General features: G+C 71.0%; 49 protein-coding genes, 3 tRNA genes and 1 pseudogene (1 of these 53 running past the window's edge). 28 read left to right on the forward strand and 25 right to left on the reverse strand.

Going from position 1 to position 55,928, the window contains the following annotated elements; genetic code table 11:
• Window positions 1–229: 229 nt before the first annotated feature.
• The 3 genes from ACFY3J_RS02480 (at window position 230) to ACFY3J_RS02490 (ending at window position 1,439) form a co-directional block, all read left to right on the forward strand.
• Entirely contained in the window at window positions 230–604 is a 375-nt protein-coding gene (locus tag ACFY3J_RS02480) for a hypothetical protein (RefSeq protein WP_384179276.1), read from the forward strand.
• 132 nt (window positions 605–736) lie between these two features.
• Window positions 737–1,375 carry a bifunctional DNA primase/polymerase gene (locus ACFY3J_RS02485; protein ID WP_384179278.1) on the forward strand — a complete coding sequence of 213 codons (639 nt, stop codon included), beginning with the start codon at window positions 737–739 and terminating at the stop codon, window positions 1,373–1,375.
• Window positions 1,366–1,439: transfer RNA gene (locus ACFY3J_RS02490), tRNA-Lys, on the forward strand. Before ACFY3J_RS02485 ends, ACFY3J_RS02490 begins: the two co-directional genes overlap by 10 nt.
• Before the next feature lie 71 nt (window positions 1,440–1,510).
• Here the strand turns inward: ACFY3J_RS02490 and ACFY3J_RS02495 are convergent.
• Window positions 1,511–2,830, reverse strand: coding sequence for a M6 family metalloprotease domain-containing protein (locus tag ACFY3J_RS02495; protein WP_384179280.1), 1,320 nt, complete (start codon window positions 2,828–2,830; stop codon window positions 1,511–1,513).
• Window positions 2,831–3,488: 658 nt separating this feature from the next.
• On the opposite strand from ACFY3J_RS02495, the gene ACFY3J_RS02500 reads away from it, so the two are divergent.
• Complete coding sequence (locus ACFY3J_RS02500; protein ID WP_390840001.1) at window positions 3,489–5,435, forward strand: EAL domain-containing protein; 1,947 nt, start codon at window positions 3,489–3,491, stop codon at window positions 5,433–5,435.
• 78 nt (window positions 5,436–5,513) lie between these two features.
• Here ACFY3J_RS02500 and ACFY3J_RS02505 read toward each other — a convergent pair whose 3' ends face one another.
• From ACFY3J_RS02505 to ACFY3J_RS02520, 4 genes are all read right to left on the reverse strand, one after another.
• The gene (locus ACFY3J_RS02505; RefSeq protein WP_384179283.1) at window positions 5,514–6,662 is read right to left on the reverse strand and encodes an LLM class flavin-dependent oxidoreductase; all 1,149 of its coding nucleotides are present in this window, start codon (window positions 6,660–6,662) and stop codon (window positions 5,514–5,516) included.
• Between the two features lie 199 nt (window positions 6,663–6,861).
• Window positions 6,862–8,016: a glutathione-independent formaldehyde dehydrogenase gene (locus ACFY3J_RS02510; protein WP_384179285.1), complete on the reverse strand. Its 1,155-nt coding sequence runs from the start codon at window positions 8,014–8,016 to the stop codon at window positions 6,862–6,864.
• Between the two features lie 186 nt (window positions 8,017–8,202).
• Complete coding sequence (locus ACFY3J_RS02515) at window positions 8,203–8,934, reverse strand: aspartate/glutamate racemase family protein (protein WP_384179287.1); 732 nt, start codon at window positions 8,932–8,934, stop codon at window positions 8,203–8,205.
• The gene (locus ACFY3J_RS02520) at window positions 8,931–9,749 is read right to left on the reverse strand and encodes a decarboxylase (RefSeq protein WP_384179633.1); all 819 of its coding nucleotides are present in this window, start codon (window positions 9,747–9,749) and stop codon (window positions 8,931–8,933) included. Before ACFY3J_RS02520 ends, ACFY3J_RS02515 begins: the two co-directional genes overlap by 4 nt.
• 209 nt (window positions 9,750–9,958) lie before the next feature.
• Here ACFY3J_RS02520 and ACFY3J_RS02525 point away from each other — a divergent pair, with 209 nt between their 5' ends.
• Window positions 9,959–10,906, forward strand: coding sequence for a D-2-hydroxyacid dehydrogenase (locus ACFY3J_RS02525; protein ID WP_390839942.1), 948 nt, complete (start codon window positions 9,959–9,961; stop codon window positions 10,904–10,906).
• 18 nt (window positions 10,907–10,924) lie between these two features.
• Entirely contained in the window at window positions 10,925–12,328 is a 1,404-nt protein-coding gene (locus tag ACFY3J_RS02530; RefSeq protein ID WP_384179291.1) for an amidase, read from the forward strand.
• Here the strand turns inward: ACFY3J_RS02530 and ACFY3J_RS02535 are convergent.
• Complete coding sequence (locus ACFY3J_RS02535) at window positions 12,309–12,803, reverse strand: DUF3830 family protein (protein WP_384179293.1); 495 nt, start codon at window positions 12,801–12,803, stop codon at window positions 12,309–12,311. The genes ACFY3J_RS02530 and ACFY3J_RS02535 overlap by 20 nt on opposite strands.
• Window positions 12,804–13,019: 216 nt before the next feature.
• Here ACFY3J_RS02535 and ehuB point away from each other — a divergent pair, with 216 nt between their 5' ends.
• From ehuB to ACFY3J_RS02560, 5 genes are all read left to right on the forward strand, one after another.
• A complete protein-coding gene (gene ehuB / locus ACFY3J_RS02540) occupies window positions 13,020–13,919 on the forward strand; it encodes an ectoine/hydroxyectoine ABC transporter substrate-binding protein EhuB (RefSeq protein WP_390839944.1) in 900 nt (299 codons plus the stop codon).
• Between the two features lie 15 nt (window positions 13,920–13,934).
• Window positions 13,935–14,678, forward strand: a complete 744-nt coding sequence (ehuC, locus tag ACFY3J_RS02545) for an ectoine/hydroxyectoine ABC transporter permease subunit EhuC (RefSeq protein WP_390839946.1) — start codon at window positions 13,935–13,937, stop codon at window positions 14,676–14,678.
• Complete coding sequence (gene ehuD / locus ACFY3J_RS02550; RefSeq protein ID WP_390839948.1) at window positions 14,675–15,319, forward strand: ectoine/hydroxyectoine ABC transporter permease subunit EhuD; 645 nt, start codon at window positions 14,675–14,677, stop codon at window positions 15,317–15,319. The genes ehuC and ehuD overlap by 4 nt, the downstream gene beginning before the upstream one ends.
• Window positions 15,309–16,142: an ectoine/hydroxyectoine ABC transporter ATP-binding protein EhuA gene (gene ehuA / locus ACFY3J_RS02555; protein WP_384179302.1), complete on the forward strand. Its 834-nt coding sequence runs from the start codon at window positions 15,309–15,311 to the stop codon at window positions 16,140–16,142. Before ehuD ends, ehuA begins: the two co-directional genes overlap by 11 nt.
• A gap of 132 nt (window positions 16,143–16,274) precedes the next feature.
• Window positions 16,275–16,348, forward strand: a tRNA-Lys gene (locus tag ACFY3J_RS02560).
• 43 nt (window positions 16,349–16,391) lie between these two features.
• Here the strand turns inward: ACFY3J_RS02560 and ACFY3J_RS02565 are convergent.
• The 4 genes from ACFY3J_RS02565 to ACFY3J_RS02580 form a co-directional block, all read right to left on the reverse strand.
• Window positions 16,392–16,853: a DUF3592 domain-containing protein gene (locus ACFY3J_RS02565; protein ID WP_384179304.1), complete on the reverse strand. Its 462-nt coding sequence runs from the start codon at window positions 16,851–16,853 to the stop codon at window positions 16,392–16,394.
• A gap of 115 nt (window positions 16,854–16,968) precedes the next feature.
• Window positions 16,969–17,574 (reverse strand): lytic polysaccharide monooxygenase, encoded by a 606-nt coding sequence (locus ACFY3J_RS02570; protein WP_384179306.1) that lies wholly within the window; start codon window positions 17,572–17,574, stop codon window positions 16,969–16,971.
• Window positions 17,575–17,706: 132 nt separating this feature from the next.
• Window positions 17,707–18,852, reverse strand: a complete 1,146-nt coding sequence (locus ACFY3J_RS02575) for an SPFH domain-containing protein (RefSeq protein WP_384179308.1) — start codon at window positions 18,850–18,852, stop codon at window positions 17,707–17,709.
• Window positions 18,853–18,925: 73 nt separating this feature from the next.
• A complete protein-coding gene (locus ACFY3J_RS02580) occupies window positions 18,926–20,221 on the reverse strand; it encodes a peptidoglycan-binding protein (RefSeq protein WP_384179310.1) in 1,296 nt (431 codons plus the stop codon).
• Between the two features lie 186 nt (window positions 20,222–20,407).
• Here ACFY3J_RS02580 and ACFY3J_RS02585 point away from each other — a divergent pair.
• The 3 genes from ACFY3J_RS02585 (at window position 20,408) to ACFY3J_RS02595 (ending at window position 24,949) form a co-directional block, all read left to right on the forward strand.
• A tRNA-Lys gene (locus ACFY3J_RS02585) sits at window positions 20,408–20,484 on the forward strand.
• A 512-nt stretch (window positions 20,485–20,996) separates the two neighbouring features.
• On the forward strand, window positions 20,997–23,018 hold the full coding sequence (locus ACFY3J_RS02590; protein WP_384179312.1) for a glycosyltransferase family 2 protein: 2,022 nt from the start codon (window positions 20,997–20,999) through the stop codon (window positions 23,016–23,018).
• On the forward strand, window positions 23,015–24,949 hold the full coding sequence (locus ACFY3J_RS02595; protein ID WP_384179314.1) for a galactose oxidase-like domain-containing protein: 1,935 nt from the start codon (window positions 23,015–23,017) through the stop codon (window positions 24,947–24,949). Before ACFY3J_RS02590 ends, ACFY3J_RS02595 begins: the two co-directional genes overlap by 4 nt.
• 96 nt (window positions 24,950–25,045) lie before the next feature.
• Here the strand turns inward: ACFY3J_RS02595 and ACFY3J_RS02600 are convergent, their stop codons facing one another.
• The 6 genes and pseudogenes from ACFY3J_RS02600 to ACFY3J_RS02625 all read right to left on the reverse strand — a co-directional run bounded on the left by ACFY3J_RS02600 (window position 25,046) and on the right by ACFY3J_RS02625 (window position 30,347).
• Window positions 25,046–26,074 carry a glycoside hydrolase family 6 protein gene (locus tag ACFY3J_RS02600; RefSeq protein ID WP_384179316.1) on the reverse strand — a complete coding sequence of 343 codons (1,029 nt, stop codon included), beginning with the start codon at window positions 26,072–26,074 and terminating at the stop codon, window positions 25,046–25,048.
• Window positions 26,075–26,223: 149 nt separating this feature from the next.
• Window positions 26,224–26,895, reverse strand: coding sequence for a sortase domain-bontaining protein (locus tag ACFY3J_RS02605; protein ID WP_384179318.1), 672 nt, complete (start codon window positions 26,893–26,895; stop codon window positions 26,224–26,226).
• A 13-nt stretch (window positions 26,896–26,908) separates the two neighbouring features.
• Complete coding sequence (locus ACFY3J_RS02610) at window positions 26,909–27,319, reverse strand: hypothetical protein (RefSeq protein WP_384179320.1); 411 nt, start codon at window positions 27,317–27,319, stop codon at window positions 26,909–26,911.
• A 120-nt stretch (window positions 27,320–27,439) separates the two neighbouring features.
• Window positions 27,440–28,219, reverse strand: a complete 780-nt coding sequence (locus tag ACFY3J_RS02615; protein ID WP_141360614.1) for an HAD-IIA family hydrolase — start codon at window positions 28,217–28,219, stop codon at window positions 27,440–27,442.
• Window positions 28,220–28,520: 301 nt separating this feature from the next.
• Window positions 28,521–28,973: pseudogene (locus tag ACFY3J_RS02620) on the reverse strand (GntR family transcriptional regulator); the annotation flags it as partial.
• Window positions 28,974–29,180: 207 nt separating this feature from the next.
• Entirely contained in the window at window positions 29,181–30,347 is a 1,167-nt protein-coding gene (locus tag ACFY3J_RS02625; RefSeq protein ID WP_390839952.1) for an ROK family protein, read from the reverse strand.
• A gap of 56 nt (window positions 30,348–30,403) precedes the next feature.
• On the opposite strand from ACFY3J_RS02625, the gene ACFY3J_RS02630 reads away from it, so the two are divergent.
• The 3 genes from ACFY3J_RS02630 to ACFY3J_RS02640 all read left to right on the forward strand — a co-directional run bounded on the left by ACFY3J_RS02630 (window position 30,404) and on the right by ACFY3J_RS02640 (window position 33,184).
• Window positions 30,404–31,474, forward strand: coding sequence for a Gfo/Idh/MocA family oxidoreductase (locus ACFY3J_RS02630; protein WP_384179324.1), 1,071 nt, complete (start codon window positions 30,404–30,406; stop codon window positions 31,472–31,474).
• A complete protein-coding gene (locus ACFY3J_RS02635) occupies window positions 31,471–31,962 on the forward strand; it encodes a heme-degrading domain-containing protein (RefSeq protein ID WP_384179326.1) in 492 nt (163 codons plus the stop codon). The genes ACFY3J_RS02630 and ACFY3J_RS02635 overlap by 4 nt, the downstream gene beginning before the upstream one ends.
• A 319-nt stretch (window positions 31,963–32,281) precedes the next feature.
• Window positions 32,282–33,184, forward strand: a complete 903-nt coding sequence (locus ACFY3J_RS02640) for an LLM class F420-dependent oxidoreductase (protein ID WP_390839954.1) — start codon at window positions 32,282–32,284, stop codon at window positions 33,182–33,184.
• A 185-nt stretch (window positions 33,185–33,369) separates the two neighbouring features.
• Here the strand turns inward: ACFY3J_RS02640 and ACFY3J_RS02645 are convergent, their stop codons facing one another.
• The 4 genes from ACFY3J_RS02645 to ACFY3J_RS02660 form a co-directional block, all read right to left on the reverse strand.
• Window positions 33,370–34,242: a fumarylacetoacetate hydrolase family protein gene (locus ACFY3J_RS02645; RefSeq protein WP_384179330.1), complete on the reverse strand. Its 873-nt coding sequence runs from the start codon at window positions 34,240–34,242 to the stop codon at window positions 33,370–33,372.
• A 168-nt stretch (window positions 34,243–34,410) separates the two neighbouring features.
• Window positions 34,411–35,106 carry a YidC/Oxa1 family membrane protein insertase gene (locus ACFY3J_RS02650; RefSeq protein ID WP_384179332.1) on the reverse strand — a complete coding sequence of 232 codons (696 nt, stop codon included), beginning with the start codon at window positions 35,104–35,106 and terminating at the stop codon, window positions 34,411–34,413.
• 105 nt (window positions 35,107–35,211) lie between these two features.
• Window positions 35,212–35,550 (reverse strand): DUF6412 domain-containing protein, encoded by a 339-nt coding sequence (locus ACFY3J_RS02655; protein WP_390839956.1) that lies wholly within the window; start codon window positions 35,548–35,550, stop codon window positions 35,212–35,214.
• A gap of 112 nt (window positions 35,551–35,662) precedes the next feature.
• Window positions 35,663–36,190 carry a winged helix-turn-helix transcriptional regulator gene (locus tag ACFY3J_RS02660; RefSeq protein ID WP_384179337.1) on the reverse strand — a complete coding sequence of 176 codons (528 nt, stop codon included), beginning with the start codon at window positions 36,188–36,190 and terminating at the stop codon, window positions 35,663–35,665.
• Window positions 36,191–36,325: 135 nt separating this feature from the next.
• Here ACFY3J_RS02660 and ACFY3J_RS02665 point away from each other — a divergent pair, with 135 nt between their 5' ends.
• A complete protein-coding gene (locus tag ACFY3J_RS02665) occupies window positions 36,326–37,750 on the forward strand; it encodes an MFS transporter (RefSeq protein ID WP_384179339.1) in 1,425 nt (474 codons plus the stop codon).
• Window positions 37,751–37,914: 164 nt separating this feature from the next.
• Complete coding sequence (locus ACFY3J_RS02670) at window positions 37,915–39,000, forward strand: SEC-C domain-containing protein (protein WP_390839958.1); 1,086 nt, start codon at window positions 37,915–37,917, stop codon at window positions 38,998–39,000.
• 46 nt (window positions 39,001–39,046) lie between these two features.
• Here the strand turns inward: ACFY3J_RS02670 and ACFY3J_RS02675 are convergent, their stop codons facing one another.
• Window positions 39,047–39,994: a LysR family transcriptional regulator gene (locus tag ACFY3J_RS02675; protein ID WP_390839960.1), complete on the reverse strand. Its 948-nt coding sequence runs from the start codon at window positions 39,992–39,994 to the stop codon at window positions 39,047–39,049.
• Between the two features lie 96 nt (window positions 39,995–40,090).
• Here ACFY3J_RS02675 and ACFY3J_RS02680 point away from each other — a divergent pair, with 96 nt between their 5' ends.
• Together ACFY3J_RS02680 and ACFY3J_RS02685 are read left to right on the forward strand one after the other, a co-directional pair.
• Window positions 40,091–41,251 (forward strand): nuclear transport factor 2 family protein, encoded by a 1,161-nt coding sequence (locus tag ACFY3J_RS02680; RefSeq protein ID WP_384179345.1) that lies wholly within the window; start codon window positions 40,091–40,093, stop codon window positions 41,249–41,251.
• Between the two features lie 186 nt (window positions 41,252–41,437).
• Complete coding sequence (locus ACFY3J_RS02685) at window positions 41,438–43,084, forward strand: serine/threonine-protein kinase (RefSeq protein WP_390839962.1); 1,647 nt, start codon at window positions 41,438–41,440, stop codon at window positions 43,082–43,084.
• Between the two features lie 161 nt (window positions 43,085–43,245).
• On the opposite strand, the gene ACFY3J_RS02690 is transcribed toward ACFY3J_RS02685, so the two are convergent.
• A complete protein-coding gene (locus ACFY3J_RS02690; protein ID WP_390839964.1) occupies window positions 43,246–43,668 on the reverse strand; it encodes a hypothetical protein in 423 nt (140 codons plus the stop codon).
• Window positions 43,669–43,758: 90 nt separating this feature from the next.
• On the opposite strand from ACFY3J_RS02690, the gene ACFY3J_RS02695 reads away from it, so the two are divergent.
• Entirely contained in the window at window positions 43,759–46,902 is a 3,144-nt protein-coding gene (locus tag ACFY3J_RS02695; RefSeq protein WP_390839966.1) for a DUF3427 domain-containing protein, read from the forward strand.
• 12 nt (window positions 46,903–46,914) lie between these two features.
• Here ACFY3J_RS02695 and ACFY3J_RS02700 read toward each other — a convergent pair whose 3' ends face one another.
• Window positions 46,915–47,634, reverse strand: coding sequence for an ATP-binding protein (locus ACFY3J_RS02700; RefSeq protein WP_390839968.1), 720 nt, complete (start codon window positions 47,632–47,634; stop codon window positions 46,915–46,917).
• 156 nt (window positions 47,635–47,790) lie between these two features.
• Here ACFY3J_RS02700 and ACFY3J_RS02705 point away from each other — a divergent pair, with 156 nt between their 5' ends.
• Both ACFY3J_RS02705 and ACFY3J_RS02710 read left to right on the forward strand, forming a co-directional pair.
• Entirely contained in the window at window positions 47,791–48,636 is an 846-nt protein-coding gene (locus ACFY3J_RS02705) for a helix-turn-helix domain-containing protein (RefSeq protein ID WP_390839969.1), read from the forward strand.
• Window positions 48,636–48,857, forward strand: a complete 222-nt coding sequence (locus ACFY3J_RS02710) for a DUF397 domain-containing protein (protein WP_390839971.1) — start codon at window positions 48,636–48,638, stop codon at window positions 48,855–48,857. Before ACFY3J_RS02705 ends, ACFY3J_RS02710 begins: the two co-directional genes overlap by 1 nt.
• 356 nt (window positions 48,858–49,213) lie before the next feature.
• Here ACFY3J_RS02710 and ACFY3J_RS02715 read toward each other — a convergent pair whose 3' ends face one another.
• On the reverse strand, window positions 49,214–49,993 hold the full coding sequence (locus tag ACFY3J_RS02715; protein WP_384179384.1) for an IclR family transcriptional regulator: 780 nt from the start codon (window positions 49,991–49,993) through the stop codon (window positions 49,214–49,216).
• A gap of 233 nt (window positions 49,994–50,226) precedes the next feature.
• Between ACFY3J_RS02715 and ACFY3J_RS02720 the strand changes: the two genes are divergently transcribed.
• Complete coding sequence (locus ACFY3J_RS02720) at window positions 50,227–51,570, forward strand: MFS transporter (protein WP_390839973.1); 1,344 nt, start codon at window positions 50,227–50,229, stop codon at window positions 51,568–51,570.
• 64 nt (window positions 51,571–51,634) lie between these two features.
• Window positions 51,635–52,213, forward strand: a complete 579-nt coding sequence (locus ACFY3J_RS02725) for a nuclear transport factor 2 family protein (protein ID WP_384179388.1) — start codon at window positions 51,635–51,637, stop codon at window positions 52,211–52,213.
• Between the two features lie 291 nt (window positions 52,214–52,504).
• Here ACFY3J_RS02725 and ACFY3J_RS02730 read toward each other — a convergent pair whose 3' ends face one another.
• On the reverse strand, window positions 52,505–54,121 hold the full coding sequence (locus ACFY3J_RS02730; RefSeq protein ID WP_384179390.1) for an MDR family MFS transporter: 1,617 nt from the start codon (window positions 54,119–54,121) through the stop codon (window positions 52,505–52,507).
• Window positions 54,122–54,361: 240 nt separating this feature from the next.
• Between ACFY3J_RS02730 and ACFY3J_RS02735 the strand changes: the two genes are divergently transcribed.
• Both ACFY3J_RS02735 and ACFY3J_RS02740 read left to right on the forward strand, forming a co-directional pair.
• A complete protein-coding gene (locus ACFY3J_RS02735) occupies window positions 54,362–54,973 on the forward strand; it encodes a TetR/AcrR family transcriptional regulator (RefSeq protein WP_390839975.1) in 612 nt (203 codons plus the stop codon).
• Window positions 54,974–55,269: 296 nt separating this feature from the next.
• Window positions 55,270–55,928 carry the 5' portion of an FHA domain-containing protein gene (locus ACFY3J_RS02740; RefSeq protein WP_390839977.1) on the forward strand. Its footprint extends 1,246 nt past the window's final position, so only the first 659 of its 1,905 coding nucleotides appear in the window; the start codon lies at window positions 55,270–55,272; its stop codon lies off the right edge, out of view.

A 55,928-nucleotide genomic window follows, 5' to 3' on the forward strand; every position in this document is an offset into this window, starting at 1 on the left:
GAGCCCGGACGGCTGGGAGGCCAACCACGCGGTACTGGCCCACCTGCGAGAACACCGAGTGGCCTGGCGTGCCAGGAGCGTCGGCACGGTCGCCGGTGGCCTGGCTGTGCCGAGGAGTTGACGGGTGGGTCGGGGCGGGCTGCCCCCGCCCCCTTGCGTTCGCGGGAGACAATGGAGGGTGGCCCTTTCACAGGGCGGTGTCATCCGAACCGTACGAGGAGGTCGAGACATGGCGGAGCCAACGCCGCGTCGTGACGATCCGCGGCTGCGCCCCGCGCCCCTGCTCTTCGAGCCGGCCGAGGCGGCCGCCGACCCCGAGCACTTCTTCGACCTGGAGTCGATCGACGATCCACGGGCGCTGCTCGCGCGGGCGACGGAGCTGACGCTCGCGTTCCGTGCGGCGGCCGACCGGGCGGTGGAGTTCCAGGCGATCGCGGCGGCGCAGCTCGCCGATCCGCGGCGCTTCGACCGGCTGACCCCGGCGGCCATCGCCGAGCGGGCGGACTGGACCGAGGACTACGCCAAGAAGATGGTGGAGTTCGGGCGGGATCTGCTGAGCGGAGCCGAGGACGGCGTGCACGCCAACCCGGCCGACCCCGTCTGACCCCCCGCGCCTCGCGCTTCCCCCGGCTCTGGCATATGCCGAGCGCGTAAGATACTCCGACCCGCCCTTCCGCGTCCCGGTTTCCCGCAACCCTGTGGAATCACCCGTTCACAGCGGGTAGACATGTCCGCCATGAGCCGCACAGGGAACGAACCCTTCGTCGACCACCCCGACCAGTGGGCAGGCCGCCGCTCCGACGCCTCGGGCGTCACCGCGGACGGTGCCGCCTGGCTGGCCTCGGCGGGCGCGTATCCCCGCAGCACGCTCGCCCTCTGGCGGGAGCGGCCGGACGCACCGCTCGTACTGCCCTGCGGCACCGCCTTCGACATGGTGAACGTGCCCGCGGTCTTCGGCCGCCGGATGCTGGACCGGCTGTGGGACGAGGGCCCGGGGTCGGGCCCGGTGGCCGTCCACCGGGGACGGATGCTGCTCTTCGCCGCGCCGGGGACCGCGCACCGGCTGCCCTCGCTGCTGGAGTGGGAGGAGTGGGGGTCCCGGGGCAGGGAGGCCGGCCTCAAGGACGGCATCCCGCCCCTGCTGTGCCACGGCAAGGGCGACGCGGTGACCCTTCCGGCCCTGTCCGACGACGCCCCGCCCGCACGGCCGGCCTCCCGCTGGCTCGTCGCTCCGGACACCCGCCACCCCTGGCTGCCGGGCCCGGAGATCATGCTCTGGGCGGCCGTGCGGGCGGCCCGCGCGGCGGTGCGGATATCGATTTTTCCTCCCAGCGGCCAGGATGCTAAGGTCTACGACGTCAGCAGGCGCCGCTAGCTCAGTTGGTTAGAGCAGCTGACTCTTAATCAGCGGGTCCGGGGTTCGAGTCCCTGGCGGCGCACGATGACGATGGCGAGACAGGATCGCGGAGAGCGAACCGGTCTCGCCATCGCTGTTTGTGCGCGACCGGCGTCACACCGTGGTGATCTTGATGGTGTACGCGCCGGACGCCGTACGGTTCTCCACCTCCACCCGGACCCCGTCGCCCGGCACGGTGAAGCTCTCCCCCACGTCGATCGGGGCGTCGGCGAGGGCGGGCTGGACCGAGGTCTCCTCGCAGGCCTCGGTGTGCGGATGGGCGTCGATCACCTCGACCGGGCCGCCACCGGACTCCGCCCCGCTGCGCACCCGGTACACCAGCACCCCCTGCCGGCACCCGGTCACGTCGTTGCCGACCGACGCCCGCGCCTCGATGGCCAGCACACTGTCGCTCCCGGTGCGCACCACCACCAGCTTCGTTCCGCTGCCGAGCCCGAACAGCGGCGACCCGGCGGTGGCCGTCATCGACGAACCCGCACCCGCCGGTCCCACCTCCACCGGTTCCAGGGTCAGCCGGGTCGGCCCCCGTCGCACACAGGTCACCTGGCGCGGGTCCAGCCACCCGAGCTTCCACTTGTGCCAGGCGAACAGGTCGGGCGAGAGGCCGAACTGGCTGCCCATCAGGTCCCAGTCCCCGACGTAGGTGTCCCAGTCGCCCTTGCCGTCCGCGGGCCGGTGGTACAGGTCGGGCAGGTCGAAGACGTGCCCGGACTCGTGGGCGAGCACAAGCCGGTCCGGCGGGTGCCGTTCGAAGACCGTCACCACCCGCCGGATCTCCTTGCCGTCGGCTCGCAGCGGGGTGTCCAGATTCACGACCTTCGTCGCGTCCGAGTCGACGCCGGGCGCGTCCGGGTCGGCGACGAAGTAGACGATGTCGTAGCGCGAGAAGTCGACCTCGGGGTCGGCCGCGGCGAGCGCGTCGTGCAGATACGCGGTGCGGTCCCGGGCGTTCCAGTCCCGGTGCATGGCGTACGCGGTGGACGGGCGCGGCATCCGGGTCCAGCGCCGCAGCGGGTGGGGGCGCAGGGTGAACCTGCCGTACGACGCCTGTTCGAAGTACCGGCCGGTGGCCGGGAAGTGGTCGGCGGTGAGTTCGGCCGGGGTGGTGTGCGGAGTGGAGTCCGGGAAGGACAGGAACACCATGACGGCGTTCAGCGTCCCGGTCGGCTGTACATAGGAAGGGTTCCAGGTGTCCAGTCCCTCCGAGTGGTGGGCGTCCGTGCGTTGCAGGGCGCAGGGCGCGGTGGAGAACGGATCGGCGACCGACGGCCCGCCCAGGATCGAGGTGGCGGCGACCGCCGACATGGTGGTGAACACGGCCGCGGTGCTGCGCAGCCTGGGGCGCACCCCGGCCTGGTTCAGCGCCCTGAGGACGTCGTGGCCGAGCGCCTTCAGGGGCAGCTGACACGGCACAGGGACCTCCGGGGCGGTTCGCGGGACACCGCACCCAGCCTGTGGGAGTTTGTAGGGGTACGCCCTGTTTGTCTGCACCGGAAGGGTGAGGGACACGAGTTCACGACAGGACGGTCCGGCGCGGGTCCGGGGATACGACATCCCCGATCCACTCACGGAACGTCACAAGTGGTCAGCCATATAAAGGACCCGTCCAGGTGTGATCGGAAACGATCCGAGCGAACGGCCGGTCGCCGCGCGGGACCGGCGAGTGGCTGGAAGGGGTTCGCCGACGGCATCTATGATCGACACACTTTCCCTGCACTTTCCTGCGCGGACACGGGCCGCGCCGCCGTCCACCACCCGGCCGGCCACCCGACGAGACCGATGAGAAGAACCGAGTGCATTGCGGGAGCGAGCGGTGAGCGGAACGTCCGAAGGGCCGACGCCCGCGGCAGACCCCATCAGACCTACTGTCACAGAGAGTGATGCCGCGAGGTCTCCGGGTACCGACCCGGTCACGGCCGCCGCCGCCGAGCGGGCCGTCGCCCCCACCGCGCCCGCGCCCTCCGCGGCCGGTCCCGCCGAGTTCCTTCCCGTCCCCGGCCTCACCCCGATGGCGGAACCGGCCCCCGCCGCCCCCCGATTCACCGTCCTGGCCGAATCCGTGCCCGCCGTCATGGACCTGCTCGGGTCCGCACCACCACCGGCCTGCACCACCCCGGTACCCGCCCGGGAATCAGCCCCGGAACCCATTCCGGAACCGGCATCCGAATCCGTCCTGGAACCGGCCCCTCAACCCGTCCTGGAACCGGCCCCGGACTCCACCCCGGACTCCCTCCTGAACGCCGCTCCGAACCCCGCCCTGAACGCCGCCGCGGACCCCGGCCCGAACACCGGGGCCGAGCGCCCCTTCCGGTCCGCGTTCTCCGCGGCGCCGCTGGCGATGGCCGTCGTCGACCACGAGGGCCTGGTCGTCAGCGCCAACGAGACCTTCGGCGCGCTCCTCGGCGCCGGCCCCGACGAGCTGGCCGGTCAGCCCGCCGCCGATCTGGTGGACCTGGCCTCCGACGCCCGCACCCGGCACGCCTACGGCGAGGTGCTGCGCGGCCGGCAGGCCCGGCTGCGCTGCGCCCGCCGGCTCAAGCACCCCGACGGCCACCGGCTGTGGGTCCAGGTCACGGTCGCACCCCTGACCCCCGGCTCCCCGGGCGTGCTGCTGTCCGTGGCCGACATCAGCGCCCGGCGCGAACTCCAGGCCCGGCTGCGGCACTTGAAGAACCACGACCCGGTGACCCGGCTGCCCAACCGCACCCTGTTCTTCGAGCGCCTGTCGGCCGCGCTGGAGACGGAATCGTACGAGCACGGCGGGAGCGGCCGGGTCGGCCTGTGCTACCTGGACCTCGACGGCTTCAAGGCGGTCAACGACACCCTCGGCCACCGCGTCGGCGACCGGCTGCTCACCGCGGTGGCCGAACGGCTGACCCGGTGCGCCGACGAGGCCGGCCACGGCCGGACGAGCACACCGCTGGTGGCCAGGCTGGGCGGCGACGAGTTCGCGCTGCTCGTCGAGGACTCGACCGGCACCGAGCAGCTCGCGGAGCTGGCCGAGTCGGTGCTCTCGGCCCTCCAGGAACCCTTCGAGGTCGCCGGCCGGCTCCTGTCGGTGTCGGCGTCCATCGGCGTGGTCGAGCGGCACGCGGCCGGATCGTCGGCCACCGCGCTGATGCAGGCCGCCGACACGACGCTGTACTGGGCGAAGGCGGACGGCAAGGCCCGCTGGACCCTGTTCGACCCCGAGCGCAACGCGCACCGCATGACCCGTCAGGCCCTGGTCTCCACGCTGCGCGCGGCCGTCGAGCGCGGCGAGTTCGCCCTGGAGTACCAGCCGCTGGTCGGCATGGAGGACGGGCGGCTGCGCGGGGTCGAGGCCCTCGTCCGCTGGCGGCACCCGGAGTTCGGCACGCTGACGCCGAATCGGTTCATCGCGCTGGCGGAGGAGGACGGCTCGATCGTGCCGCTGGGCCGCTGGATCCTGGCCACCGCCTGCCACCAGGCCCGCCGCTGGCAGCTGGACCACCCGGACGAGCCGCCGATCTTCGTCAGCGTCAACGTGGCCGTCCGGCAGGTGTGGGACTCCGACCTGGTCGCGGACGTGGCCGAAGTGCTCGCCCGGACCGGGCTGGCGCCGCACCTGCTCCAGCTGGAGCTGACGGAGTCGGCCGTGATGGGCTCGGCCGGGCGGCCGCTCGAGGCCCTGCGGTCCCTGAACGACATGGGCGTGCACATCGCCATTGACGACTTCGGCACCGGATACTCCAACCTCGCCTACCTCAGCCGCCTGCCGGTGTCGGCGCTGAAGCTGGACGGCTCCTTCGTACGGGGGTTCCAGCACGAGGAGCCGGAAGGCGCGGCGAGCCGGCCGAGCCCCGCGGACGAGGTCATCGTGGAGGCGATGATCCAGCTCGCCCACCGGCTGGGACTGACCGTCACCGCCGAGTGCGTGGAGACGTCCGACCAGGCGAGCAGGCTGCGCCGGATCGGCTGCGACACCGGACAGGGGTGGCTGTACTCCCGGCCGGTGTCGCCCGACCGCATCTCCGAGCTGCTGGACGGCCGCGTCTGAAGCCGGAGCCGGGCCCGTTCGGTCGGCCGGAGCCGGAGCCGGGCCCGTTCGGTCGGCCGGAGCCGGAGCCGGGCCCGTTCAGTCGTCGGACAGTGACCGGGCGTCCGCCGGCAGTCCGTAGGCGTCCGCGATGAGTTCGTAGCTGCGCAGGCGTACGGCGCCGCTGTGCGCGTTGCTCGTGATCATCAACTCGTCGGCGCCGGTGCGCTTTTGCAGGTCGTCGAGACCGGAGCGGACCTCGTCGGGGGTGCCGTGGACGACGTTGGCGTTCCAGGAATCGACGAACTCCCGCTCCATCGGGCTGAATTCGTATGCCTCCGCCTCCTCCGGGGTGGGCACGAGGCCGGGGCGGCCGGTGCGCAGCCGGACCATGTTCAGGGCGGCGGCCAGCACCTGGCGGCGCGCCTCACGCTCCTCCTCGGTGGCGAGGGCCGCGACGCCGATGAGGGCGTACGGGGCGTCCAGCACCGCGCTCGGGCGGAACGAATCGCGGTAGAGGTCGAGGGCCGGGACCGTGTTCTGCGCGGAGAAGTGGTGGGCGAAGGCGAACGGCAGGCCGAGCGTGCCGGCCAGGCGGGCGCTGAAGCCGGAGGAGCCGAGCAGCCAGACCGGCGGGCGGTGCCGGGACTGCACGCCACCCGGGGAGGTCGCCTGGACCGGGCCGGGCACGGCGTGGACGCGGCGGTAGGGGTGGCCGTCGGGGAAGTCGTCGTCGAGGAAGCGGATCAGCTCGGCGAGCTGCTGGGGGAAGTCGTCGGCGCCCCGGTCGATGGGGGTCCCCCCTGCTCGAGCGGAGCCGAGAGCTTGGGGGAGGTCGGTGCGGCGCAGGGCGGCGGCGGTGGCGCCGTCCGTGCCGGGGGCGCGGCCGAGACCCAGGTCGACGCGGCCGGGGGCCAGGGCCTCCAGGGTGCCGAACTGCTCCGCGATGACCAGCGGGGCGTGGTTGGGCAGCATGACGCCGCCGGAGCCGAGGCGGATCCGGTCGGTGTGGGCGGCGAGGTGGGCGAGGATCACGGCCGGTGAGGAGGAGGCGACGCCCGGCATCGAGTGGTGCTCGGCGACCCAGTAGCGGTGGTAGCCGCGGGACTCCGCGGTCCTCGACAGGGCGGCGCTGGTGCGCAGCGCGTCGGTGGCGGTGTGCCCCGCGCCCACGGTCACCAGGTCCAGTACGGACAGGGGTACCGGAGCGGTCCCGAGTGCCGTGCCCCTGATCTCGTCTCCCGCCACGGGTGCCTCCAGCTGGTTGACCGTTCACTTTCCTGACCGGCGTCAACAGGGCACCGCTGTCGTTTGTTCCTTTCCCGCCCCCGCCCGTCTCGCTGCTCGCATGAGAGGAGCCGCCGCGGGGCTCCGCCCCGGCCCCCGGGGGAGGGGACGGGGCCCGGGGCGGAAGGCCCCGGCCGCGACGGCTCGTCTCAGCCCGCGTTCACGCCGCGAGCGCGTGGCCCGGGTGCAGGACCACCTTCGTGTAGCCCTCGATCCGCTTGTCGAACTTCTCGTACGCCTGGGGCGCCTGGTCCAGCGGCAGCTCGTGGGAGACCACGAAGCTGGGCTTGGCGCGCCCGGCGATGATCAGATCGCGCAGCTGCCGGTTGTACTGCTTCACGTTGCACTGGCCGGTGCCCATCTGCTGGCCCTTCTCGAACATCTTGCCGATGGAGACCAGCAGCTGGCCGTGCTTGGCGTGCTCGTCGGGTCCGCCCGGGTCGGAGGGCACGTACAGCCCCGGTATGCCGAGCAGACCGGTGGGCCGTACCGTCTCGACGAGCGTGTTGAGGACGACGGCGGGCTCCTCGTGACTGACGTCCTTGTGCGACTGGGCCTGGTAGCCGACGGCGTCCACACCCTTGTCGGTGCCCTCGCCGTTGGTCATCTCCATGATCTGTTCGGCCGGGTCGCCCTTGGTGAAGTCGATGGGAATGGCCCCGATCTCCTCCGCCTTGGCGAGCCGCTCGGGCACCCGGTCGACCGTGAACACCATCGACGCGCCGCGCAGCAGCGCCGAGTAGGCGGCCATCAGACCCACCGGTCCGGCGCCGAAGACGGCGACGGACTCGCCGGGCGACACCTTGGCGAGTTCGCAGCCGTGGTAGCCGGTCGGGAAGATGTCGGCGAGCAGCACGAAGTCGGTCTCGAACTCGTCGCCCGGCGGCAGCTTCAGACAGTTGAAGTCGGCGAACGGCACCCTCAGCCGCTCGGCCTGGCCGCCGGTGTAGGGGCCCATCGCCACGTATCCGTAGGCGCCTCCCGCGAAGCCGGGGTTCACCGTCAGACAGAACCCGGTCTTCCCGGCGAGGCAGTTCTTGCAGAACCCGCAGGCCACGTTGAACGGCATCACGACGCGGTCGCCCTGGGACAGCGACGTCACGCCGTCGCCGACCTCCTCGACGACGCCGAGGTTCTCGTGGCCGAAGACGATTCCCGCCTTGGCGGCCGTGCGGCCCTCGTACATGTGCAGGTCGGAACCGCAGATCGCGGTGGATGTGACCCGTACGATCACATCGTTCGGGTGCTGGATCCGGGGATCGTCGACGTCCTTCACCGTGACGTTGAAGGGCTTGTCGTAGACGACGGCTTTCACCTGGGTCACCTCCGCGTCGAACGCTGGACGACGGCGGCGACCACGGGCCGTTGCCGGGGGACACCAACCAGGGGGATGACAAAGGCAGGCGGGGGCGTCGGTCGTCCCGGGCCCCGGGCGTTCTCGCTGCACCGCCGGACACTTCCAGCGTCCGCCCGCGCGACGGGGACCGCAACCGCGCCGGTGTCACACCTGGACGATCGGCTCCCGCGTGAACAGCGTGCCCAGAGCGGGCGCGTTGACCCGGCGGTCGGTGAGCCGCAGCGCCTCCCAGACGGTCACCTGGTTCGCCGTGAGGACGGGCTTGCCGAGGTGCTTCTCCAGGGCGGGCAGGTGGGACGCCGTGTGCAGGGCGGTGTCGGGCAGCAGGACCGCGTCCGCCTCGGGGACGTCCGCCTCCCGCGCCAGGGCCAGGATCTCCGCCTCGCCCCAGGTGCCCACCTCGGCCGCGGTGATGATCCCGGCGCTGCGGGCGGCGGCCACCTCCACCTTCCCGGCGCGCAGGAAGTCCGTGAACAGGCCGGTGACGTCCTTCGGGTAGGTCGCGGCGACCGCGACCCGGTGGGCGTGGATCTCGGCCGCCGCGTGCACGAAGGCGAAGGAGGTGGAGGAGGCCGGCATGCCCGCCGCCCGGGCCAGCGCGCGGACCTGCTCGTGCGCGCCCTGCCAGCCGCGTACGAAGCTGCCGCTGGTGCACGCCCACACCACCGCCTCCACGCCGGACAGCCGCAGCCCCTGCACGCCCTGCGCGAGCCGCTCGGGCGAGCCCATCTCGTACAGCGCGTCCGCGCGGTGCGCGTCCTCGCCGATGTCGGTGTGGACCAGGTCCACCCGGATGTCACTGCCCAGGAGCTGCTCGATGCGCGGATAGTCGTCCTCTGCGGAGTGGCCCGGGTAGAGGAATCCGAGTGCGGTCATGGCCTGCCTTCCTGCTGTTCGTCGGACAGTACGGGCCAGGCGCCGCCGTCATGGTGCCGCGGCCTGGGCGGCGCGGGAGGCACACCGGCCGGCAGCGCCTGGTAGGGGCCCACCGTTCGGGTACCCAGTCGGCGCAGCGCAGCCCACATCGTGACCTGGTTGGCCGAGATCACCGGTATGCGCAGTTCGGCCTCCAGCTGCGGGATCACGTCGTAGGTCGGCAGGTTCGTGCAGGACAGGAACAGCGCCTGCGGGTGGTTGCGGCGCGCGGCCCTGCGGGCCATGTCGACCACCCCGCGGTACGGCACCTTCCAGATGTGCCGGGTCAGCCCCATGTACGCGCACCCGGTGACGGTGACGCCGGCCTCGGCCAGGTAGTCCTGGAGCGAACGCGTCAAGGACACCGTGTACGGGGTCACCAGCGCCACCCGCCGGGTGCCGAGCTCCGCGAGCGCCTCCAGCAGCGCCCCGGAGGTGGTCACCGCGGCCACCGCGCCCGCCTGTGTCATCGCCGCGCACATCGCGCGCTCGCCGGCGATCCCGCCGACGAAGCTGCCCGAGGCGCAGGCGTAGGCGACGACCTCGGGCGCGACGGCGGTCAGGGTGCGCACCGCGGCGTCGAGCGTCTGGTGCTCGCTGACCAGCCGCGCCAGGTCCAGGCTCACCTCCACCGGCACGAACGGCGTCCGGGTCAGGTGCAGCGAGACCTCGTCCGGCACCCACCGCCACAGCTCGCGGTCCAGCGCGAAGTCGAAGGGGGCGACGACCCCGACTCCGCGCTGCGGGCACGGGCCGCCGAGGAAGGAGATCCCCATGCCGTTCATGTCGTTCGTGGCGTCCATGGCAGACACCTGCCTCACGTGAGGGAGACGGAAGGGCGGCACTGACGGCAGGTGAACGACACGGTGGGGCAGCAGAGAGCAACCGTCCGTACGGGCGCCCGTGTTGACGAAGGTAGGTTCGGGTGCGAGCGTGGTCAATCCGTGCACGTCAGACGGCCGCCCCTTACGAGAAACGGCTCGCCATGAGTGTCCCCGTCCTGCTCGTCCTGGACGCCGATCCGCCGCCGCGTCTGGGCCGGCTCACCGGCCGCGCCCGGATCGTGCGCACGGACGCGGCCGGGCTGGCCGCGCGGCTTCCCGAGGCGGACGTGCTGCTCGTGTGGGACTTCACCTCCACCGCGGTGCGGGAGGCGTGGCCGGGCGAGGGGCCGCGGCCCCGCTGGGTGCACACGGCGAGTGCGGGCGTGGACCATCTGATGTGTCCCGAGATCGCGGCGTCCGGCACGGTGGTGACCAATGCGCGGGGCGTGTTCGACGAACCGATCGCCGAGTACGTCGCCGCGCTCGTCCTCGCCATGGCCAAGGACCTGCCGCGGACCCTGGACTTCCAGCGCGAGGGGCGGTGGCGGCACCGCGAGTCGCAGCGGGTGTCCGGTACGCGCGCGTGTGTCGTGGGCTCCGGGCCGATCGGCCGGGCGATCGCCCGCACGCTCGGCGCGCTGGGAGTGCGGGCGGCGGTCGTCGGCCGCGCCGCGCGCGCCGGAGTGCACGGTCCGGAGGACCTGGACCGGCTCGTCGCCCGCGCCGACTGGGTGATCGCGGCGGCCCCGCTGACCGAGGAGACCCGCGGCATGTTCGACGCCCGCCGGTTCGGCCTCATGCAGCCCTCGGCGCGCTTCGTCAACGTCGGCCGGGGGCAGCTCGTCGACGAGGAGGCGCTCGTCCGGGCGCTCACGGACCGCTGGATCGCGGGCGCCGCCCTGGACGTCTTCCAGGACGAACCGCTCGCCCCCGACAGCCCGTTGTGGCGAGTGCCGGGCCTGGTCGTGTCCCCGCACATGAGCGGTGACACGGTCGGCTGGCGGGACGAACTGGCGGCCCAGTTCGTCGATCTGTACGGCCACTGGGAGGCGGGCGAGCCGCTGCCGAACGTCGTCGACAAACGGCGCGGATACGTACCGGGACACTGACCCCTGTCTGGAGGCGCGATGACCGAGCTCACCGAGCTGACCGCGGGAGAACTGCTCGACGGCTACCGCAAGGGCGAGTTCAGCCCCGTGGAGGCCACCCGGGCGGCCCTGGACCGGGCCGAGCGGATCCAGCCGGAGGTGAACGCGTTCGTCCGGATCACCGCCGAGGACGCCCTGGCGCGGGCCCGGGAGTCGGAGGACCGGTGGCGGCGCGGAAGCCCGTCGGGGCTGCTGGACGGGGTGCCGGTCACCGTCAAGGACATCCTGCTGCTGCGCGGCCACCCGACCCTGCGCGGTTCCAGGACCGTGGCGGAGGAGGGCCGTTGGGACGAGGACGCCCCCTCGGTGGCCCGGCTGCGCGAGCACGGCGCGGTCTTCCTCGGCAAGACCACGACCCCCGAGTTCGGCTGGAAGGGCGTCACGGACTCCCCCCTGACCGGCGTCACCCGCAACCCCCGCGACCCGGCCCGCACCGCCGGCGGATCCAGCGGCGGCAGCGCGGCGGCCGTGGCGCTCGGCGCGGGGCCGCTGTCGCTGGGCACGGACGGCGGCGGCAGTGTGCGCATCCCGGCCGCGATGTGCGGGATCTTCGGCCTGAAGCCGACGTACGGCCGGGTCCCGCTGTATCCGCCCAGCGCCTTCGGCACGCTGTCGCACGTGGGTCCGATGACCCGGGACGCGGCGGACGCGGCGCTGCTGCTCGACGTGATCGGCGTGCCCGACGCGCGGGACTGGTCGGCGCTCGGCCCGGCCCCGGGCTCGTTCACGGAGGCACTGGCCGGCGGGGTACGGGGGCTGCGGGTCGCCTACTCGCCGTCCCTGGGCGGCCAGGTGCCGGTGCGGCCGGCGGTCGCCAGGGCTGTGCGCCGGGCGGTGGCGGAGCTGGCGGAGCTCGGCGCGTACGTCACCGAGAGCGACCCCGACTTCGCCGACCCGGTGGAGGCCTTCCACACCCTGTGGTTCAGCGGCGCCGCCCGTGTCGTCCAGCACCTGGGGCCCCAGCGGCGGGAGTTGCTCGACCCGGGGCTGCGGGAGATCTGCGCGGCCGGCGCCCGGCTGTCGGCGCTGGACTACCTGGCCGCCGTGGACGTCCGCATGGAACTCGGCCGTGTCATGGGCCACTTCCACCGGAGCTACGACCTGCTGGTCACGCCCACCCTGCCGATCACGGCGTTCGAGGCGGGCGTGGAGGTGCCGAAGGGTTCGGGGCACCGGCGCTGGACCGGGTGGACTCCGTTCACGTACCCGTTCAACATGACCCAGCAGCCCGCGGCGTCCGTGCCCGTGGGCAGGGACGAGGACGGTCTGCCGGTCGGCCTCCAGATCGTGGCCGCGCGACACCGCGACGACCTGGTGCTGCGAGCGGCCCACGCCCTGTACGACGCGGGGGTGGCGAACCGGCTCACGCCCGCCGGAAGCTGAGGGTCTCCCCCGCCGCGCCGGAGCGCCACAGGTCGTTGCAGGCCTGGGCCATGGCGTCCAGGCCCTCGGTGATCCGGCCCCAGACGATGCCGGGCACCCAGCCGACGTCCCCGTTGAGCAGGAGGTTGTTGCGCTCGTAGAACAGGGCGAGGTCCACGACCGTCGGCCCGGCGGCGGGTACGCGGTCGTAGCCGTAGGCCTGCGTGCCCAGTTCGGTGCCGGCGAACGAGAAGTAGCACAGATCGCCCGGGATCGGAGTGACCGTCGGATTCTCCAGCGGTGGCTCCGCCCGGGCGAACGGCGCGAAGAGCGCGTAGATCTCGTTGCGCGCGTACTTCGCGTGGTAGACGTCCCCGCTCAGCGGGAGCGCGTCCCAGACCGCGGCGCAGGTGCGCGGCGCCCGGTCGTCCAGCAGCCGTGCCGTGCATCGGATTCCGCGCTTCTCCAGCGCGACTTCGACGTGGCGTTCCGCCATGGCGCCTCCTCGCAGCTTCTGAGGGGCCGTCTGCCCGAAGGCGCGGGAGTTCACACCCGCCCCGCGCCGCTCCACCCGGACACGGAACGATATCCCTCCGGACACCGTTGGATCACATCCCCAAGTCCACCCGCATGGACCACGGAGAGAGGGCAGGCGCCACCACTGTCTGCGAAGGGCCCGAGCCGACGAGGCCCTCCTGGAGGGTGAGTGTCCATGTCCGAGTTCCCGAACCTGTCCCGCCGGGGCTTTCTGACCAGGACGGCGGCCGTGGGCGGCATGCTCACCGTCCCCGGGCTGCTGGCCGCGTGCAGCAGGACGGACAGCGGCGACGGCAAGGGCTCGAAGCTGGAACAGCTGAAGAAGCAGGGCTATGTGAAGGTGGCCTACGCCAACGAGGCCCCGTACGGCTTCGAGGAGGGCGGGCAGCTCAAGGGCGAGGCGCCGACGCTGCACAGAGAGATCTTCAAGGCCCTGGGAGTGGACGAGCTGAAGCCGACCTTCTCCGAGTGGGACGGTCTGATCCCCGGACTCCAGGCCGGCAAGTACGACGTGATCAGTGCGGGCATGGCCATCATCCCGGAGCGCTGCCGAAAGGCCCTGTTCTCCGAGCCCGAGTTCGTCTCGCCCACCGCGATGATGGTGAGGAAGGGCAACCCGAAGAACCTGACCGACCTCGCCTCCGCCAAGTCGGCCGGGGCGACCGTCGGCGTGATGTCGGGCGCGGTGGAGAAGGGCTACGTCACCGCCGCCGGGATCTCCGAGAGCGGCATACGGACACTGCAGAAACCGCAGGACGGCGCCGACGCGGTCGCGCAGGGCAGGATCGACGCCTTCGTGCTGACGGGCATCTCGCTGCGCTGGCTGGCCAGGACCAACCCGAAGGTGGAGGTCACCGGCTCGTTCGTGCCGGTGGTCGACGGTGTGAAGCAGTACAGCCCGGGCGGCGCCGTCTTCCGCAAGGGCAGCGAGGAGCTCCGGGACGCCTTCGACGAGCAGCTGAAGAAGATCACCTCGGATCCGGGCCGGTATGTGCGGCTCGTCGGGGAGTACGGGTTCGGCAAGGACACGATCCCGCCGGCGGGCCTGAAGACCGCCGACCTGTGCAAGGGCTGACGGGGACGCCTGTCCATGGGTGACTTCTACACGTACTTCTTCGACCACCTCTCCAGCGTGTGGTCGGGGCTGCTTGTGACGGTCGAGGCCACGGTCCTCGGCTCGGCCGTCGCGCTCGCCCTGTCCTTCGTGTTCGGCTTCGCGGCCAACAGCCGGCTCCTGCTCGCGCGCGGCGTCTCCCGGGTGGTCGTGGAGTTCCTCCGCGGCACCTCGCTGTACGTCCAGCTGTTCTGGCTGTACTACGCGTTCCCGCTGCTGTCCGGGTACGAGCTGTCGCCGCTGTTCTGCGGTGTGGTGGCGTTCGGCATGAACTACGGCGCCTACGGCTCCGAGGTGGTGCGCGGCGCGCTGAACGCCGTGCCCAAGGCGCAGTGGGAAGCCGCCGTCGCGCTGAACATGACGCCGTCGCAGCGCATGCGCCGGGTGATCCTGCCGCAGGCGTGGGTGCAGATGATCCCCTCGTTCACGAACCTGCTGATCCAGCTGCTGAAGTGCACCCCGCTGCTGTGGCTGATCTCCGCGGCCGACCTGACGACGGTGGTCCAGCAGATGCGTGACCGCACCGGCGCGACCACATGGGCCTATCTGACCCTGCTGGTGATCTACTTCGTCCTCGCCTACGCGCTGACCCTGCTGATGAACGCCCTGGAACGGCACGCCAAGTCCCGGCTCGGCCTGCACACGGACCGCCGCGCCCTGCTGCGCCGCCGCGGCGCCGAATCGGCGCGCGAGCCCGAGATGGCAGGAGGTGCGTCGTGAGTTACGAATGGGACTGGGGCGCGGTCCGAGACTCGCTGCCGCTGCTGTGGCACGGCTTTCTGACCACGCTGCTGGCCACGGTCCTCGGCACCGCGGTGGCCGCCGTCCTCGGCCTGCTCGTGGCCGTGGCCGGACGGGTGCCGAGCCGGCTGGTCACCGTGCCGGTGCGGGTGGTCACCGAGTTCGTCCGGTCCACCCCGCTGCTGGTGCAGCTGGTCGGCGCCTACGCGGTCTTCAACACGGTGGACCCGCTGACCATCGGCGTCGCGGTGCTCGGCATCCACTACGCCTCCTACCTGTCGGAGGTGTACCGGGCGGGCATCGACGCCGTGCCGAAGGGCCAGTGGGAGGCGTGCCGGGCGCTGTCCATGTCGCCGCGCCGCACCTGGCAGGCGGTGATCCTGCCGCAGGCGGTGCGCAAGGTGCTGCCGGCGCTGGGCAACTACGGCATCTCGATGTTCAAGGAGACCCCGTTCCTGGCCGTCATCACGGTCCAGGAGATGGTCGCCAAGGCCCGTGAGTACGGCGCGGACCACTTCACCTACGCCGAGACGTTCACCCTCGCGGGCCTGTTCTTCCTGGCGGCAAGCTACCCGACCTCGCTTCTGATGAGAAAGCTGGAGAAGCGCCTTGGCCACTGACCCTCTGCACAAGACGCCGCCGCAGGCGCCCGAGAACGCGACTCCGGACGCGCCGCCCGCGGATCTGGTCCGCTTCGACCAGGTGGTCAAGCGCTTCGGCGATCACGTCGTGCTCGACCGGCTGGACTTCGCCGTCCAGCGCGGTGAGCACGTGACGCTGATCGGGCCGAGCGGCTCGGGGAAGACGACCATCCTGCGGCTGCTGATGACGCTCGAGCGCGTCAGCGACGGCGTGATCCACGTGGACGGCGAGCCGCTGTCCCACATGCCCGGCCCGGACGGGACCCTGCACCCGGCGAACGAGAAGCACCTGCGCCGGATCCGCAGGAAGATCGGGATGGTCTTCCAGCAGTTCAACCTGTTCCCGAACATGAGGGTGCTCCAGAACATCACGGAGGCGCCCGTCAACGTGCTCGGGCTCGGCCGCGAGGAGGCGGAGGAGCGGGCCCGTGAACTCCTCGACCTCGTCGGGCTGGCGGACAGGACCGACGCCCATCCGTCGCAGCTGTCCGGCGGCCAGCAGCAGCGGGTCGCGATCGCCCGGGCGCTCGCCATGCGGCCGGAGATCCTGCTCCTCGACGAGGTGACCTCGGCCCTGGACCCGGAGCTGGTGGCCGGTGTGCTGGACCTGCTCAGGGAGATCGCGCACACCACCGACATCACGCTGCTGTGCGTGACCCACGAGATGAACTTCGCCCGGGACATCTCCGACCAGGTGCTGATGTTCGACTCGGGCCGGGTGATCGAGTCCGGGCCGCCGGAGAAGCTCTTCGGCGACCCCGACCACGAGCGCACCCGGGAGTTCCTGAGCGCCGTGCTGTAGGGGCCGCTCCGGGGCGCCGGCGGCCTTCGGGCCATCCCGGCGCCTCCGGCCTCCGGGGTGGTCGTAGCACCCCCGAGGACCAGGTAGTATTTTCTTCGTCGCCGGCCGCGGGAAGCGGACGGCGGGAGTCATGCGCCGCTAGCTCAGTTGGTTAGAGCAGCTGACTCTTAATCAGCGGGTCCGGGGTTCGAGTCCCTGGCGGCGCACAGTTGAAGGGCCTCTCGTGATCACGAGGGGCCCTTTTCGCGTCTACGGCAGGAAACCGTCCGCCGCCGAGAAGAACACGTGGACGACGACCATGAAGATCACGCAGCCGGTGATGAAGACGCCCAGGAAAGCCACCAGGCAGCCCGATTCCGCCGCGAGCTTCCCGCGTGCCGGGGCGTGGGCCGTCGCCCGCTCCGGCCGCTCCGCCGCGTAATGCACGGTGACGATGTCACCGTCGACGACGGTCGCGGGTCCGTTGGTCTCCTCGAAGCGGACGCTGCGGCCGTCACGCGTGGTGAACTCGTACACGTGGTGCAGCGTCGTGCTCACCGTGGTCTCCCCGCCGCCGCTGGTTGTGGTGTACGTCCGCAGACACCGCGCCTCGGCCGTGAGTCCGCTGCCCCAGGCGCTGCGTACCTCCCGGGCACGGCGGACGACTCTGGTCAGCATGAAGACCGCGAGGCCGATCATGAGCAGCGGCACGACGTAGAACATCGCTTCCATGAGATCCCCCGAACTCCGGCGCCGCCGTGATCGGCCGGCGTGGGGGGAATCTACCCACGCCGACCGGTCCGGTGGCTCAGGGAATGCTCAGATCGGGGAACGCCCGGATCGACGCTCAGAACGTGACGTCGGAGCAGGCGTAGAACGCGTTGCCCGTGTCGGCGATCGTCCAGACCGCGAGGATGACGTGGTGGCCGCTCAGTCCGGTGGGGAGGGTGCCGCTGTGGCTGAGGGTGGCCGGCGGGCGCTGTCCGCCGTAGGGCACGGTCAGGAACGGGGTCGTGTTGAGGTCGGCGCGGGTCAGGGCGTGGTTCTGGTTCCAGCCCTGCTTGGTCACGTAGTACTTGAAGTCCGTCGTGGCGTGCATGGCCGTGAACTGCCAGCGGAAGGTGTAGCTCTGGCCGCCGTTGACCTTGGTGGTCGGCCAGGCGCCGCCCGAGGGGGTCTTGGGGCTGTCGAGCTGGCTGAACCGGGTGTTGTTCCCGGAACAGAGCCGTCCGTCGGCCGCCCCGGAGGCCGGGAAGCCCTTCGGGCCCTCGACGCTCTGCGGCTCCCACTGGATGTCGCCGCAGTTGGCGACGGTTCCGTTGTTGCAGAGCTTCTGCCGGCTGATGGGCAGGTCGGTGTAGCCGTGGCTGCTGGCGCCGCCGGTGGAGAGCACGAAGGCTCCGGCGGTCGTGAGGCCGAGCACGGCTGCGGAGATCTTGGCCTTGGTGCGCATACTGCCGCTCCTGGAGACGTGGGGGAGGTTCAGTGAGCTGTGCAGGTCTAGACCAAGTTCAGGCTATTGCCGTTACTTGAACATGTCCATACCAAAGGCACGCCCTCCCCCGTCCCCGTCACACCGTCCCCGTCACGGCCCCGGTTCCCGGCCTCCCGCGCAGAACGCCACCGCCAAGTCCCGTACCAGCAGCTTGCGCTCGTAGTCGTCGAGATCGACAAGACCCCTGGTGGTCAGCCGGGTCACCGTGTCCTCCACCGAGTCCACCACCGAGGTGAGCATGCTCGCCCGGTGCCGCGCGTCCAGTGCGGCGACGCTGCGCCGGTGCATGGCGGCGGCGACCTCCGGCGCGTACTCGACCCGGACCGGCTGGACCGAGAACACCTCCAGACCGACCGGCGCCACCTCCCGCTTCACCAGCCGGGTCAGCGTGTCCGCGGTGGCCGCCGTCCCCCGCGCGCCGCCCGGCGGGTCCACCGGCACCCGGGCCAGCGCCCCCTCGACGCACTCACGCAGATAGGTCTCGTGGTCATCGATCCCGAGCGTGGCCCGCGCGGTGTCCCGGACCCGCCACACCACCAGCGCCACCACCCGCAGCGCGACCCCGCCCGCGGCGGCGGCCGACATCGGCTCGCTGCGCCAGTGCCGCAGCCGGACGTCGACCCGGCGGCGCGGCATCAGCGGATTGAGCCACAGCAGCCCGGTGCGCCGGACGGTCCCCCGGTAGCGGCCGAACAGGCCGAGCACCCAGGCCCGCCCGGTCCGGCCCCGGGCCAGCCCGCCGAAGCCGAACAGGGCGAGCGCCCCCGCCCCGGCGTACGCGGCCCACTGCGGGGCGCCGAGTCCGGCGCCCGTGGACGCCGGCAGCCCCAGCACGTGCGTCGCGATGCCCGGCAGCACCCCCGCCCACCACGAGGTGAGCACACAGCCCGCCGCCCCGCAGGCCCCGGCCAGCACCCCGGCCGCCCCGGGCAGCACCGACGCCGGGCGCTCCACCAGGTCGGAGTCCATCTCCGGCACCGGGCGGGCCGGCGCGGGCGCCCGGCGCCCGTGCCCCAGCCGCGGCTGCTCGCCGGTGCCCTCCCCGCTGCCCACCACCGCGGGCGTGACCGGCAGCGGGACCGTGTCGGCGTCGTCGCGGAACAGCAGATGGACGGGGATCTCCGTGGTCCCCTCGTTGTGGATGAGCCGGGGGACGCAGCGGCCCGCCCAGCCGTCCGGGGCCATCATCGCCTCGCGCCCGTTGTATTCGGGTGTGGGGGACGTGGTCGTACTCATACCTGCCTCCAGCCTCCGCGCCAGATGGTTCAGACGTTCGTACGGTGGATCGGCGGCCCCTCCGGGACCGCGGTCATGCGAAGAGCCGGCGCCAGGTCTCGCGCCCCGGCCGGCCGTCCGCAGCGCCGCCCCGCCACCCCTGGGCGCGCTGGAAGGCCTCGACGGCCCGCCGGTCCGCGTCCGACCAGCGCGGCCCCGGCCCGCTGGTGTAGAACCGGCCGTACCCCTTCCTCACCAGCTGCCGACCCAGCTCGGTGACGTACCGGTTGTCGGCACCGGGCCGGAACATCCCCCGCCCCGGATAGGCGGGCACCCCGTGCGAGGCGGGGGCCGCGGCCTTGATGTCCTTGCCCTTCCCGGTCACCAGCAGCTGCCATGTCCCCGGCCCCGGCAGCCCGTCCGCGGCCGCCCCGGTCCAGCCCTGGGCCCGCTGGAAGGCCTGGGTGGCCCGCCGGTCCGCCTCCGACCAGCGAGAGCCGGGCCCCTTGGCGTAGTAGGAGGCGCCGCCACGGGCGGCGAGCATCCGGCCGAGCCGGGTGACATGGGGGTTGTTGGCGCCGGGGCCGAAGTACGCCGCTCCCGGGTACGGCGCGGGCGGCGCCGCGGCGGGACCGGCCGCGCCCCGGGTGACGCCCTTGTACCGGTAGGGGACGTAGCGCTTGGAGTTGGTCCAGTACGCGTACGGGGTGGTCCTGCTGCGGGCATGCGGCGGCGCCTGCTCGTAGGCGATGTAGGCGGTGTGCCGCTGGTCGGTCCAGCCACCGAAGAGCACCACGTGTGAGCCCTTCTGAGGGTTGTCGGGATTGTGGAAGAGGAGGATGTCGCCGGGTTGGAGCTGCCCCTTGGTGATCCGCACCGCGTACTGGCCGAGGCTGCCTGTCCACTCGTTGCGCGGCAGGTTCCAGGCCATCGAGACGAAGCCGGAGCAGTCCTGGCGGTATCCGTCGCGCCAGAAGCGGCTCATGCTGTACGGCACCCGGGCGTCCAGCCACTTCCTGGCCCGGCTGACGATCTGCGACCGGGTGGTGGCGCCGATCACGATCTGCTCCCCCGCCTTGACCGGCCCGCCCGGCCCGAACAACGCGCCCGCGACGCCCTGCGGGGTCTCCGTCTCGTCGGCCGAGGACCGGGTGTCCGGCGGCCCGGGTGTCCGGCCGGCGGTGTGGATGGCTGCCGCCGCCGGTGGCGCATGGCCCACGCCGAGGACGGCGGCGGCGGTGACGGCCGCCACGACCAGCGCGCGATGCGCGGCGGCCGGACGGACCGGGGTGCGGGCGGCCGGGGAGCGGGAGGGGCCACGCCCGCTCACGCGCCCGGGGCAGTCGCAGTCGCTCGCGGGGTCGATGTCCTCGAACACCGGAGACTTCATGCGATCTTCCTCACACTTAATCAGTACATATCCGGATCTGTGCACGTTGATCATTGCCACAACTGTCCACCGGACGCGAACATTGACGGTCCGAATGATGTACAGGACGGCTCCACTGGCCCCGCCCACCAGGCGCGGATGGTCGGGGGACCTCCGGAGGTCATGTAAAGTGAACGGTGTCAGCAGGCGCCGCTAGCTCAGTTGGTTAGAGCAGCTGACTCTTAATCAGCGGGTCCGGGGTTCGAGTCCCTGGCGGCGCACCACGACGAAGGCGAGCCCGGTCCTGTGGACCGGGCTCGCCTTCACCTTTTGCCGGTTCCTCCCGTCCCGGCTGAACACCTCTCCCGTCTCAGCCGTACAGAAGAGCGGGCGGCGCAGGGTGTCGAACCCCTCGTCGCACCCCCTCTCCGCAATGCGCGCGTATGGCCGGTAAACTCCGAGTTTCGCGTCTTGCGATCATGCTGAACACCGTAGAACCCTGGATGTCAAGCTGCTGCCCTTTGGCGGCGCTTGGGGGGTGTTGGGGATGTTGGGGGGTGTTGGGGGTTGCAGGAGCCGGTTGCCCGGCCGCGCGGTGAGCTGTGACTCCCGCGCGTCGACGGCCGCCGCGGGGGGCGGCCATGCAACCGGCGGGCCGCGGTGCCGTGTCTCCGAGGTGGGACCGACCTGGTGACCCGCGGCCGGGCACGCAAACGTCCGTGACGGGCCGAGGGGGGCCTCGAACAGACGAAGGAACCGACGAACACGCGCTCGCATGCGTGTGGGGGGATGAGTCATGACGTCGACGCCGACGGGCGCCCGGCACGAATCCGATCCTTCTGAGACGACCCGGCCAAGAGCGCCGGGACACCGCACCGGCACCACGGGGACGTTCCGCAGAATCAAGAAGTCCCTGCCGAAATACGACTACGAGCACTACAGCCGGCTGGCCGGCCCCCTCACCGAACCCGACCCGGACAAGCCGTACACGGTGCAGTACCGCTCGCTGATCTCGCAGGAGCCGCACCGTATCCGGGTCGCGCTGATGCTCGCCGCCGCGCCGCTGCTGTCGCTGGTCCTGCTGGCCTGGCTGCTCCAGCCCAAGCACTGGACCGAACGCGACTACCCGGCCTACGACTTCCTGCCGGCCCTCGACGCGGTGATGCTGGTCTCGATCGGCCTGATCGAGTTCTTCCGCTGCATGAACGTGCTGTCCAACGCGCACGCCACCCTGGTCGCCCGGGACCCGGTCCCGGTGGTGCCCGAGACCGGCACGCGGGTCGCGTTCCTGACCTCCTTCGTGCCCGGCAAGGAACCTCTGGAGATGGTGACCAAGACCCTGGAGGCCGCCGTACGGCTGCGTCACCGGGGCCTGTTGCACGTCTGGCTGCTCGACGAGGGCGACGACCCCGAGGTGAAGGAGGTCTGCGCGCGCCTGGGCGTCCACCACTTCAGCCGCAAGGGCGTCGCACGCTGGAACCAGGCCAAGGGCCCGCACCGCGCCAAGACCAAGCACGGCAACTACAACGCCTGGCTCCAGGCGCACGGCGACGACTACGACTTCTTCGCCTCCGTCGACACCGACCACGTGCCCCTGCCCAACTACCTGGAGCGGATGCTGGGGTACTTCCGCGACCCCGACGTCGGCTTCGTGATCGGCCCGCAGGTCTACGGCAACTACGACACGTTCGTCACCAAGGCGGCCGAGTCGCAGCAGTTCCTCTTCCACGCGCTGATCCAGCGGGCCGGCAACCGCTACGGCGCGCCGATGTTCGTCGGCACCTCGAACGCCGTGCGGATCAAGGCGCTCAAGCAGATCGGCGGCCTGTACGACTCGATCACCGAGGACATGGCCACCGGCTTCGAGATGCACCGCGCCAAGAACCCGGCGACCGGCCGCAAGTGGAGGTCGGTCTACACCCCGGACGTGCTCGCGGTCGGCGAGGGCCCGAACGCCTGGACGGATTTCTTCACCCAGCAGCTGCGCTGGTCGCGAGGCACCTACGAGACGATCCTCAAGCAGTACTGGAAGGGCTTCGGCACCCTGCCGCCGGCCAAGCTCTTCAACTACACGATGATGATCATCTTCTACCCGATGTCCGCCCTCAACTGGATCCTGGCGGCGCTGAGCTGCGCGCTGTTCCTGGGCCTCGGCGCCTCGGGCGTGAACATCGACCCGACCGTGTGGCTGATGCTGTACGGCAACGCCTCGGCGCTCCAGATCGGCCTGTACGTCTGGAACCGTCGGCACAATGTCTCGCCGCACGAGCCGGAGGGCTCCGGCGGGGTGGCCGGCATGGTGATGTCGGCGCTGTCCGCGCCGGTCTACGCGCGCTCGCTGATGGACGCCGTGCTGCGGCGCAAGAGCAAGTTCGTGGTGACCCCGAAGGGCGAGTCGGCGAGCCCCGACACGCTGTTCGGGACGTTCCGCATCCACTGGTTCTTCATCCTGGTCTTCGGCGGCTCGCTCGTCGCGGGTTTCGCCCTCGGGCACTCCCACCCGGCGATGATCACCTGGGCCACGTTCGCCATGCTCATCACCGCCGCACCGATCTTCGCCTGGCGGTGGACGCTGCGGCAGGAGCGACGCCGGCAGACGTCCGCGGCCGCCGCTCCGGAGCCGCGGGACGCGGTCCCGGCACACCCCCACCGGGCGCACACTCCGGCCCAGGGGATGCCGGTCCCGGTGGCGGAGGTACCGCCGGGAGCGCCGGGCGGCGCGGGGCAGCAGGGGCCGAGTTGGGCCGGAACGGATGGAACGACGGGCGAGCACACCATGCAGATCGCCCTCGGTGGACTGGGGGGACGTAAGGAATGAAGGACCAGGCCGGCCTCCGGCGCGCCCGACGGCTCGGGATCGGCGCGGTGGTGGTAGTCGCTCTGGCCGGAATGAACGGGCCGTGGCTCTACCGCTTCGGCACGGAGCGCTACCACCAGTACAAGATCAACAAGCCCGAGTACAAGGCCGAGAACGGCCACTGGGAGATCGTCGAGTTCCCCGAGGAGTACCGGCAGAACACCATCCACGCCGTGCTGCTGCACACGGGCAAGGTGCTGATGGTCGCGGGCTCCGGCAACAACAAGAAGAACTTCGACGCCCGGCAGTTCGACACCCGTATCTGGGACCCGGTCAAGGGCACCGTCAAGAAGGTGCCCACGCCCGAGGACCTGTTCTGCACGGGCCACACCCAGCTCGCCGACGGCAACATCCTGATCGCCGGCGGCACCAAGCGGTACGAGAAGCTCCAGGGCGACGTCACCAAGGCCGGCGGCCTGATGATCGTCCACAACGAGAACCCGGACAAGCCGATCACGCTGCCCGCGGGCACGAGGTTCACGGGCGGGGAGAACGGCAAGACGTTCGTCTCCAAGGACCCGGTGCTGGTGCCGCGCGCCAAGAAGAACTTCGACCAGGCCGGCAGGTTCCTGGGCAACAGCCCGGGCCTGGGCCGCATCTACGTCGAGGCGCAGAAGAGCGGCGCCCGGTACGAGACGGGCACCCAGGACAACTACCGGATCCAGGGCCTGTCCGGCGACGACACCCGCAACACCTACGGCATCGCGGAGAAGCTCGCCCTGGACAAGAAGGACTTCCAGGGGATCCGGGACGCCTACGAGTTCGACCCGGTCGCCGAGAAGTACATCAAGGTCGACCCGATGAACGAGGCCCGCTGGTACCCGACGCTCGCCACCCTGAGCGACGGGAAGATCCTCAGCGTCTCCGGCCTCGACGACATCGGCCAGCTGGTCCCGGGCAAGAACGAGGTCTTCGACCCCAAGACCAAGAAGTGGACGTACACGCCGAAGGTCCGTCAGTTCCCGACCTACCCGGCGCTGTTCCTGCTGCAGAACGGCAAGCTGTTCTACTCCGGATCCAACGCGGGCTACGGACCGGCCGACGTGGGCCGCGACCCGGGCGTCTGGGACGTGGACACCAACAAGTTCACCGAGCTGCCCGGCCTGAGCGACGCGCAGATGATGGAGACCTCCGGCACGGTCCTGCTGCCGCCCGCGCAGGACGAGCGGTTCATGGTGATCGGCGGCGGCGGGGTCGGCGAGTCCCAGCTGGCCAGCAGGAAGACCCGCATCATCGACCTGAAGGCGAAGAACCCGCGCTTCACGGACGGTCCGACGCTGGAGAAGGGCACCCGCTACCCGCAGTCCTCGGTCCTGCCCGACGACTCCATCCTGGTCTCGGGCGGCTCCGAGGACTACCGGGGCCGCGGCGACTCCAACATCCTCCAGGCCAGGCTCTACGACCCGGGGAGCAACACCTTCAAGCGGGTCGCCGACCCGCTGGTGGGCCGCAACTACCACGCCGGCTCGATCCTGCTGCCGGACGGCCGGGTGATGTTCTTCGGCTCCGACTCGCTCTTCGGCGACAAGGCCAACACCAAGCCCGGCACGTTCGAGCAGCGCGTCGAGATCTACACGCCGCCATATCTGTACCGGGACGCGCGGCCCTCCCTGTCGGGCGGCCCGCGGACCATCGCCCGGGGCGCCTCCGGCACGTTCACCTCGCAGCACGCCGGCACGATCAAGAAGGTCCGGCTGATCCGCCCGAGTGCCTCCACGCATGTCACCGACGTCGACCAGCGCTCGATCGCGCTGGACTTCACCACGTCCGGCGACAAGATCACGGTGACGGTGCCGGGAAGCCGGAACCTGGTGCAGTCGGGGTGGTACATGCTGTTCGTCGACGACGACCAGGGGACGCCGAGCGAGGCGCAGTGGGTGAAGGTCCCGTAGCGGGCCGGGGCCCGGGAGCAGCCGAGGTCCCGTGACCGCATGCACTCAGGGGCGCCCTCCCTCCAGGGGGGCGCCCCAAGTCGTGTCCCGGGCCCTCTACTTGCTGGCCCTCGCCAGCTTCAGCGCGTAGTCGGCCCACCAGTCCCCCGCCTTCGGGCCGCCCTTGCAGGTGCCGTCGGACTCGCCCGGCCGCTTGACCCACAGGTAGGCGTCGGCCAGCGGGTCGGCCGTCCTCGTCGTGGGTGTCTCGCCGAGTGCCCGGCCGGGCGGGTTGCACCAGCGCTCGCCCGGATCCCCGCCGTCGTAGGGGCCGTTGCCGTTGCGGCTGGTGTCGACGACGAAGTGCTTGCCGCCCAGCTTGGCGGACAACTGCTTGCCGTAGGCGAGGGATTCCTGGGTGGAGTAGAAGTTGGAGACGTTGACCGCGAAGCCGTCGGCCCGGTCCGCGCCCGCGCGGCGCAGCGGCTCGAAGATCTGGTCGGGATGGCCCCAGCCCGCGTTGCCCGCGTCCACGTACACCTTGGTGCTCTTCAGGGACTTGAGTCGTTCGACCGCGCCCTTGAGCAGGTCGTAGCGCTCGTCATGGAACTCCTCCGGGGTGCAGCCGTCCACCAGGTGCAGCAGGGCGTCCGGTTCCAGGACCACCGTGGCCGGGCGGTCGCCGATGCCCCGGGCCACGCCGTCCACCCAGGAGCGGTAGGCGTCCCCGTCGGCGGCGCCGCCCTGCGAGTACTGGCCGCAGTCGCGGTGCGGGATGTTGTAGAGGACGAGCAGCGCGGTGCGGCCCGCCTTGTCGGCGGCCTCGGTGAAGCCGCGGGCCTCCTGCTCGGGGTTCTCCGGGCCGATCCACTCGCCGGTCGGCTGACCGGCGATCTTCCGGATCTGCTCGGCGTCGGCCTTCTTCCCGGCCTTGAGGTAGGCGGCGACCTGACGGGCCGCCCTGCTGTCCGGGTTGACCCAGAAAGGGTCGGCTTCCTTGGGCTGTTGGGTGATCCCGGCGCCGTCGTCCTTGTCGCCGCCCCCGGAGGTGCACCCGGCGGCCAGCAGTGCCGCCCCCAGCACCGCCGCGGACGCCCGGACCCCTGCCGCACGGGCACGCGAGAGGGCCCCCCTCATGCCGTACATGCCTTCCCCCTTGGTGCGCTCGGCCGGGTTCCATGCTGTCACAGGTCACGGGTCGTCCGAGGCCTCAAAGTCCCATAAGGAAGGGTTCGTCGGCGGGACCGGTGGCGGTGGCGGGGCGGTGGTGGCCGTGACCTCACGGGCCGGTGGCCTCAATGGCCGGTACCCGTGAGGTACGCCGACACGACCACGTGCGCGGCGCAGGCGCGGCTCGCCGCGTCGACGGTGCCGCCGCAGCCGATCAGCCGCAGTTCGGCGCGGCCCGGCTTCGGTGCTCCGGACGCCTGCCGGACGTCGAGCCGGTCGCCGGTCAGGACCTTGACGTCGTCGACCGTGAAGTCGGCGACGCTGCCGTCGTCCCGGACCACCCGGACCGCCTCGCCGGGCCGCAGCGAGCCGATCCGGTCGAACGCCCCCGGCCGGCTCCCGGCGCCGAGGTCGCCCACCAGCAGCGCGGTCCCGGACGCCCCCGGTTTCACCCCGGCGCCGTACCAGCCGACCGTGCCGGCCTGGTCCGCCGGCGGCGGTTCGACCGCGCCCTGCGCGTCCAGGCCGCGGGCCACCACCGGCGCCCGCACCCCCAGACCGGGGATGTCCAGGCGCCGCGGCGGGGCGTCGGTCAGCGGGCCGGCCGCCGAGGGCAGCCGGTCCGCGGAGGGCCGGCCGGCCGCGGCCATGTCCCCGGTGGCCGACGGCGCCAGGGACTCCCGCACGTCGGTCAGATCGCGTCCCCACAGCCAGAGCCCGAGCAGCAGCACCACCCAGGCAAGGCCGGCCAGGAGGCGGCCGGTGCAGCGGGAGCGGGTGCCGTCGTGGTCGGACATGCCGATCCCGCCCTCAGTGCGATCCGCGGCCGCGGCGGCCGCGCCGGCCGTCCCCGGCTCGGGTCGTACCGCGCGCCCGGGGAAGGAGGAGGACGGCAGCCCCGGCGGCTCCCGCGAGCACCAGCCCGGTCACCGCGTGCGCCGTGCCGGGCGCGGGCGGAGCAGCCGCCGCCGGGGCGGTGGTGTCCCCGGGGGTCCGGGTGGCCGGAACGAATGCCGTGGGTGGAGTGGGTGGCGTGCGTGGCGGGCTCGGGGAAGCCGAGGCGGTGGGCGGCTTCGGCGGCGGTACGACGGCGAGGGTGCCCGGAGCCGCCGGGGCACCGGGCAGAACCGGACCGCCCGTACCGACCGTGCCGTCCACCCCGTCGGCCGCTGGGACGAGGGCGGCGGCCGCCAGGAGTCCCGTGCAGAGTGTGAGGCGCAATGGACCCATCGTGAAACCTCCGCTATCAGGAGACTCCCGACGGGCCACGGCCGCATCCGCTGCGAAACCGCGCTGCTCCGAATGGGTGAGAAGGGTCGGTGGGCGGGACAGCCGGGGTTCTCAGATCCGCTCGACGAGGTCCGCGATCGAGTCGACGACGTGGGACGGCCGGAACGGGTAGCGGTCGATGTCCTTCGCCTGCGTGACACCGGTGAGGACCAGGAACGTCCGCATCCCGGCCTCCAGGCCCGCGAGCACGTCGGTGTCCATACGGTCGCCGATCATGGCGGAGGTCTCCGAGTGGGCCCCGATCGCGTTCAGCCCGGCGCGCATCATCAGCGGGTTGGGCTTGCCGATGAAGTACGGCTTCCGGCCGGTCGCCGCGGTGATCAGGGCGGCGACCGAGCCGGTCGCGGGCAGGGCGCCCTCGGCGGAGGGGCCCACGTTGTCCGGGTTGGTGGCGATGAACCGGGCGCCGTCGTTGATCAGCCGCACGGCCTTCGTCATGGCCTCGAACGAGTACGTCCGGGTCTCCCCCAGGATCACGAAGTCGGGGTCGTGGTCGGTCAGGACGTAGCCGATGTCGTGCAGCGCGGTGGTCAGGCCGGCCTCGCCGATGACGTAGGCGCTGCCGCCGGGCCGCTGGTCGTCGAGGAACTGGGCGGTGGCCAGGGCGGACGTCCAGATGTTCTCCATCGGCACGTCCAGGCCCATGCGCTGCAGGCGGGCGTGCAGGTCGCGCTGGGTGTAGATGGAGTTGTTGGTCAGCACCAGGAACGGCAGGCCGGACTCACGCAGCTTCTTCAGGAAGGCGTCGGCACCGGGGATCGGAACACCCTCGTGGATCAGGACACCGTCCATGTCGGTGAGCCACGACTCGATGGGCTTGCGGTCTGCCATGTGCTTCGGCCTCCTGCCGTACGCGCGCTTGCGTGAGTCCAGCCTAGTCAGTGGCCGGATCTTGCCGGAGGCCGGTTCAGCTACCGGTGGCTTGCTTCCACACCTCGACGTACGTCGTGAGGTTCTTGTCGATGTCGTTCCAGTCCGGCGTGAACACACCTCCACGCCCTCCATCAGCTTCTTCAGGTCCATCGCGTTGGTGTCGTCGGCCTTGACGTCCTGGCGGACGCTGAAGCCGCCGCCGATCTCGCTGACCTGCTGCTGTGCCTGCCGGCCGAGCATGTAGTCCAGGAGCTTCCTGCCGTTGGCGTCGCGCGAGGAGCACGCGCTCCAGGTGCCAGACAGGTTCGCCGCGGGTGAGTCCCGTCTCGGCGGCGAGGGGGTCCGGACAGGGGAAGCGGTCCAGGGTGACGAGGGAGCGTCCGGGGGTGCGGCCCTGCCGCCGTACGCCTTCGGTGTAGCTGACCAGGGACAGCGGCTGTTCCAGCTTGGGGTCCGCGACGACCGTGCCGCGGCCCCGGCGTCGCAGCTTGCCCTCCAGGATGAGCTCGCGCACCGCCTGCCGCACGGTCTCGCGGGCGACCCCGTACTCCTCGGACAGATCGCGCTCGGTCGGGATCGGCCGGCCCTCCCCCAGTTCGCCGATGAGGTCGTCGATCCTCGCCTTCACCGCGTAGTACTAGGGGATCCGGCCGTGCTCCGGGATGCCGGAGCGCACCGGGGCGCCGGGAGCCTGGTCGTTGGGATAGTCCACGCAAAGATCGTCACAGATCCCCCCGACGACCTCGGCGGCACCTCCGCCTCAGTCCCGGCACGCCCCGAGGCCGGACAGCGCGGCGGGGCAACCACCCCGGCACCGGACTCGAACCGTTTTACAAGTCACCTCGATCGACCCCGGTGGCATGTACGGCACGCGCGGACCCGGGCCGGGCATCGTCGGGTGCCTGTCGCCCGTCGCCCGTCAGCCGTCCCCCCGCCCGAACATCGGCGCCAGCAGCAGCTGTGCCGCGCCCTCCCCGACCCCCCGCTCGCCTCCCGGCGCGATCCGGACCGGCACCACGTCATCCGGCGCCCCCTCCCGCCGGGCCCGCGCCGCGAGCACCTCGGCCACGCCCGCCACGAACACCTCGGGCGCCGCCGCGACCGTACGGCCGCCGAGCAGCACCAACTCGATGTCCAGCAGGCCCACGAGGTTCGCGGCCCCGGCCCCCAGCACCCGTGCCGCCTCCGTGATCTCCCCCCGCTCCACGGCCGCCAGGCACAGTGCCTCGACACACCCCCGGTCCCCGCACCCGCACAGCGGACCGTCCAGCTGGATCACCTGGTGCCCGAACTCCCCCGCCCCGGTCCGTGCCCCCCGGTGCACGCTCCCCCCGATCACCAGCCCGGCCCCGAGCCCGGTACCGAGGTGCAGGTACGCGAACGAACGCCCCTCACCCGCGATCGCGAGCCCCAGCGCCGCCGCGTTCGTGTCCTTGTCGACCACGACAGGCACCCCGAGCCGCCGCGCGAGCGCGTCCCGCAACGGAAACCCGTCCCACTCCGGAAACCCGGTCACCCGATGCAACACCCCGCACCGATGATCAAGCGGCCCGGGCAACGCCACCCCGACCCCGACGAGGGACCCGGCATCGGCCGGCCCGGGACGGACCCTGAGTACGTCCCGCACCAGTCCCTCCACCTCGTGGGCCACCGTCGCCACGACGGATTCGGCGCCCGCGCCGAGGTCCAGTGGGCGACGGCGTTCGCCGGTCACCGTGCCGTTCAGGTCGACGACGACCACCCGGAGTTCGTCCCGGTCGACGTGGACTCCCACCGCGTGCCCCGCCTCCGGCACCAGTCGCAGCACCGTGCGGGGTTTGCCCCCCGTGGACGCCCGCCGTCCCGCCTCCGCCGCGAGGCCCCGCTGCCGCAGTCGCGCCGTGATCTTGCTGACCGCCTGCGGGGTCAGCCCGGTCCGCTCGGCGAGTTCCAGCCGGCTGATCCCCTCCGCGCCCGCCCCGCGCAGCAGGTCGAGCACCAGCGCGGTGTTGTGGCTGCGCAGGGCCAGCAGGTTCGCCCCCGCCGTCACCCTGCCCGTCACTCCCGAGACCGTCACCGCGTCCGCTCCGCCCTTCCCACTGTTCACCCCGCCATTCTCCCCCGCGCTTGCACTTCGGCAACAGCGTTGCGAAAGTAGGTGCCATGACTGGCACCCCCCTCCGCGTCGGCCTCGTCGGCTACGGCCTCGCCGGCTCCGTCTTCCACGCCCCGCTGATCGCCACGACAGAGGGCCTGACCCTGGACACGGTCGTCACCTCGAACCCGCGGCGGCAGGAACAGGCCCGCGCGGAGTTCCCGGACGTCCGTCTCGCCGCCGGCCCCGACGAACTGTTCGCCCGCGCCGGCGAGCTGGACCTGGTCGTCCTCGCGTCCCCGAACAAGACGCACGTCCCGCTCGCCACGGCCGCCCTGAAGGCGGGCCTGCCGGTGGTCGTGGACAAGCCGATCGCCGGGACCGCGGCCGAGGCCCGTGACCTCGCCGCCCTGGCCGACGAGCGCGGACTGCTCCTCTCCGTCTTCCAGAACCGCCGCTGGGACAACGACTTCCTCACCCTGCGCCGGCTGATCGCCGAGGGCGAACTGGGCGACGTATGGCGGTTCGAGTCCCGTTTCGAGCGCTGGCGTCCGCAGCCGAAGGGCGGCTGGCGCGAGTCCGGCGACCCCGCGGAGATCGGAGGTCTGCTGTACGACCTCGGCAGCCACGTGGTCGACCAGGCCCTGGTGCTGTTCGGCCCGGCCACCCAGGTGTACGCCGAGGCGGTGGTGCGTCGCACGGGCGCCGAGGCGGACGACGACACCTTCATCGCGCTCACCCACGCCAACGGCGTCCGTTCCCACCTCCACGTCTCCGCGACGGCCGCCCAACTCGGCCCCCGCTTCCGGGTGCTGGGCTCCCGGGCGGGCTACGTGAAGTACGGCCTGGACCCGCAGGAGGCCGCCCTGCGGGAAGGTACCCGCCCGGGCACCGAGGGCTGGGGCGCCGAGAACGACACCCTGTGGGGCCGCATCGGTTCCGGGGAGTCCCCGCTGACCGGCGGCGGCCGCCCCGTACCGACCCTGCCCGGCGACTACCCGGCGTACTACGCGGCCGTGGCCGCCGCCCTCCGCGACGGCGCCCCGAACCCGGTGACCGCCCGGGAGGCCGCCGACGCCCTCGACGTCCTGGAGGCGGCCCGCCGCTCGGCCCGCGACGGCGTGGCGGTGCGGCTGTGACGAACGACGTGCGCCCGACCCCCGAGACCACCCCGACCATCGAGGACCTGGAGGCGCAGGAACGCCGTCTGGTCCTCCCCCGCTTCACGTACGACGACGCCTGGGCGCTGGGCTCGCTGCTGGTGGAACTGGCACGGGAGCGCCGGGCCCCGGTCGCCGTCGACATCCACCGCGCGGGCCAGCAGCTCTTCCACGCGGCCCTGCCCGGCTCGACCCCCGACAACGACGCCTGGATCGCCCGCAAACGCCGCGTGGTGGAGCGCTACGGCTGCGCCTCCTACCTGGTCGGCGCCCGCTTCCGGGCCAAGGGCACGACCTTCGAGGCCTCCTCCCGCCTGGACCCGGACCTGTACGCGGCCCACGGCGGCTCGTTCCCGCTCCACGTCGAGGGCGCGGGCGTGATCGGCACGGTGACGGTCTCCGGCCTGCCGCAGCTCGAGGACCACCGGATGGTCGTGGAGGCACTGGAGCGGTTCCTGAACGCATAGCCGGGAAAGGCCCCGAGGCCGAAGTCGGCTCCTCGGGGCCCGGTCCCCGCCCGGCGCGGCGAAGAGTCGGCATCTCGGGTTCAGATACGCCGGAGCAGCGCGACCGCGCTGAAGGACGCCAACAGACCTATCGGGACCGGGAACGGGGAAGCACCGGGCCGGCGCGGGACCGAACCGGACAGAACGGCGATGATCCTGGCGTTCACGGTTACTGCTCTCGGGGGAAGCCGGGAGCCCTCCCGGGACGCCCCCCGGTGGGGATGTGCCGAACGCGTGACGATCAAGGCACTGCAACCCCCGTCCGGAGGGATCGAAACCGATGAGCGACACCACAGGCCCCGCGCGCCCCTTGCCGGAGACCATCGGCCGGTACGGCATCTGGAGCATCGGACTCCGCTCGGAGAACGCGGACCGGCGCACCGAACTCGCCGAGGCCACCGCCGAGTTGGAGGAACTCGGCTATGGAGCCGTCTGGCTGGGCGGCAACAGCACCGCCCGCAACGCCGCCCCGCTGATCGAGGCGACCGGGCGGATCGTCGTCGCCACCAGCATCCAGAGCGTCTGGCAGCAGGACGCCGCCGAGACCGCTGCGGAGTTCACCGCGCTGGAGGCCGCCCACCCCGGCCGCTTCGTGCTCGGACTCGGCGTGAGTCACGGCCCGCGCGTGCAGCAGTACCGGAAGCCGTACTCGACGATGGTCGGCTACCTGGACCGGCTCGACGAGTTCGACCGGTCCGGCGAGGGCGGCGTGCCCGCCGGGCGCCGGGTACTGGCCGCCCTCGGCCCCAGGATGCTCCGGCTCGCCCGGGACCGGGCGGCCGGCGCGATCCCGTACCTGGTCACGCCGGACCACACCGCGCAGGCCCGCGAGATCCTGGGCGGGACGACGCTGCTGGCACCGGAGTTCAAGGTCGTCCTGGAGACCGACCCGGCCCGCGCCCGCGCCGTGGCCCGCGAGTACCTCGCCCCCTATCTGGAGCTGCCGAACTACACCGACAACTTCCTGCGCCTCGGCTTCACCGACTCCGACGTCACCGGCGGCGGCAGCGACCGCCTGATCGACGCGGTGTTCGCCTGGGGCGAGGAGTCCCGGATCCGCGAGCGGATCGAGGCGTTCCACGCGGCAGGCGCCGACCACGTGGCACTCCAGGTGGTCGCCGACGGCCCGCGCGAGGCCCTGCCGCGGGAGGAGTGGCGCAGGCTGGCCTCCCTGCTGAAGTGAGCGGACCGGGCCACGGGGCACGGGGCTGTGCCGATAGTGCCGATATGCGGCTCCGCCGCGCGGGCACGGCGAGCCACGACGGCGCCGCGGGCCCGAAACCGTCCCCGGTTTGCCGACTTTGCCGACGGGCGCGGTTTCCCGGCCCCGCCGACGGACGCGGTTTCCCGGCCCCGCCGGCGGAGCGCCTACGCGTCCTTGAGCTCCTGCCGCTGCCGGCCCAGCCCCTCGATCTCCAGCTCGACCACGTCCCCGGCCCGCAGGTACGGCTTCGGCTCGGGCTGTCCCAGGGCCACCCCGGCCGGCGTACCGGTGTTGATGACGTCACCGGGGTACAGGGTCATGAACTGGCTGACGTAGCACACGACTTCGGCGACGGGGAAGATCTGGTCGGCGGTCGTCCCGTTCTGCTTCAGCTCGCCGTTGACCCACAGGCGCAGCGGCAGCGCCTGCGGGTCGGGGACCTCGTCGGCGGTGACCAGCCAGGGCCCGAACGGGTTGAACGTCTCGCAGTTCTTGCCCTTGTCCCAGGTACCGCCGCGCTCGTTCTGGAACTCCCGCTCGGAGACGTCGTGCGCCACCGCGTACCCGGCGACGTGCGCGAGCGCCTCCTCATGGGACTCCAGGTAGCGGGCCGTACGGCCGATGACGACCGCCAGCTCCACCTCCCAGTCGGTCTTGGCGGCGCCGCGCGGCACGAGCACGGTGTCGTTCGGCCCGACGACGGTGTCCGGCGCCTTGAGGAAGATCACCGGCTCGGCGGGCGGCTCGGCGCCGGTCTCGCGGGCGTGGTCGTGGTAGTTCAGCCCGATGCACACGATCTTGCCGATCCGCGCGAGCGGCGGCCCGATCCGCGACGCGGCCGCGTCCGACCCGGCCCCCTCCAGCGCGGGCAGTTCCCCCGCGGCGGCGGCGTCCCGGATCCGGCCGAGTGCCGCGTCGTCGGCGAGCAGAGCGCCGTCGATGTCCGGGACGATGCCCGACAGGTCCCGCAGGACCCCGGTCGCGTCCAGCAGCGCGGGCCGCTCCGCACCCGCCGTACCGACTCGCAGCAGCTTCATGTGTCAACTCCCTCGATCGCGGGCGCCCGGCCGATGAGGGCGACCTGGGTGCGGCAGACGCAACCATCGGAGGACTGGTCGATCGTCCAAGGTCAACCTCCACTCCGCAAGAGCGCGTTCACGTACTGGACCGTAGGCCCGCCCGGCAGGACGGCCGCTCCCGCGCGCTCACCGGTACAGCAGGACCCGCTCGGCCGCGCTCCACGCCGTGCTGGTCACCACGTACAGCGCGGCGGCCAGCGGCACCACCGCCACGGTGACCAGGGTGAAGAAGGACATGTACGGCATGGCCTTGCCGACCGCGCCCGCGGCGCCGCCGCTCAGGCCTGCCATATCGGTCGTGTCCAGGGACTTCTTCGCCCGGAGGAAGTTGAACGCGGCGATGACGGCCACCACCGCGAACAGCCCCAGATACACCGCCCCGGCCGCCCCGAACACACCGTCCCCGGCCAGGGCGTCGGCCCACCGCCCGCCGAGCGGCGCGGCCAGCAGCCGGTGGCCGAGCAGCCCGTCGCCGTCCGCGGCCGGTGTCGAGAACAGGTGGTACAGCAGGAAGAAGGCGGGCATCTGCAGCAGGCTGGGCAGGCAGCCCGACAGCGGCGACACCTTCTCCTCGGCGTGCAGCTCCAGCACGGCCTTCTGCAGCTTCTCGGGGTCCTTCCGGTACTTCTTCCGCAACTCGCCGATCCGCGGCTGCAACGCGGACCGCGCCTTCTGCCCGCGCGCGGCGGCCCGGGACAGGGGGTGGAGGAGGAGTCGTACGAGCGCGGTGAACAGGACGATCGCGGCGGCGGCCGCGGAGGCGTGGAACAGCGGCTGGAGCAGGTCGGCGAGCCGCTCGACCAGGCCGGCGAAAACGGACATGGGTGAGCCCTCCGGGGGTCTCGTCGTGCCAGGCGTACGGGAATGGCGTACGGGGATGACGGCATGACGACCCGCGCAGGGTCACGTAGCGAGGTGTGCGGTGCCCTACACGGTGGTCGCCGGAAGGGCGCGCCCGGGTGCCCGGGGCCGCGGCCGGCCCGCGGCGTCGGGATCGCGCTGCGGCAGGAAGGCCGTACGGCGGTCCCGGTCCCGGATGGCCGTACGCACCCGGGTGGGCGGCACGGCGGGCGCGCATCGGGAGGCGAGCACCGCGCAGGCGACGAGCGCGGAACCGGCCGCCGCGGTCGCGGCGAGCGCGACGGCCACGGCCCCGGGCAGACCGCCGGTGTCGAACAGGACGACCGGAAGCAGCAGGAGGGGCAGGGGGAGGGACAGGAGCAGCGGCACGGCGGCGGGGCGCGTGGTGACGCGACTGCGGATCACGCCGACTCCCTCCCCGTGAGCGTGCGTTGCGGTGCTCTGGTGCCGGTTGCCGGTCAACGGTTACCGACGGGCTGCGGGCGGCATCCGGCTCACCATGGCGGCGTAGAGCCCGTTATACAGGATCGATCTCGAGCGGTTGCAGCAGCCGCCTCGGCTTGAGCAGTGCCCGGCTGACCGGATCCGCCGGGTCCCTATCGAGTCCGGGTCCCGGTTCCATGAGGACGTCCTCGACCGGTACGACGGTTGCGCAGGAGGGGCATTCGCCGTACGGCCCGAGTTCGGTGCCGCACTCCGCGTGCCGGAAGTAGCGCAGCCGGACCTCGGCGAAGTGCTCGCGCCCCCACAGGCCGAGCGCCCGCAGGGTCGGCCACAGTGCGATCCCGCGCTCGGTGACGACGTACTCGTACCGGGGCGGCGAGTCCTGGTACCGCCGCTTCTCCAGGATCCCCTCCGCCGTCAGCGCCTGGAGGCGGGCGGCGAGGACCGCGCGGGGGATGCCGAGGTGGACCAGGAAGTCGTTGTAGCGCCGGACGCCGTAGAGCGCGTCGCGGACGACCAGCAGCGTCCAGCGCTCCCCGATGATCTCGAGCGCGCGGGCGATCGAGCATTCCTGCGTCGCGTAGTCCTTGCCCAGTGCCATGCCGTCCACTGTAGCCACTTTCCGAGAACTTGGTTCAATGAACGAACTCAGGGTGTTACGGTTCGGGAGCAGGTAGGTTCAATGAACGAACCTACATGAGATTCTTCTCCGCCCAGCCCCCGGAAGGACGGGCCCATGACCGGGCTGAACTCCCCCACGGCCTCCACCGCGACCTCCACCTCAGCGGTCACCGCCCGCACCGCCGCACCGCGCCCCAGGCGCCGGGACGGGCCCCCGAACCCCCGGGCCACCCTGGCCGTGACCAGCGCGGCCACCACCGTGGCCCTGATGACGTACACGGCGCCGATCATCACCCTCCCCGGCACCGCGGCCGCCCTGCACACCCCCCTCTCCGCCCAGGCATGGCTGCTCAACGGCACCCCGCTGGGCCTGGCCGCCCTCCTCCTGATCGCCGGCAGCCTGGCCGACGACTACGGGCGCCGCCGCGTCTTCCTCGCCGGCACCCTGACCCTGGGCCTGACCACCGTGCTGGGCGCCCTGGCGACGACGACCTGGCAGTTCACGCTGGCCCGCATCGCCCAGGGCGCGGCCAGCGCGGCCCTGCTGGCCAGCAGCCTGGGCCTGCTCGTGCACGCCTTCCCCACCCCGCGCGGGCGGCTCCACGCGACCGGCGTCTGGGGCGCCTTCGTGAGCGGCGGCATAGCGGTCGGCCCGCTGGTCACGGGCGCCCTGCCGAACTGGCGGGCGGCCTACGCCGTCCTCGGCGCCGCCGCCCTGGTCGCGGCCGCGCTCGGCACCCGAGCCCTGTCGGAGTCCCGCGCGCCGAGGGGCGGCCGGCCGGACATCCTCGGCGCGCTGACCTTCGGGCCGGCCCTGGTGGCCCTCGTGGCCGCCCTGACCCTCGGCCGGGACGGCTGGCTGCGGGCGCCCGTGGGGCTGCTGCTCGCGGCGGCCGTGGCGCTGCTCGGAGTCTTCGCGCTGCTGGAGCGCCGTGCCGGCACACCGATGATCGACCTGTCCCTGCTGCGCCGCCCCCGCTTCCTGGCCTCCTCGGCGGGCGGCCTGTTCACCGGCCTGGCGGTGATCGGCCTCTTCAGCTTCCTGCCCGCACTGCTCCAGCAGACGCTGGAAATGTCGCCGATGACCACCGCCTGGCTGTTGCTGCTCTGGTCCGGCACGGGCTTCACGGTCGCCCTCCAGGCCAAGCGCCTGGCGGGACGGGTCACGCCGCGCCGGCAACTGGTCCTGGGCTTCGTCCTCCACGCGGCCGGCGTCCTCACGATGCTCGGCGCGATCGGCTCCGGCTCCTGGCTCCGGATGCTGCCGGGCCTGCTGGTGAGCGGCGTGGGCAGCGGCCTGCTGAACGCCGCGCTGCCCCTGCTGTCGGTGGAGTCGGTCCCGCCGGACCGCGCCGCGATGGGATCCGGCGCCCAGCAGACACTCCGTTACATCGGCTCCTGCGCCGGAGTCGCCCTGACCATCGCCCTCGCGACCTCGACGGGCAGCCTGGCACGGGGCGCCGACGTGGCGATGGCGGTCTCGGCGGGGCTGGCGCTGGTGGGCGCGGTGAGCGTGGGGGTGTCGCGGGAGCGGGGGTGAGGGCGCGGGGTGAGGGCGCGGGAACGGGGGTGCGGGCACAGGGCGGGGCGTACGGACGAGGGCCGGCCCCTGGGGGTGGGGTCCCCCGGCTCCGCTGGGTCCCCTGGGTCCGCTGGCCTGCAGATACCTCACCTTTGTCACCGTCCGGCAGTACGGTGTCCCCCATGCGCCCCGCCACGCCCGCCGAAGACGCCGACCACGCCACCGAAGCGGCCCGCCTCGAGCGGACCGCAGATCTGTACCCCGAGGACGCCGAGGCCCTCCTCCTCCAGGCCGCGGCCCACCGGGAACTGTCCGGCGACCGCCCTGCCGCGACGACCCTCTACGACCGCCTGCTGTCCTCCCCCGCCGACCTGGAGAACCCTCACCTGGTCCGGGCCCTCAAAGCCGCCAACCTCTGGGAGTACGGCCACGAGGCGGAGGCGAGAGCGATCATCGAGGGCGTCCGTTCCGCGGCGCCCCGCGACCCGGCCCCCTGGGTGATCGTCGCGGAGTCCCTGGAGGCGCACGACGAACTCGAAGCAGCGCACGAGACGTTCACCCAGGGCGTGGAACTGCTTCTCGCGGAGGCCCAGGAGCCCCCGCACGCCACCCACCCCCTCCTCTTCGGCCGCCACCGCGTCCGCCGCATGCTGGGCGCGGCCCACGACGACTGGGACATGCTGGCCGACACCCTTCACACCTCCCCGGTCCCCCTGGACGAGCTCCACGACCCGAAACGCGTCTGGTCCCTCGGCTCGGAGAACCCGGCCGAACTGCAAGCGGAGATCACCCGCCTCCGCGCCGAACTCGGCGCCTACCGCGCGGCCCTCTCCCGCCCCTTCCCGGTGGCGGTCCTGCACTGGCCGGCGGAAGAACTGTCGGAACTCCTCACGGCCTACGCCGGCCTCACGTCCGAATACCCCTCCCACGAGACCCACTTGGCGACGATAGAGGCGTCCCTGCGCGAACTGTCCTCCTCCGGCACCCCCAACCTGGGCATCGTCACGGGCACGGTCCCCTCCTACGAGGCCTTCGCCGCCTCGGAGGCCGCCTCCCCGTCCGACCCGACCCTGCTGCCCCAGTACGCGACGACCCTGGCGGCCCGGGGCCGCGCGGTGACCTGGCCACCGCAGCGGGGGGCGCTGTGCTGGTGCGGGTCGGGGCAGGCGTACGGGGAGTGCCATGGGGTGACCAAACCCGCCGAACCCGCCGAACCCGCCGAGCCCGCCGAGCCCGCCGAGCCCGCCGAACCCGCCGGAACCGTCTGAGCGGGCGCGAAGCGAGCGGATCCAGTCCCGTTCGTGGGCGTCCGCCTCAGCCGCCCGGTACTTCGTGGGCGTCCGCCTCAGCCGCCCGGTAATCGGCTTGGGCGGGACGACTCGCGCCGAAGGCTGTCACGAGCCGGTCGAGCAGGGGCGCTGAGCAAGGGTGCGGGTCGCGGCGCGGAGTGATCGTGTGGATGCCGCGGGCCGGGGGATCCACGAGGGCCACCGCGGTGACGTCGGTCCGCAGCGCGCCGGCCAGCACCCCGGGTATCAGCGCGATGGCGTGGCCGGTCGCGACCAGAGCCAGCTTGCCGGGCAGATCGGCCGCGGCGAGGTCGATGCGGGCGGTCACTCCGGCGCGGGCGGCGTGCTGGCGCAACAACGCCGCCGAACCCTCGTTGTCCTCCACCCAGGTCTGGTCGGCCAGCGCCTGAACAGGTACCGGACCACACCCGGCCAGCGGGTGGCCGACGGGCAGCACGACGACCATCTCGTCCATGCCCAGGAACCGCCGTTCGAGACGCGGGTCGTTGGGCAGCCCCGGTGGCGCGTCGGTGACCACGGCGACGTCCAGGTCGCCCGCGACCACACGGTCGTACAGCTCCAGGCTCAGTCCGGGCGACAGGCTCCACCGGACGGGTCCGGCCGTGTCCAGCAGGCGGCGTATCGCCACGGGCACGATCCCGGCGGCCAGGGACGGCGTCGCACCGACGGCCAGTGGCCGGCCCGGCGCACCGTCACGCAGGTCCCGCACGGCACGAACCGCCCGGTCGGCCTCGGTGAGCGCGGCCGTCGCGTGAGGGCGGAACACCTCTCCGGCGGGCGTCGGACGCACGCCACGCGCATGCCGTTCCAGCAGCGGCACCCCGAACTCGCGCTCCAGCCTGGCGATCTGCCGGGAGACGGCCGACTGCGTGTAGCCGAGCTCGTCGGCCGCCGCGGACAACGACCCGAGCCGGCACACCGTCACGAAGGTCCGCCATGAAGTGAGCGCCATGGCCCGCAAGTATGCCCGCCGATATGCGGATCCGGCAGGGCACCCCTGCCAGATCTGCGCTTGTCGCACCCCTCCCGATGCCCCACGCTCGGACGCATGACCACACCGCACACCGTCGCCGTGCTCGGCCTGGGCCGCATGGGCGCCGCGATCGCGACCCGACTCGCCGACCTCGACTGGGACGTCGTCGGCTGGACACGGTCCGGTCGTCATGTCGCGGACGCCGTCGAGACGACCCACGACCCGAACGACGCCGTGGCGAAGGCGGACATCGCACTCCTGGCACTGTTCGACGGCCCGGCGTGCCGGCAGGTCCTCGACCGCATCCGCCCCTCACTGCGACCGGACACGGTCGTGCTGAACACCAGCACCATCGCCCCCGCCGAGGCCTCGGCACTGGCCCGCCGGCTCGGCCCGTCCTACGTCCACGCACCCGTGCTCGGCTCCGTACCGGCCGTCACCGCGGGCACCCTGCGGATCCTCGCCGCGGGCGACCGGGAGGCCCTCGACCGGGTCCAATCGGTACTGCGAGCGCTCGGCACCGTGCTCCCCGTCGACAACGCCGCCACGGCCGCCGCGCTCAAGCTGGTCGCGAACAGCGGCCTCGCCGGCGCCGTCCTCGCCCTGCGCGACTCACTGCGGCAGGCCGACGCCCTGAACCTGCCTCGTGCCCAGGCGCTGGACGTCCTCGAACTCGGCCAACTCGGCGGGCTCGTCGGTCGCAAGCGATCCTTCCTCCTTGCTGACGTGTCGACCCCGGCCCCGGCCGAGTTCACGATCGGCGCACTGGCCAAGGACATGGCGCTGCTGGCCGATGCGTCGAGCAGCCCCCTGCCCAGCGCGGCCGACCTGGCCGGCACCCCTGCCGACCCGGAGGCCGACATCGCCGTGGCCGCCACGGTCCCCGCCGCTGACGACGCCGTGCTCGAACCACTGCGCCTCTACATCCACGGCCACGCCACCGGCGACCCCACCCAATTCCGCGCCGCGTTCCTGCCCACCGCCCACATCGAGGGCATCCGGGACGGCGCGTTCGTGTCATGGCGCCTGGACGAGTACTGCGCGCTCTTCAACGGCCGCCCGGCCGCCGACGAACCCACCCGCACCCGCCGCATCGACACCATCGACGTCCACGGCACCGTCGCCACCGCGTCCATGACCCTCCGGCACGGCCCGGACACCTTCACCGACGTCTTCCTGCTGGTCCAGGCCGAGGGCGGGTGGCGCATCGCCAACAAGGCGTATCACCGAAGGTGACCGTCGGCGTGAAGCATCCTCGCCGAGTACGCCCACGAACGCGCCGGTCCGGGTCCCGCCTCGATCCGCTTTCCCAACGGCCCTGACGACCGCCCCTGATCACAGCCTCCGCAACACGCCTTAAGGTGCTGCTTGTTGGTCGACTCATCGGATCGAGGGATCCGGGGATCGGGGGGACGACGGCCGATGAACAATGCGGGCGCGACTGAGGTGTTCCAGCCGCTGCAACCGGACGACCCTCCCCTGGTGGCCGGTTACCGCCTCGCCGCCCGGCTCGGCGCGGGTGGCATGGGCCGGGTCTACCTGTCGCACACGCAGGGCGGCCGCCCGGTGGCGATCAAGGTGGTCCACCCGGAACTGGCCGACAACCCGGCCTTCCGGCGACGGTTCCGAAGGGAGATAGCCGCCGCCCGACGGGTCCGTGGCGCGTACACCGCCGAGCTGATCGACGCCGACGCGGACGGCGTACCGCCCTGGCTGGCCACGCTGTACGTACCCGGCCCGTCCCTCACCGAAGCCGTCGCCCGGCGCGGGCCACTGCCGGTTCCGGCGGTGCTGTGGCTGATGGCGGGGGTGGCCGAGGCACTGCGGGCCATTCACGACGCGGGAATCGTGCACCGGGACCTGAAGCCGTCGAACGTGCTGCTGGCCGCCGACGGCCCGCGCGTGATCGATTTCGGCATCTCGCTGGCCTCGGACGTCACCTCGCACACCACCACGGGCGCCGCCATCGGCACACCGTCGTTCATGGCTCCCGAACAGGCGTCCGCGGGCGAGCTCACGGCGGCGACCGACGTCTTCGCACTCGGCCAGACGGCGGCGTTCGCGGCCCTGGGCGAGCCGCTGTACGGGGACGGCCCGGCGGTCAGCGTGCTGTACCGGATCGTCAACGAGGAACCCGACCTCTCCCTCCTGCCCGAGGAGCTCCGTCCGCTGCTCGCCCGGTGCCTGGCCACCGAGCCGGAGGAACGCCCCACCCCGGCGGAGGTCGTCGAATGGTGCCGCCAACGGCTGGGCAAGGACGCCGACGCGGGCGGCGGACCGGCCGTCTGGCGGGAGACAGCGGGACCGGAAGTGACGGTCCCGCCCCCGATCCCCAACCCCACCCAGGGATACACGCTGCCTTCGGCCGGCTGGCCGCAGCCGGCCGTCCCGGCCCCACAGCCCGCATGGCCGCGGCCGACGATGCCTCTCAACCCGGAAGAACAACGCGCCCGCAGACGCCGCACCGCCCTGATCGCGATCGCATCCGTGACGGCGGGCGCGCTACTGCTGGCCGGCCTGACCTGGACGGCCATGAACACGGTGAACCGGCTCCGCGACTGGGAGACGGCCGCGTCCTCGACGCCCCCTCCGAAAACGTCCGCACACTCCTCGGCGTCCGCACCGGCAGCCACGCCGGCCTCCGAGGCTGGTGGCCGGACACCAGAGGCGTCGCGCCCCTCCACCGTGCCCGAGCTACCGCAAGCCGTCCCGTACCCCCTCCAGTGGCTGGACAAGAAGAACTCACTGGACATCAAGGATCCGGTCGAGCGCGACGACCGCAAGGGGGACATCCGCTTCGTCTGCAAGGACACCTGCGCACTGGAGAGCGACACCAGCGTGTTCTCCATCCTGTACGGCAAGCCGGGGGCCACCTTCGATTCGTGCCGTCTCGCCCTCACCGAACCCGAAGGTCACCGCCTCCCGCTGGCCGCGGCGGCGGCCGGCAGTGAGATCTGCGTCAAGCACCCCTCCGGGGACATCGCGCTGCTCGTGATCCAGGTGAAGTCGACCGCGCTGCCGGAGATCGGCTTCGTGACCGCGGACATGACGGTTTGGCGGGCGGCCTAGCCAGGCCGGCACCATCAAGAGCGGCACCGTTTCCTACCGCTTCGCGACCGCCCGTGCACGGGCCGAGCAGCCGGCTGGCCGGCTCTGCAGGGGCTGCCAGTGGAGGTACGGCTGGGAAGCCCCATAGGGATCGGTGGCGAGCGGGCCCGGCACCGCGGGCACTACGTCCCTCTGGCGAACGGATTGCCGTGCCCGGGAAGCTGCCCGTCCGGCGGCACATACCGCAGCCGCCCGTTCGGGTCGGTCACCGCTGTGTACCCGGCAGCTTGCAGGAGGGCGACGTACTTGGCTCTGTAGCGTCGGTTGACGGCGAGTCCGAGGGGCACGAGGGCCATCACTGCGGCCCAGACGATGCCGGTCAGGACAACGGCAGTGGTGCCCGTGCCGATCTCGAAGCCGACGAGCAGAGCCAACGGAACGGCGCCGGCGGCCGCGAGCAGCACCCGTTGCTTGTCGGTGAACTTGGCGGTGATATCGAAAGTGATGCGGGCCTTCAGGAGCTCGACCTCATCGGGCACGAGGGTCGGCAGCGGGCCCCCGTCGCTCGCGTCCGGGTACCGCGCCCAGTTCTGCGCGGCCCGCACGCGGGCCTGCGGGCTGGGGTCGGGGGTTCCTCACTTGTCAGTAGTCCCTGTTACAACAGAGCCACTCATGACGTGATCGAGGGGGGCTTGGTGACGGAAGCGCAGGGTGCGGGCCAGCCGGTCGCCGGCGTGTACGAACGGCTGATCACCCAGGACGTGCACGATGAGCTGGGACAGTTCGAGGCCATGGGGTGGAAGGCCATCGACGCCGAGGTCAGTAAGGAGTCCTCGCCTCACGTTCTCGCCCGGCATGTCGGTGAGGTGGTCGCCCGCACGCTCAGCCAGCTCCCCTCCGATCAGCGAGTCCCCTTCGTCAACAAGGTCCTGGAATCTCTGGCCACCGGCACCACCGGCCAAACCGACAGCGAGCCCATAAGCACGGTCGTCGAGGGCCCCCGCCAGTTGCTCGCCCTCGCCGAGCAGGAGGCGCCGGGCGCCTACGCAATCCGCCCCCTCACTCCGCTGTCCGAGACCTCGCTGCTCACGAACTCGCCGGAGGACCTCAGCCTGGGTGCCGAGTTGCGGGCCGAGCTCGCGACCGCGGACCGTATCGACCTGCTCTGCGCGTTCGTGAAGTGGTACGGCATCCGGGTCCTGGAGGACGCTCTTCGCTCCGCCAAGGAGCGCGGCGTACAGATTCGGGTCATCACGACCACGTACATGGGGGCCACCGACCGTCACGCACTCGACCGGCTGGTGCGGGACTTCGGCGCGACCGTCAAGGTCAACTACGAGATCCGCTCCACCCGCCTACACGCCAAAGCCTGGCTGTTCCGGCGCAAGACGGGCTTCGACACCGCCTACGTCGGCAGCTCGAACCTGTCCAGGGCCGCACTGCTCGACGGCTTGGAGTGGAACGTACGGCTGTCGTCCGTCGCCACCCCCGCGGTACTGGACAAGTTCGAGGCGACCTTCGACGCGTACTGGAACGACACCGCCTTCGAGACCTACGACCCAGACCTGCACGGTGAGCGCCTCGACGGAGCGCTGGCCCAGGCGAGCGGCACCAGTTCCACCACCGACCTGAAGATCAACCTTTCCGGCCTTCAAGTACGCCCCTTCCCACACCAGCGGGACATGCTGGAGCGGCTCCGCGTTGAGCGAGAGATCCGCGGGCGTCACCACAACCTGCTGGTCGCTGCCACCGGCACGGGGAAGACCGTGATGGCCGCCCTCGACTACCGCGGCATGTGCCAGTCGGACAACGAACGGCCCAGGCTCCTGTTCGTGGCGCACCGCAAGGAGATCCTCAACCAGTCCCTGCGCACGTACCGGGAAGTCCTCGACGACGCCTCGTTCGGCGAGCTGCTCCACGCGGGACAGGATCCGCGTGAGTGGAACCACGTCTTCGCAAGCGTCCAGTCGCTCAATGTGCGGCGGCTGGAGCAACTGGCCTCCGATCACTTCGATGTCATCGTCATCGACGAGTTCCACCACGCCACCGCGACCACGTACCGGCGGGTGATCGACCACTTCGCACCGAAGGAGTTGCTGGGTCTGACGGCAACCCCCGAGCGGATGGACGGGCGCAACGTCCAGGACGAGTTCTTCGAGGGACGCATCGCCGCCGAAATGCGCCTGTGGGAGGCCCTGGAGAACGACCTGCTCTGCCCCTTCCACTACTTCGGCATCCCGGACGGCACGGATCTGAGGAACCTGGGCTGGCAGAAGGGCACATACACCGATCAGGAGCTCGACAACCTCTACACGGGCAATGATGCACGCGCCCGGATCGTGGTGAAGCAGATCCGCGACAAGGTCTCCAACCCCGGAACCATGCGGGCACTAGGCTTCTGTGTGAGCAAGGCGCACGCCCATTTCATGGCCGACTTCTTCCGCAAGACAGGCTTTCAGGCCGTCGCGCTCGATAGCGACTCGCCCGCGGACGTGCGCGCCCAGGCACTGCGCGATCTACGCGACCGCAAGCTCCAGGTGATCTTCTCCGTCGACCTGTTCAACGAGGGACTCGACATCCCCGACGTCGACACTCTGCTCCTCCTCCGCCCCACCAACAGTGCCACGATCTTCCTCCAGCAACTGGGGCGGGGACTTAGGCGTACCGAGACGAAGCCGGTGCTCACGGTTCTCGACTTCATCGGGCAGCACCGGGCGGAGTTCCGCTTCGAGGAGCAGTTCCGGGCTCTGACCAACCTGTCGAGGAACCGGCTCGTCGAGCACATCGAGCACGACTTCCCCCAGCTGCCGTCCGGCTGCCAGATCATCCTTGAGGGCAAGTCCAAGGACCTCGTCCTCGACAACATCCGTACCCAAGTGAACGCCACGGTCAAGACGTTGGTGAAGGAGGTCCAGGCCTACAGCACGCCACGACTCGCCGACTATCTTCGGGAGAGCCGCCGGGAGATCAAGGAGCTCTACAAGAGCAACAACTCGTGGACGACGGTATTGCGCCGTGCTGGCCTGATCGACGAGACCGCCCCGGCAGAAGAGGCTGCTCTACTCAAGCGCGTCCACGCGTTTCTCCACGTTGACGACCCCGAGCGCGCTGAGGTATACCGCCGTCTCCTCGAGGACGGTAGCCCGCCGTACGAGGCCCTGAGTCCCCGCGATCAGTCCTACGCCCGTATGTTGTTCTTCAACCTCTGGGACAACGCAGGTGGCTTCACCAGCTTCCAGGCAGGCCTGGAATCCCTCCGCTCTCAGCCGGCGTTCCGTGACGAGCTCAGGCAACTGCTCTCCTACGTGATCGAACAGGCCGACCACTTCCCCCTGCCTCTGTCCGGCCCGCTCAGCCACGTCCCGTTGAAGGTCCACAGCGCCTATAACCGGTCCGAGATCCTCGCGGCACTCGGTGTGGCACGCTTCGGCGGTCAGATGCCCCGGTCCTTCGCACAGGGCGTGCAGTGGGTCGAGGACCTTCAGACGGACGCCTTGCTCATCACCTTGGAGAAGAATGAGAAGGACTTCTCACCCACCATCCGATACAGGGACTACGCGCTGAGCCCCGCGCTCTTCCACTGGGAGTCGCAGAACTCGACGGCAGCCAACTCTCCTACCGGCATGCGCTACCAGCAACATGCCGAGCGCGGCAGCCACGTCCTGCTGTTCGTACGGCGCTACAAGAACACCGACATAGGCAAGTCCCAGCCATGGATGCTCCTCGGCCCGGCGACCTACCAGACCCACACCGGGAGCAAGCCGATGGCCATCACCTGGCACCTGAAGCACGACCTCCCGGCTGACGTGTGGACATACTCAGCCATCTCTGCGAGCTGATCCACAGGAGCGCTAGCAGTCAGCGGGTTCAGACTCGGCCTGGAAGTGGGCTTGGGCTCGTTCCAATACCTCGTCCGGGTCCCGGCCATGAGCGCCGAGCCAGTGAAGGAGATCGGCGATCACGTTGATCGCCGCCTCCTCCGCCACTGCGGTCCCCAGCCGAGTGAGCCGGGAGCCTTGCGGCAGCTTCGCCACCTCGGGATAGAGCCCGAGCACGTGCGCGGCTCGTGCCATACGAGGCCCTGTGATGTGCCCGTCGTCCGCAGAGAGACTCGTGCGCAGCTCACACCACGTGGCCTTGCGCCCGGCTGTGAGGTCGACGCCCCAACGGTCGGTGATGGCGTCAATGAGAGCGACACCTCGTCCCGTCTCAGCGTTTGAGTCCGCGTCCGCCAGGACTGGGAGGGCTCGGGGGTCGGGATCATGGACTTCGATGCGCAAGTGGGTGCCGTTCATGAAGACGGCGAGCGTGGTCGGGGTGGCGGGCCCTACGTGCTTAATGACGTTGGCGACGAGCTCGCTCACGCACAGCTGGGCAGCTTCGCTGACTTCCTGCAGGCCCCAAAGCTCCAAGTGGAGCCGCAACATGTGCCGCAAGGCCGCAACTTCTTCCGCCTCGGCTAGAAACGGCAGCTCCCACGCCTTCCTCGGCATACATCCGGTGCACTCCATGACGTACTCCGCCTCTTCACTCACACTGTCGATGGCGCCCGGCGCGCTCAGTGACAACATGACAACCAAGAGTCGCAGTGAGAGTTACGAAATGGAACTCTCATCTCCGGCGAGGAGGAGCACGACGGCGCGCAACGCGCCCCGGCGCACACCACCTTGCCGTCTCTCCTGAGGGCCGACAACGATCTACCGCAGCAACAGGAAAGGGCCGCGAGCATGGCAGTTGGACCAACTACCCGTAGGCGCCAACTGGGAGCCGACCTACGTCGACTCCGAGAGCTGAAGGGACTGACACTGGAGGAGGCAGGCGCTCGCGTCGGCATCTCGAAGGCGACACTCAGCCGCTACGAAACGAAGGAAGGGACGGTGAAATGGCCGGCCGTTGACGCCCTTTGCCGTGAGTACGGTGCCACGGACGAGGAACGTGCGGCTCTGGTGGAGCTGGCCAAAGGCGCCAAGATCCAGGGGTGGTGGCGGTCTCTAGCCGACCCCATCCCCGAGTCAATGAACCTCATGCTCACCCTGGAAGACGAGGTCGTACGCGAAGATCACTACGCCTGTATGTACGTGCCTGGCCTGTTGCAAACACGCGCATATGCCGAAGCCGTACACCGCGCTTCTGAAGTGCAATGCGAAGATCGCGAGGTGCAGCACATGGTGGACATCCGCATGAAGCGCCAGGAGTTGCTGGACCGTGACGCGCCTCCTCACGTCTGGTGTGTGATCGACGAAGCGGCGATCCGACGGCTGGTGGGCGGCCGAGACGTGATGCGGCAGCAGTTGGAACACCTGATCGCCGCGTCCCAACGACCGCACGTCACCGTCCAGGTGCTGCCGTTCGAACGCGGTGCGCACGCAGCAGCGGTCGGCAGCTTCGCTGTCCTGCGCGGGCAGGCTCCCGAACTGGACGTGGTGTACGTGGACCTGATCGGCGGCGGCCTCTTCATGGAGAAGCCGCAGGAACTGGAGCGTTATAGGTTGGCGTTCGAATACCTCAGCGCCCAGGCACTCGACTTCGAGTCCTCTGCTGAGCTCATCGACCGGATGATCAGGGAGCCTTGATGGCGACGTCGGCAGAAGTGCGCTGGTTCAGGTCCTCTTACAGTGGCGGCAGCGGAACCGAGTGTGTGGAGGCCGCCTTCGTCCCGCATGGCGTGCTCGTACGGGACTCCAAGCGCCCCGAGCATCCTCACCTCACCGTGTCAGCGCAGGCATGGGTGGGTTTCTTGGCTGGTGCACGCCGTGCTCAACTCGCGTCGGGGAACGGCTTTTCGACGCCCTGAGAGACAGTCCCACGCACTTGGTCATCGCAACGCCCCGATACCCACGCCAAGTGGAGGATTTTGGCCACCGCGCACTGACACGACCAGGCATTTCCCAGGTCGCGGGGTGGCCCAAATCCTCCACTTCCGTCTGCGGGAGCCGCGCCTGTCGCCCAGTGCAGCGTCGTGACGCGGCTGGGCCTACCCGACCAGTGCCGAACCGTCGTCGCCCGCGACGACAAACGCGGTTGTGTCTTCCGGTCATCACTGCCACCACAGTCCTCGTCATCCGTATCCGGAAAAGCCCCGGTCGCGCTCCGGCGTACCGCCGCACTCCGGAGCACGACCGCGGGCCGCGGTCACCTATGCGAAGAGGGCTAATGCTGGAGCTTTGAGGTGAGTTTTGCCTGCATCTTCTGTGTCGCCTCGCGCAGGGCTTGAGTGAATGCCGTCTCGGGCGGGGTGCAGGGGTTTTCGAGTGTGAAGCAAAGACGTGGTTGCGGCCCTGAGATGGTGATGGCAATGGGGGGATACCCCGGCGGGGTGGGGAGAGTCTGCGCGAGTGCCGCGATGCCGGGTTCGGTTTCCTCGATGTTGCGCGCGTAACCGCGCTGCCTGACGTTCTCGAGTTCGGTTTCGAGGGCCGTGCGGGTCGGGGTGATGGTCCTCGCCGCGTGCGGGAGGGGCTCGTTCGGGTAGATCCGGTGGAGTTCGTCGGTCGTGAGGGTCGCGAGCAGAGCTCGTCCGCAGGCCGTGATGTGTGCGGGAAGGATCGTTCCCGCCCTGGCGTCGATGCGCATGTGGTGCTGTGAGGCGATGCCGTAGATGTAGCGGACCGCTTGCCCCTCGAGGACGGCGAACTCCACGGTCTCGCCGGTTGCCGCCTGAAGCTCGAGCAGGTCGTCCTGGATCAAGTGGGTGAAGTCCGTGTCGGCATGGGCGGGGCGGAAGCCGGTCATGGCCGGGCCGAGGCGGTAGCCGGGGCCGTCGAGCGAGCGGCGCATGAAGCCGTTGGCCTCAAGGGTGGCCAGGAGCCGATGGGCGACGGAGGTTCCCACGCCCAGTTCACCGGCGGCACGGGCAAGGGTGATGACTGGCTCCTGCTGGGCCAGTTTGAGCAGGCGAAGTGCTCTGTCCACGGTTTGCAGAGTGTTCACCCCTCAATGGTCCCACATACAGGGAATGATTGACTGTTCACTCCCTCATATTGGATGCTCTCGACGTCCGCGGGTGAACGCACACTCGAACGAGCGTCTCTTGCGTGGCGCGGACTGCTGGGCGCGAGATCACCCCTCTGCGTGCCCGTGGCGTAAGTGGCCGTGAAGGCGTGAACCGCCTGTGAGTCCGTGTGACGTGCCGTGCAGTGAGGACACCCAAGGAGAGCGAAGCGATGAGAGTCAGTGGGCTGGATGCGCAGGTCGAAGCAGGCCGGCCGGTCGTGGCGTCGGGGAGTGCAGAGGCCGGTAGCGGGACCCCCACCGCCCGGCGAGCGGTCATCAGTGGCGCGTTGGGTTCCGCGCTGGAGTGGTTCGACTTCTCCGTGTACGGCGCGTTGTCGGCCACGGTGTTCCCGCAGTTGTTCTTCCCCGACCTGGCGCCGGGTGCCGCGCTGCTGGCGTCGTTCGCGACCTTCGGGGTCGGGCTGGTGGCGCGGCCACTGGGCGGCCTCGTGTTCGGCATGCTGGGTGACAGGTTCGGCCGCCGGAACATACTGATGTTCACGCTGCTGCTCATGGGCGCGGCGTCGGTGCTGATCGGTGTGCTTCCGACCTACGCCCGCGTGGGAATCGCGGCTCCGGCTGCGCTGGTGCTACTGCGCTTCCTGCAGGGCTTTGCCCTGGGGGGCGAGCTGACCGGGTCGCAGCTCATGGTGATGGAGCACTCGCCGAACCGGCGCCGTGGTATCGCGGGTGCCCTGATGTCGGTGGGATCGCCGATCAGTCAGGTACTCGCCACGCTCACCCTGACAGGGCTCGCCGCGTGGCTCACTGAGGACCAGTTCGCCGGCTGGGGCTGGCGGGTGCCCTTTTTGATGAGTGTGGCACTCATCGCTGTCGGCTACTACATCCGGCACCGCGTCGAGGAGACTCCGGCCTTCCTCGCCAGCGAGGGCAAGAGCGAGCAGGCCACACGCGGGCTGCTGAGGCAGCACTGGAAGACGGTGACGCTGCTGGTGCTCGCGTGGGCTGCGCCGGGGGCGCTCTACTACATCACGGTTACTTTCGCCACCAGCTACCTCACGGGCCAGCTCGGATTCGACAAGAGCTCCACGTTCGGGTTGATGGTCGTCGCGAATTCGATTTCCATCGCGGCAAGCCTGCTCGGCGGCTGGTCCAGCGACCGGATCGGCCGAAAGCGCGTCCTTTTCACAGGCCTCGCAGTGCTGCTGGCCTTCCTCGTCCCGTTCTTCCTGATCCTTGACACGGGCAACTGGTGGATGGCCGCGCTCGCCATCACGGGTGCGCTGTGCGGTGTGCAGTTCATGACAGGGTGCCAGGGAGCTTTCTACGCCGAGGCGCTGCCGACCCCGGTCCGGTACACCGGATCGGCTCTCGGACTCACCGGCGGAAACATGGTGTTCGCCGCGCCGGCGCCATTCCTCGCGACGTGGCTGATGCAGATCTCGGGGAACGGAACCCTGCTGGTCACCGGCTACGGGCTCCTCACGATCCTGGTGTCCGCCTTCGCGATCCGCCTGCTCCCGGACCGTACCGGCCGGCAACTCGAGGTGTGACAGGGACCGCACTCTGCCGTACCTGCTCCTACATGCCTGAATCCTCACCCGAGGGAGAGAAACAATGACTGACGACACAGCTCGCGCCGACAGCGTGGTGGCCGAGGAAGATCTTCGTTTTCTTCGGGACCTGAAGGTGAAGGACCGGCTGCACGATCTCGAAGTCGCTTACTGCCGCGGGATCGACCGGCGTGACCCCCAGCTGCTGAAATCGATCTTCTTCGAGGACGCCTTCGTTCGCCTGGGCAACATGAAGGAAGGTGGAGTGGACGAGTGGGTGGACTGGATCATCGATGATTTCAAGCCCCGGTTCGAGAACACCACTCATTACTTGCTGAATGAGTGGTACAAGGTGGATGGAAAATCCGCCGAGGGGGAGACACATCGCCTCTCGTACCATCGGTTCGGGGATCCAGCACGCGAGTTGATCGCTGCCAGCCGCACTTTCAATCGGTACGAGGAACGCGACGGCGTATGGAAGATCACTTTCCGCGAGGTGATCCGGGACTGGATCCATGAGCGCCCTGTCGACCAGGAACTGTTCACCGGTGGGTTTGCGATGGAGCTGAGCAAGCCCGGCCCCACGGACAAGAGTTACGAGGTGCTCTCGATGTTCGGCCGTGGTCCGCTGCGGCCCGAATGACTGCCCCGCCCCGTGATTCGCGCAGTCGTCTTCGACGTCGGTGCTTGTGCGCGCAGTGGACCTGCGCGGGCCCGGCCCGGATCGGATGATCCCGGGCCGGGCTCGGTGCGCTCCCCGATCAGCTGAACGCGGCGGCGAACATGCCGTCAGTTCGGGCAGGACAGCGGATCCGCCGGGGCCGGTCCGTAACGGACCGGCCCCGGCGGTGCCCCCTCCCCGGCCGTCCCCTGACGGGGAGGGGCAGTCCCCTCTCCTGCCCGTCCCCGAGCGGAGAGAGGAGGCGGTGGGCCGTCAGCTGCCGGCTGGGGCCTTCTCGGTGGCCCCCTGGTCGTCCTGGGCTGCTCCGGGCTTGCCGGAGGGGTCGGCGGGGGCCGGTGCCTCGAAGCCCCGCAGCGGCACCTGGCGGATGAGCACGGCGATCAGCAGGCCCGCGCCGGCCACCACCGCGCCCCAGGTGAAGACGGAGCTGACGCCTTCGGTGACGGCCTGCTGGAACACCTGCCGGGCTGCCTCGGGCAGGTTCTTGAGAGCCTCCGGAGTCATCTGCGACACCGCGGCCGAGCCGCCGGAGCCGGTCGCCATACCGCCGTGGGAGGCGACGGAGTCGGTGAGGGTGGAGGCGTAGACCGAGCCCAGCAGGGAGACGCCCAGGGAGCCGCCCATGTTGCGGAGGAAGGTCGCGGCACCGGTGGCGGCGCCCATGTCCTTCAGCGGGGCGTTGTTCTGGGCGATCAGCATGGTGGTCTGCATCAGGCAGCCCATGCCGGCGCCGAGCACGACCATGTACAGCGAGGTGACGGTGCGGGAGGTGCCGGTGTCCATGGTGGCGAACAGGGCCAGTCCGGCGGCCATCAGGACAGTGCCGGCGATCGGCCAGGCGCGGTAGCGGCCGGTCCGGCTGATCATGGCGCCGCCGGCCAGCGAGAGCGCCATCGAGGCGAGCATCATCGGCATCAGCAGCAGGCCGCTGTTGGTGGCGGAGGAGCCCTGCACGAACTGCTGGAACTGCGGCAGGAAGGTCACTCCGCCGAAGAGGGCGAAGCCGACGATGAAGCTGAGCGCCCCGGCCAGGGAGAAGTCACGGTTGCCGAAGACCGACAGCGGCATGATCGGCTCGACGGCGCGGCGTTCGACGAACACGAAGGCGACGAAGGCCGCCACGGTCACCACCGCCAGGCCGATGATCGTCGCCGAGGACCAGTCGTACTCGTTGCCGCCCCAGCTGGTGATCAGGACCAGCGCGGTGATCCAGACGGTGAGCAGGGCCGCCCCGGTCCAGTCGATGCGCACCCGGCCGGTGCCACGCGGCAGCTTGGCCAGGGTGAACCAGCACACCACCAGGGCGACGACGCCCAGCGGCAGGTTGACGTAGAAGGCCCAGCGCCAGCTGAGGTGGTCGGTGATGAAGCCGCCGGCCAGCGGCCCGCCGATCATGGCGACCGGCATCACGGCCATCATCACGCCCTGGTACTTGCCGCGTTCACGCGGCGGCACGATCTCGGCCACCACCGCCATGACGCCCACCATCAGGCCGCCGGCACCGAGGCCCTGCAGAGCGCGGAAGCCGACCAGCTCGCCCATGTTCTGCGACATGCCGCACAGCACCGAGCCGAGCAGGAAGATCACGATGGAGGACAGGAAGGTGATCCTCCGGCCGAGCAGGTCACCGAGCTTGCCCCAGATCGGGGTGGCGACGGTGGAGGCCAGAACGTAGCCGGTGGTCACCCAGGCCAGGTGGTTGAGCCCGCCCAGATCGCCCACGATCGTGGGCAGGGCGGGAGCCACGATCATGTTGTCGAGCATGGCCAGCAGCAGCGCGATGACCAGGCCGCTCATCGTCACCATGATCTCGCGGTGGGTGAACCGGGGCGGTGACCCCTGGTCGGGATTGGCTGCGGTCGACGCCATGGGCAGTGCCTTTCTTGGGAACGGGAGTGCTGGCGGGTAGCGGACCGCACGTGGCACACCCGTCCCGCAGCGCCTGCGCGGACGGACGGTACACGGGGAGAAACCTGCTTCGACGTCACGGCGTCACCTACCGGCCGTTAGGTAACTTACTTGCCGGGCGGTAAGCTTGCAAGCGAGACCCCCGGCGACGAAGATCGGTCGGATGTCGGACGCGGCACCACCGGAAGAAGGCGGATGAAGATGGCGGGCGCAGGACACCGGCGAGGCAGCGACACCAAGGCCGAGATCCGCAAGGTGGCCCTGGAACTGTTCGCCGCACAAGGCTACGAGGCCACCTCCCTGCGAGAGATCGCCGAGCGCCTGGGCATCACCAAGGCAGCCCTGTACTACCACTTCAACGGCAAGGAAGACATCGTCCGCTCGCTGTTCACCGAGCACCTGGCGGCCCTGGACGAACTCGTCGACTGGGCCCGTACGCAGCCTCCCGGCCCTCGACTGCGCGCGCAGACCATCGACCGGATGATCGACCTGGTCTCTCAGCAGGGCCTGCAGGCGGTGCGGTTCGCCTTCGCCAACCAGCACGTCGTCAAGGAACTGCATCCCGGCCGGGAGAACGTCTTCGAGCGGCTGACCGCCCTCTTCGACGCCCTCACCGGCCCGAACGCCTCCGTGGAGGAGGCACTGCGCATCCGCATGGCCCTGTTCAGCATCAACCTCGCCTTCTTCGCGGCCCAGGGCTTGGAGGCGAGCAATGAGCAGGTCGTCGCCGCCGCCCGCGACATCGCCCAACTGCTGAACCCGCCGGCCGAGTGCGACGCAGAGCCTGCTCCGGACGCCTTGAGGCGGACGTAACATCGCAACGGACCGGCCCCCTCCGGCGATCGGGCCGCTGCTCTCAACGCGAATCGCACTGATACCTGACTCCCCCCACGCCCCTCCCACCACACCACACCTGATCTGCACCTTCCCGCCTTACGGCCTTGCGCGGGGGCGACCGTGGCGCGAACCTGGAACCCACCTGTTGGGGGCTGGGGCAACGGGCGTGGGGGGAACACGGCTGTCTGTGCCGAGCTGTTGATTCGAGTCGGTCGGCGTCCTGGCCACGGCCGGCTTACGGCCAGTACGGACAGATCCAAGGGGGAGTGGCCATGCCGGCTTCGATCACCGGGCGTGTGGGGCCCCTGGCCGGGCGGCGGTTCTCTGTCGGCGCCGCTCCGGTCACCTTCGGCCGCAGCGGTGACAGCAGTGTCGTGATCGCCAGTGGGCGGGCCTCGCGTCTGCACGCGGAGGTGCTGCGGGAGGCCGACCGGTACGTCCTGTACGACCGGGGAAGCCGGAACGGGACGCTGGTCAACGGGAGGCAGGTGACGTCCCACGTCCTCGCTTCCGGGGACGAGATCACGATCGGCGACGAGGTCTTCTGCTTCGAGATCCCCGAGGCGATGGAGACGATCACGGATGTCCCGAACCCGCTCGCGGCCGCCGCGCCGGGCCCGGTCCTGAACGTCACCGTCTCGGGCGGCGGTCCCGTGGGGCTGAGCTTCGCCCTGCTGCTGGAGCACCTGATCGGGCGGCGCGTGGCCATCACCGTCTACGACGGCCGCTGGACCCAGGACGGCTCGCGGGTCGTCTGGAAGAACGAGACACAGGGCAACGTCCGGCGGCAGCAGGTCGTGACCGTCCAGAGCCGCCAGTACCTGAACCTCCCCGAGAAGGTCCAGGAGCGCCTGTTCGGCGCCGGCGCGTACACCGAGATGTGGCCGGCCGGACCGGACTCCGTACAGGGCTACGGCCCGCGGAACATCCG

Origin of the sequence: Streptomyces sp. NPDC001231 (genome assembly GCF_042896885.1) — a bacterium.
Taxonomy (GTDB): domain Bacteria; phylum Actinomycetota; class Actinomycetes; order Streptomycetales; family Streptomycetaceae; genus Streptomyces.

Excerpts from the sequence above, each read along its gene's own strand:
- ACFY3J_RS02640 (WP_390839954.1), top strand. The coding sequence starts at position 32,282 with ATGAGCGACACCACAGGCCCCGCGCGCCCCTTGCCGGAGACCATCGGC.
- ACFY3J_RS02575 (WP_384179308.1), bottom strand. The coding sequence starts at position 18,852 with ATGAGTACGACCACGTCCCCCACACCCGAATACAACGGGCGCGAGGCG.
- ACFY3J_RS02670 (WP_390839958.1), top strand. The coding sequence starts at position 37,915 with ATGCGCCCCGCCACGCCCGCCGAAGACGCCGACCACGCCACCGAAGCG.
- ACFY3J_RS02535 (WP_384179293.1), bottom strand. The coding sequence starts at position 12,803 with ATGGCGGAACGCCACGTCGAAGTCGCGCTGGAGAAGCGCGGAATCCGA.
- ACFY3J_RS02530 (WP_384179291.1), top strand. The coding sequence starts at position 10,925 with ATGACCGAGCTCACCGAGCTGACCGCGGGAGAACTGCTCGACGGCTAC.
- ACFY3J_RS02520 (WP_384179633.1), bottom strand. The coding sequence starts at position 9,749 with ATGGGGATCTCCTTCCTCGGCGGCCCGTGCCCGCAGCGCGGAGTCGGG.
- ACFY3J_RS02525 (WP_390839942.1), top strand. The coding sequence starts at position 9,959 with ATGAGTGTCCCCGTCCTGCTCGTCCTGGACGCCGATCCGCCGCCGCGT.
- ACFY3J_RS02660 (WP_384179337.1), bottom strand. The coding sequence starts at position 36,190 with ATGGCACTGGGCAAGGACTACGCGACGCAGGAATGCTCGATCGCCCGC.
- ACFY3J_RS02500 (WP_390840001.1), top strand. The coding sequence starts at position 3,489 with ATGGACCTGCTCGGGTCCGCACCACCACCGGCCTGCACCACCCCGGTA.
- ACFY3J_RS02675 (WP_390839960.1), bottom strand. The coding sequence starts at position 39,994 with ATGGCGCTCACTTCATGGCGGACCTTCGTGACGGTGTGCCGGCTCGGG.
- ACFY3J_RS02515 (WP_384179287.1), bottom strand. The coding sequence starts at position 8,934 with ATGACCGCACTCGGATTCCTCTACCCGGGCCACTCCGCAGAGGACGAC.
- ACFY3J_RS02665 (WP_384179339.1), top strand. The coding sequence starts at position 36,326 with ATGACCGGGCTGAACTCCCCCACGGCCTCCACCGCGACCTCCACCTCA.
- ACFY3J_RS02565 (WP_384179304.1), bottom strand. The coding sequence starts at position 16,853 with ATGGAAGCGATGTTCTACGTCGTGCCGCTGCTCATGATCGGCCTCGCG.
- ACFY3J_RS02600 (WP_384179316.1), bottom strand. The coding sequence starts at position 26,074 with ATGTACGGCATGAGGGGGGCCCTCTCGCGTGCCCGTGCGGCAGGGGTC.
- ACFY3J_RS02480 (WP_384179276.1), top strand. The coding sequence starts at position 230 with ATGGCGGAGCCAACGCCGCGTCGTGACGATCCGCGGCTGCGCCCCGCG.
- ACFY3J_RS02650 (WP_384179332.1), bottom strand. The coding sequence starts at position 35,106 with ATGTCCGTTTTCGCCGGCCTGGTCGAGCGGCTCGCCGACCTGCTCCAG.
- ACFY3J_RS02710 (WP_390839971.1), top strand. The coding sequence starts at position 48,636 with ATGGCGACGTCGGCAGAAGTGCGCTGGTTCAGGTCCTCTTACAGTGGC.
- ACFY3J_RS02570 (WP_384179306.1), bottom strand. The coding sequence starts at position 17,574 with ATGCGCACCAAGGCCAAGATCTCCGCAGCCGTGCTCGGCCTCACGACC.
- ACFY3J_RS02685 (WP_390839962.1), top strand. The coding sequence starts at position 41,438 with ATGAACAATGCGGGCGCGACTGAGGTGTTCCAGCCGCTGCAACCGGAC.
- ACFY3J_RS02590 (WP_384179312.1), top strand. The coding sequence starts at position 20,997 with ATGACGTCGACGCCGACGGGCGCCCGGCACGAATCCGATCCTTCTGAG.
- ACFY3J_RS02605 (WP_384179318.1), bottom strand. The coding sequence starts at position 26,895 with ATGTCCGACCACGACGGCACCCGCTCCCGCTGCACCGGCCGCCTCCTG.
- ACFY3J_RS02735 (WP_390839975.1), top strand. The coding sequence starts at position 54,362 with ATGGCGGGCGCAGGACACCGGCGAGGCAGCGACACCAAGGCCGAGATC.
- ACFY3J_RS02705 (WP_390839969.1), top strand. The coding sequence starts at position 47,791 with ATGGCAGTTGGACCAACTACCCGTAGGCGCCAACTGGGAGCCGACCTA.
- ACFY3J_RS02720 (WP_390839973.1), top strand. The coding sequence starts at position 50,227 with ATGAGAGTCAGTGGGCTGGATGCGCAGGTCGAAGCAGGCCGGCCGGTC.
- ACFY3J_RS02595 (WP_384179314.1), top strand. The coding sequence starts at position 23,015 with ATGAAGGACCAGGCCGGCCTCCGGCGCGCCCGACGGCTCGGGATCGGC.
- ACFY3J_RS02580 (WP_384179310.1), bottom strand. The coding sequence starts at position 20,221 with ATGAAGTCTCCGGTGTTCGAGGACATCGACCCCGCGAGCGACTGCGAC.
- ACFY3J_RS02645 (WP_384179330.1), bottom strand. The coding sequence starts at position 34,242 with ATGAAGCTGCTGCGAGTCGGTACGGCGGGTGCGGAGCGGCCCGCGCTG.
- ACFY3J_RS02700 (WP_390839968.1), bottom strand. The coding sequence starts at position 47,634 with ATGTTGTCACTGAGCGCGCCGGGCGCCATCGACAGTGTGAGTGAAGAG.
- ACFY3J_RS02680 (WP_384179345.1), top strand. The coding sequence starts at position 40,091 with ATGACCACACCGCACACCGTCGCCGTGCTCGGCCTGGGCCGCATGGGC.
- ACFY3J_RS02730 (WP_384179390.1), bottom strand. The coding sequence starts at position 54,121 with ATGGCGTCGACCGCAGCCAATCCCGACCAGGGGTCACCGCCCCGGTTC.
- ACFY3J_RS02630 (WP_384179324.1), top strand. The coding sequence starts at position 30,404 with ATGACTGGCACCCCCCTCCGCGTCGGCCTCGTCGGCTACGGCCTCGCC.
- ehuB (WP_390839944.1), top strand. The coding sequence starts at position 13,020 with ATGTCCGAGTTCCCGAACCTGTCCCGCCGGGGCTTTCTGACCAGGACG.
- ACFY3J_RS02615 (WP_141360614.1), bottom strand. The coding sequence starts at position 28,219 with ATGGCAGACCGCAAGCCCATCGAGTCGTGGCTCACCGACATGGACGGT.
- ACFY3J_RS02725 (WP_384179388.1), top strand. The coding sequence starts at position 51,635 with ATGACTGACGACACAGCTCGCGCCGACAGCGTGGTGGCCGAGGAAGAT.
- ACFY3J_RS02485 (WP_384179278.1), top strand. The coding sequence starts at position 737 with ATGAGCCGCACAGGGAACGAACCCTTCGTCGACCACCCCGACCAGTGG.
- ehuC (WP_390839946.1), top strand. The coding sequence starts at position 13,935 with ATGGGTGACTTCTACACGTACTTCTTCGACCACCTCTCCAGCGTGTGG.